This is a genomic window from Streptomyces sp. NPDC049597 (assembly GCF_040675505.1).
In the GTDB taxonomy this organism is placed as follows: domain Bacteria; phylum Actinomycetota; class Actinomycetes; order Streptomycetales; family Streptomycetaceae; genus Streptomyces.
In genome coordinates this window covers 218,315-274,356 of record NZ_JBFAOY010000003.1, presented here as the reverse complement: position 1 = coordinate 274,356, position 56,042 = coordinate 218,315, and the positions used below count along the sequence as shown (strand labels likewise).

Genomic DNA, 56,042 nt, shown 5'->3' with positions numbered 1-56,042 from the left:
TCCGCCATCACCGGGTCGTACGTCAGCACGTCACCGCTGCCCAGATACACGAGCTGGAGCCGGCGGGGGAGCACGTTCTTCAGGCGCCAGATCACCAGCGCGTAGAACTTCATCTGGAACAGCGCGCCCTCGCTGTATTCCGGGCGGGGTGCCTTGCCCGTCTTGTAGTCGACGATCCGCACTTCTCCCGTCGGCGCGACGTCCACCCGGTCGATCACCCCGCGCAGCCGCAGTCCCGACTCCAGCTCCGCCTCGACGAACATCTCCCGCTCGGCGGGCTCCAGCCGGGTCGGGTCCTCCAGCGAGAACCACCGCTCCACCAACTGCTCCGCCTCGCCCAGCCAGCGCGCGAGCCGCTCGCCTCCGGTGTCCTCGGCGAACAGCCCGCCCAGCTCCGGCTTGGTCTCCAGCAGTCTCTGCCACTGGCCGGGAATCATCGCCTTCGCCCGAGGAGCCGTGCGCTGGACGGCCGGATCGTCGAAGAGCCGCTCCAGCACCGCGTGCACCAGCGTCCCGCGGGTCGCCGCCTCGCTCGGCTTCTCCGGCAGCCGGTCGATCACCCGGAACCGGTACAGCAGGGGGCACTGCATGAAGTCGCCCGCCCGGGAAGGCGACAGGGACGTCGGCTCCGCGGCCGGCCTCGGCTCCGCGGCAGCGGTTGCCGCACCGTCCGCCTCGGGGTCGGACCCGGGCTCGGCGGCAGCGGCGGAGGGCCCGCCGACGGGCTGCTGGCTCGTACTCATGACTCAGACCCTACGGCCCGCCACTGACAGCGAGCGGCATACCATCGACGACAGGACCTCGCCCGTGCATGATCGAGCGAGCGACACCTTTGCGAAGAGCCTCGGCGACGAAGGGACCCCGTGAACGAGGACGACACGAGCGGCGAGCGCGAGCGGCCTCGGTCCGATGCGGGCAAGACCGCGCCGGGCGGCGGCAGGAAGCGCGGCTCGGGCGAACCGGGCGGCGGGATTCTCATGGGCCGCCCCTTCGGCGTGCCCGTCTACGTCGCCCCCAGCTGGTTCGTCGTCGCGGCCCTGATCACCTGGGTCTTCGGCGGCCAACTGGACCGCGTCCTGCCCGAACTGGGCGGTGCCCGCTACCTCGTGTCGCTGTTCTTCGCGGTCGCCTTCTACGCCTCCGTCCTCGTCCACGAGCTCGCCCACACCGTCGCCGCGCTCCGCTTCAAACTGCCGGTGCGGCGCATCCAGCTCCAGTTCTTCGGTGGCGTCTCCGAGATCGAGAAGGAGACCGAGACACCCGGCCGCGAATTCGTCCTCGCCGTCGTCGGGCCGCTGCTCTCCCTCGTCCTGGCCGGACTGTTCTATCTCGGCATGACGGCCGTCGACCCCGGCACGGTGCCCGGCGTGCTGCTCGCCGGACTGATGATCTCCAACCTGATCGTCGCCGCCTTCAACCTGCTGCCCGGGCTGCCCCTCGACGGCGGCCGGATGCTGCGCGCCGTCGTCTGGAAGATCAGCGGCAAGCCCATGACCGGCACCATCGCCGCCGCCTGGGTCGGCCGCGCCCTCGCCGTCGCCGTCCTCATCGGCCTCCCGCTGCTCACCCACACCGGCGCCCTCGGCAACGCCACCGAGGACATCGGCGGCATGGAGACCGTCACCGACGCGCTGCTCGCGGCGATCCTCGCCGCCATCATCTGGACCGGGGCCGGCAACAGCCTGCGCATGGCCCGGCTCCGTGAGCACCTGCCCGAACTCGCCGCCCGGGCGCTCACCCGCCGCGCCGTCCCCGTCGAGCCGGACACGCCGCTTTCCGAGGCGCTGCGCCGCGCCAACGAGGCCGGGGCCCGCGCCCTCGTCGTCGTGGACGGCCACGGGGAGCCCACGGCCCTGGTGCGCGAGGCCGCCATCGTCGGCGTCCCCGAGCACCGCCGCCCCTGGGTGGCGGTGAGCGGCCTGGCCCAGGACCTCACCGAGGACATGAAGGTCCCCGCCGAGCTCGCCGGCGAGGCTCTGCTCGACAGGCTCCGCGCCGCGCCCGCGACGGAGTACCTGGTGGTGGAGGAGACCGGCGAGATCTACGGCGTCCTGTCCACGGCCGACGTCGAGCGCGCCTTCGTCGCGGCGATGGCTCGGCCTTCTTCATAGGGCTCGACGTCTCCAGCCTGGTTTGCCGGGGGAGAACCCGCACGGGCCGCCTGAGACGGAGTCGACGATCGATCGTGCTCGACTGCTGTCTTCCAAGATGGGAGAGGTGCTGCCACCCGCGGCCTCCGCGTTCCCCCTCTCGACGCCGCCGCGCCCCTTCGGCTCACTCGCCCAGTGCCGGGCCCGGTCCCGGAGCGGACCCGAACCGGCCATCCGGCCTCAGTCCCCGGCGCAGTCGGGACGGGCCGGCAGACCGTACGGGGGTTCATGGGGCTCCGCCCCCGCCAGGGGCGTGGTCCGGGGCGGGGCCGGGGCCCGGTAGGCTGGTCGCATGTCCGAACCGACCGGTGCCGCCCGCCGTCGCGGGCCCTTCAAGGTCGGGGACCAGGTCCAGCTCACCGACCCCAAGGGACGCCACTACACGTTCACGCTCGAGGCCGGGAAGAACTTCCACACCCACAAGGGTTCCTTCCCGCACGACGAGCTGATCGGCGCTCCCGAGGGCAGTGTTGTCCGTACCACGGGAAACGTCGCCTACCTCGCGCTGCGCCCCCTGCTCCCCGACTACGTCCTGTCCATGCCCCGCGGCGCCGCCGTGGTCTACCCCAAGGACGCGGGGCAGATCCTGGCCTTCGCCGACATCTTCCCCGGCGCGCGCGTCGTGGAGGCCGGCGTGGGCTCGGGCTCGTTGAGCAGCTTCCTCCTGCGCGCCATCGGCGACCACGGCATGCTCCACTCCTACGAGCGCCGCGCGGATTTCGCCGAGATCGCCCAGCAGAACGTGGAGCGCTACTTCGGCGGACCGCACCCCGCCTGGCAGCTCACGGTCGGCGACCTCCAGGACAACCTCACCGACTCCGACGTCGACCGCGTCATCCTGGACATGCTCGCGCCCTGGGAGTGCCTGGAGGCCGTCTCCAAGGCGCTCGTCCCCGGCGGCATCCTCTGCTGCTACGTCGCGACGACCACCCAGCTCGCGCGCACCGTCGAGTCCATCCGCGAGATCGGCTGCTTCGCCGAGCCGCAGCCCTGGGAGTCGGTGATCCGCAACTGGCACGTCGAGGGACTGGCCGTGCGCCCCGATCACCGGATGATCGGACACACCGGCTTCCTGGTCACCGCCCGCCGCCTGGCCGACGGCGTGGAGCCCCCGATGCGCCGCCGCCGTCCCGCCAAGGGCGCCTACGGCGAGGACTACGAGGGTCCCAACAAGGGCTGACCTCATCCGTACAAGACGACGGCGCCGCCGCCGAGTTCCCGTCTCACCGGCCGGAACTCCGCGGCGGCGCCGTCGTGTTGACGCCCTGTCGGCAGCCCTTCCGCACCCAAGGGCCTGTCACCGCGCGCTCTTTACCCGAGGCTTACGGACCCCCCTGTTCCGGTCCCGTGTGACGTATGGCACGATGCTGGCCACCCCCACAAGCCCTGGCCTCTCAGGAGACACCCCGCGTGCAGAACTCGGCAGCCGTCCCGGACCTCGCGCACACCCACGCCCGCCCGGTGCACTGGCTGGCCACCGCGACGGCGATGGCCGCGGTCGTGGCCGCCGCCGGCTTCGTCCAGCCCGACGCCGCCACCGCGTCCCAGAAGGGCTCGGAATCACGCACCGTGACGGCGCCCGCCTCCGCGTCGGCCCCCGATCCGGCAGGCGTGGAGCTGCCCCTGGAATGCGGCGGTGTGGACAGCGTCGTGACCAAGCGGGCCACGGGCGACCTCGACGGCGACGGCGGCCCCGAGACCGTGGTGGCGGCCCGGTGCGCCGCCGGGTCGGGCACCCCGCCCAGCGGCGTCTACGTCCTCGCGGCCGGCCGCGGGACCGCGGCACGCGTCGTGGCCACGCTCGTTCAGCCCGTGGAGAAACTCAGCGTCGGCTCGCTCGCCGTACGTGACGGAGTGATCACGGCCACTCTGCTCGGGTACTCCTCGCCGCAGGTGCCGAGCTGCTGCCCCGACGAGCAGGAGAAGGCCGAATGGCGGTGGCAGGGCGGGAAGTTCGTGCGGGCCGTCCCGCCGGAAGCGCGCGGTATGTGACCGCTCACTCCGCGTCGGGGCCGTAGACCTCCACCTTGTCCGAAACCCGACGTACGTGAATGCAGTCGCCCGGGCACTCCTTGGCGGAGTCGACGACGTCGTTCAGCAGCGGCAGCGGCACCGGCGTTGTCGCGCCCGGGTCCTGGAGCAGTTCGTCGTCGCCCGACTTCACGTAGGCGAGCCCGTCGATGTCGAGCTCGAAGACCTCGGGGGCGTACTGCGCACAGATCCCGTCGCCCGTGCAGAGGTCCTGGTCGATCCAGACCTCGAGAGCCTCGGCGGCACCGTCGGTGGGAACCTCGTGCTGCACGGTCATATCTCCTGCCATTTCCTTCGTCGGGCGCAGCAAGTGATACAAGTCGCGCCAGCCCTGACGGGTGTTGAACGCTTCGACGATACAACCGACCGCTTTCCGATGTTGCCGGGTGGGTATCTGCTGGGTATTCCCCTGGCACGAGGGAGAGCGCAAGGGTGAAGATCGGACACACCCCTTCCGTCTTTGTGATCTAGGGGTTTCAATCACCACCCACACAGGTAGGGTCAGGAAGCGTCCAGCTCCCCTTGGAGGAGGTGAGGACCGTGGCAGCCCACGACGACGACATCAACCGCGGCATCCGGCCGGGGCGGGGGTCTGACGACCCAGCCGGCCAGGTTGCCTATCTCGAGCAGGAAATCGCCGTCCTGCGCCGCAAGCTCGCCGACTCTCCGCGTCATACGAGGATTCTCGAGGAGCGGATCGTCGAGCTGCAGACCAACCTGGCCGGCGTGTCCGCACAGAACGAGCGGCTCGCCAACACGCTCCGTGAGGCCCGAGACCAGATCGTGGCCCTCAAGGAGGAGGTCGACCGGCTCGCGCAGCCGCCGGCCGGCTTCGGTGTCTTCCTGCAGGCGAACGAGGACGGCACGTGCGACATCTTCACCGGGGGCCGCAAGCTCCGGGTGAACGTGAGCCCCAGCGTCGAGCTCGACGAGCTCCGGCGCGGCCAGGAGGTCATGCTCAACGAGGCGCTCAACGTGGTCGACGCCATGGAGTTCGAGCGCGCCGGGGACATCGTCACCCTCAAGGAGATCCTCGAGGACGGCGAGCGCGCCCTGGTGATCGGGCACACCGACGAGGAGCGGGTGGTGCGGCTCGCGGAGCCGCTGCTGGACACCACCATCCGCCCCGGTGACGCGCTGCTGCTCGACCCGCGCTCGGGGTACGTGTACGAGGTGATCCCGAAGAGCGAGGTCGAGGAGCTCGTCCTCGAAGAGGTCCCGGACGTCGACTACGACAAGATCGGCGGCCTCGGCGGCCAGATCGAGATGATCCGCGACGCGGTCGAGCTGCCGTACCTCTACCCCGACCTCTTCAAGGAGCACGAACTGCGGCCGCCGAAGGGCATCCTGCTCTACGGTCCGCCCGGATGCGGCAAGACGCTCATCGCCAAGGCCGTCGCCAACTCCCTTGCCAAGAAGGTCGCCGAGGTGACCGGGCAGCCCGCGGGGAAGAGCTACTTCCTCAACATCAAGGGCCCCGAGCTCCTCAACAAGTACGTCGGTGAGACCGAGCGGCACATCCGCCTCGTCTTCCAGCGCGCCCGGGAGAAGGCGGGCGAGGGCACCCCCGTCATCGTCTTCTTCGACGAGATGGAGTCCCTCTTCCGCACGCGTGGGTCGGGCGTCAGCTCGGACGTGGAGAACACCATCGTCCCGCAGCTGCTCGCCGAGATCGACGGTGTGGAGGGCCTGGAGAACGTCATCGTCATCGGCGCCTCCAACCGCGAGGACATGATCGACCCCGCGATCCTGCGACCCGGCCGGCTCGACGTCAAGATCAAGATCGAGCGTCCGGACGCGGAGGCCGCCAAGGACATCTTCGCCAAGTACCTGACCCCCTCGCTCCCGCTGCACGCCGACGACCTCGGCGAGCACAGCGGATCGAAGGAGGCCGCGGCCCACGCCATGATCCAGTCGGTCGTGGAGCAGATGTACGCGGAGTCCGAGGAGAACCGCTTCCTGGAGGTCACGTACGCCAACGGCGACAAGGAAGTCCTCTACTTCAAGGACTTCAACTCCGGCGCGATGATCCAGAACATCGTCGACCGGGCCAAGAAGATGGCCATCAAGGCCTTCCTCGACCACAACCAGAAGGGCATCCGCGTCTCCCACCTGCTCCAGGCATGTGTGGACGAGTTCAAGGAGAACGAGGACCTGCCCAACACCACCAACCCGGACGACTGGGCCCGGATCTCCGGAAAGAAGGGCGAGCGGATCGTCTTCATCCGCACCCTCGTCACCGGAAAGCAGGGCGCCGACACCGGCCGGTCCATCGACACGGTGGCCAACACCGGTCAGTACCTGTAGGCAGGCGTACCGGCTGCGGATGCCGCGGTCCCCCGCGACGGCAGGGGGCGGGTATCCGCAGCCGGATGCTTTCCGGCCAGGTGGGACCACACCGAGCAATGACCGAATTGATCTCCCCACCCACGCGGCGGCGTTCTAGGCTCTTCGGTACCGACGAGTCGCGGAGTGCGGGGACGGGCACCGCACGCGCACCGGAGAGCCAGCGGTATCTGAGCGCCGCTCCCAGCGGGGAGCGCCGCCGGGCAAGGAGGGCCGCATGACCGTACGGCGAGTAATGGGAATCGAGACGGAGTACGGCATCTCCGTCCCCGGCCACCCGAACGCCAATGCCATGCTCACCTCGTCCCAGATCGTCAATGCCTACGCGGCGGCGATGCACAGGGCGCGCCGCGCCCGCTGGGACTTCGAGGAGGAGAATCCGCTGCGGGACGCCCGCGGCTTCGACCTCGCCCGCGAGGCCGCCGACTCCAGCCAGCTCACCGACGAGGACATCGGCCTGGCCAATGTGATCCTCACCAATGGCGCACGGCTCTACGTCGACCATGCCCACCCCGAGTACAGCTCGCCCGAGGTGACCAATCCGCGCGATGCCGTGCTCTGGGACAAGGCCGGCGAACGGATCATGGCCGAGGCCGCCGAGCGGGCGGCCCAGCTGCCCGGGGCGCAGCCCATCCACCTGTACAAGAACAACACCGACAACAAGGGCGCGTCCTACGGCACGCACGAGAACTACCTGATGAAGCGGGAGACCCCGTTCTCGGACATCGTGCGCCATCTGACGCCGTTCTTCGTCTCCCGCCAGGTCGTCACGGGCGCGGGCCGGGTGGGCATCGGCCAGGACGGCCACGAGCACGGCTTCCAGATCAGCCAGCGCGCGGACTATTTCGAGGTCGAAGTGGGCCTCGAGACCACCCTCAAGCGCCCGATCATCAACACCCGGGACGAACCGCACTCCGACGCCGAGAAGTACCGCCGGCTGCACGTGATCATCGGCGACGCGAACCTGTCGGAGATCTCCACCTACCTCAAGCTGGGCACCACGGCCCTGGTGCTGTCGATGATCGAGGACGGATTCATCGCGGTCGACCTCGCGGTCGAGCAGCCCGTGCGCACCCTGCACCAGGTCTCGCACGACCCGAGCCTCCAGCATCTGGTCACACTCCGTAGCGGCCGCACACTCACCGCCGTCCAGTTGCAGATGGAGTACTTCGAGCTCGCGCGCAAGTACGTCGAGGAGCGCTTCGGCGCCGACGCCGACGAGCAGACCAAGGACGTCCTCACCCGCTGGGAGGACACGCTCAACCGCCTCGAGAACGACCCCATGAGCCTGTCCGGCGAGCTGGACTGGATCGCCAAGCGGGAGCTCATGGAGGGCTACCGGCGCCGCGACAGCCTGGACTGGGACGCGGCCCGCCTGCACCTCGTGGACCTGCAGTACGCGGACGTGCGGCCGGACAAGGGCCTGTACAACCGTCTGGCGGCCCGCGGGAAGATGAAGCGCCTGGTGGACGAGCCGGCCGTCGAGCGGGCCCAGTCCGGCCCTCCTGAGGACACCAGGGCCTATTTCCGCGGCCGCTGCCTGGAGCAGTACGCGGACGACGTGGCCGCGGCGTCCTGGGACTCGGTCATCTTCGACCTGCCCGGCCGTGACTCTCTGCAACGAGTGCCCACGCTCGAACCGCTGCGTGGTACACGTAATCACGTCAAGGAGCTCCTGGACCGCTGCCGCACGGCCGAGGAGCTGGTCCGCGTCCTGTCCGGCGGCTGACCGGGGGCTGAAAGTCCTCCCGTCCGGGAATCATCGAGGTGGTCCCCGGACGTTGAGCGAAAGTGCGGGGCCGATGTCGGACCCGGCTTGTAGGGTCTGATCTTGACCGAACGAACTCACGTCAGGGCAAACCGAGCGGGGTGAGGGACATGGCGACCAAGGACACCGGCGGCGGACAGCAGAAGGCCACGCGTTCCACTGAGGAGGTCGAGGAGCAGGCGCAGGACGCGCAGGCGGCCGAAGACCTCAAGGAGCGCCAGGAGAAGCTGTCGGACGACGTCGACTCCGTGCTGGACGAGATCGACGACGTCCTCGAGGAGAACGCGGAGGACTTCGTGCGTTCCTTCGTCCAAAAGGGCGGCGAGTAACGACCGTTGTCCGTCCCGGCTCCCGCCGGCGAAAGCCGGGGGGACCGGGACGGATGACCGGCCACGGCGCGGGTAAGGTCCGTGCACAGTTCGAAAGATCGGCCCGCGCGTGCAGAGGCGGGCCGCCGCCTACCCGGAAGGAAACGCGTGGAAGCCAACCCTCGTAGCACCGGGCGTCTGCCGGCAGCCTTCCTGACGCCGGGCTCCTCGTCCTTCATGGACTTCCTCGGCGAGCACTCACCGGAGCTGCTCCCGGGCAACCGATCGCTGCCGCCCGTGCAGGGAGCCTTCGAGGCCCCGCACGGCACGACGATCGTCGCGACGACGTTCGCTGGCGGCGTGGTGCTGGCAGGCGACCGCCGCGCCACGATGGGCAACATGATCGCGCAGCGCGACATGCAGAAGGTCTTTCCGGCCGACGAGTACTCGGCCGTGGGCATCGCCGGCACCGCCGGCCTGGCCGTGGAGATGGTCAAGCTGTTCCAGCTGGAGCTGGAGCACTTCGAGAAGGTGGAGGGCGTCCAGCTCTCCCTGGAGGGCAAGGCCAACCGCCTCTCCACGATGATCCGCAGCAATCTCGGCATGGCCATGCAGGGCCTGGCCGTGGTGCCGCTCTTCGCCGGCTACGACATCGACCGCGACAAGGGCCGCATCTTCTCCTACGACGTCACGGGCGGCCGCTCCGAGGAACAGGGGTACGCGGCCACCGGCTCCGGCTCGATCTTCGCGCGCGGCGCCATGAAGAAGCTCTACCGCGAGGACCAGACCGAGCAGCAGGCCACCACGCTGGTCGTCCAGGCGCTCTACGACGCCGCCGACGACGACTCGGCGACCGGCGGCCCGGACGTGGCCCGGCGGATCTACCCCATCGTCACGGTCATCACCGACGAGGGCTTCCGCAGGCTCACCGAGGCCGAGACCTCCGAGATCGCCCGTTCGATCCTCGAAGGCCGCCTGGCCCACCCCGACGGCCCGCGCGCCGCGCTGCTCTGATCCATGTACTCGCCTTTGACAGAAAGGGACGGATAGCCGGTGTCGACGCCGTTCTATGTCTCACCCCAGCAGGCCATGGCCGACCGGGCGGAGTACGCCCGCAAGGGCATCGCCCGCGGTCGCAGCCTCGTCGTCATGCAGTACGCCGACGGCATCGTCTTCGTCGGCGAGAACCCGTCCCGCGCGCTGCACAAGTTCAGTGAGATCTACGACCGGATCGGCTTCGCCGCGGCCGGCAAGTACAACGAGTACGAGAATCTGCGCATCGGCGGAGTGCGCTACGCGGACCTGCGGGGATACACCTACGACCGCGACGACGTCACGGCCCGCGGCCTCGCCAACGTGTACGCGCAGACGCTGGGCACCATCTTCTCCAGCGCCGGTGAGAAGCCGTACGAGGTCGAGCTGGTCGTCGCCGAGGTCGGCGCGTCCCCCGAGGGCGACCAGATCTACCGCCTCCCGCACGACGGTTCGATCGTGGACGAGCACGGCTCGGTCGCCGTCGGCGGCAACGCGGAGCAGATCAGCAGCTTCCTCGACCAGCGGCACCGCGACGGGATGTCCCTGGCCGAGGCGCTGAAGCTCGCCGTGCAGGCGCTGTCCAGCCAGGCCAACGGCACCGACCGGGAGATCCCCGCCGACCGCCTGGAGGTCGCGGTCCTGGACCGTACGCGGCCGCAGGCGCGGAAGTTCAAGCGGATCATCGGGCGGCAGCTGTCGCGGTTGCTGGAGGCCGAGGAGGCCGCCACGGCGCCGACCGACGCCCCTTCGGACATCGAGGACACGGAGGAGGGCGCGGAGTAGCGCGCCCGGCATCACCTGTGGCCGCCGGCCCCGGGCCGCCCGTGCGGTCCGGGGCACTGCCGTGCCGGAGGGGAGGAACGAGGCCTGCGGCGTCAGGCGCGGCCTGCGGGCCCCAGGGTGGGCGGCAGTGCCCAGTGGTGGAGTTCGTCGCCGTGGCGGGTCAGCCACGTGCCGTCGCCGAGCGGAGTGACGGCCGTGCCGACCCGGCGTGGATAGCGCAGCCTGCCCAGCGGTGCGAGGGTCCGCGCGTCGCACAGCCAGTGCCGGGTGGCGGGCGGTCTGCCCCGGGGGAAGATCCGGCCCGCGACCAGCACATGGGCGTCGTCGAGCAGACAGGCCGCGGTGAACTCGTCGTTCTCGGGGTCCGCGGCGAGCGCGGACAGGTCGAACAGCGCGATCTGCTCGTCGCTCGCGGCGTCGTGGGCGGCCAGCTCGTCACGGTCGTCGTTGACGGCGATGTGCTCGGCGCGCCGCAGGGTGAGGGCCCGGGTGGTGCCGGGCAGGAAGCCGACGACCTCGTGCATGCCGACCCCGCCGCGGATGTGGAGCCCGTCGTGCCGCGGTTCGACCCACCACGTCGTCCAGCTCGCCCAGGCCGTCCAGCAGGACAGTGCCATCAGGTGGCCGTCGGGGTGCCAGGTGCCGGTCATCCCGGAGGCGATCGAGCCGACGGGCCGCTCGGCGAGGACGGCGCCGGTGGCGGCGTCCAGGAGCAGCAGCGTGTCGCGGACGTACACGTGCTCCTCGATGTCCGGCTTGAGCGTCGGTACGACGGCGCAGACGAGGCGTCCGTCGGGACTGACGACCGGCGCACCGGGCGGCCGCGGGCCTCGCGAGCTGTGGTGCCAGACGGGGTGGGGGAGCGCCCAGCGGGTGCGCCCGTCGGCGCCGAGCGCCCTGATCTGGGTGTCCTCGGCCGCGACGACCGTCCCGTCGGGCAGCGGGGTGGCCCGCGCCGGGCAGGGCAGCGCCAGGGAGTGCAGCAGTGAGGGGTCGCCGGCGAGGAACGCCGTGCGGTCGTGCAGCTCGATCCGGTCCTCGTGCCGCACTCCGAGCCGCTCGCCGGAGGCGGGGTGCACCGAGCCCCGGGCTCGTACGCCGCCGAGCAGCGTCGCGTCGATCGGGCGCTGGGCGGCACTGGTCATGATCGCGATCGTTCCACGGGCCGTCGCGGCGCCTCAAGCGCGGAGGCAGCGAATCGGTCAGGGGGACGTCCGGCCGTTTCCGGCCGGACGCGCGCCGTCGGCAGACGCCGGGCCGCTGTGCGGCGGGGGCGCCGACGAGCCGCGCACGGCCAGTTCGACGGGGAGGACGTCCTGTTCGGGCGGCCGGTTGTCCAGCACCGCGAGGAGCGCCGACATGCCGCGTTCGCCGATCCGTTCCGCGGGGAGGCGCACCGTGGTCAGCTCCGGCTCGACCGCGGTGGCCAGGGCGAGGTCGTCGAAGCCCGTGACCGAGACGTCCTCGGGCACGCGCAGCCCGAGCCGGCGCACCGCCTTGCACGCGCCCGCGGCCAGGATGTCGTCGTCGCAGATCAGCGCGGTCGGCCGGGGGCCCGGCGCGGTGAGCGCCCGCTCGGCCGCCGCGCGGCCGGAGTCCACGTCGAGCGGTGCCGCGACGGTCGTCAGTTCCACATCCGCCGCGGCCGCCAGGGCCGAGCGCAGCGCCCGCGCGCGCACGTCGAACGTCCAGGAGGCGACGGCGGACGCGAGGTGGACGAACCGCCGGTGCCCCAGCCCGAGCAGATGGTCCGTCACCTGACGCATGCCGTCGGCGACGTCCAGGTTGACGTGGGCGGCGACGCCGGTGTCCGAGGGGTCGCTGTCCAGCATCACGAGCGGCAGGTCGCTGCCGTGGATCGCGGCGAGCGTACCGGCGGCCATCGAGGAGGCGATGACTCCGTCGAGAGCGGCCCGGGCGGACGCGAACGGGTCCCTGGCGGGCCCGATGCCCTCGGGTGACGGGTAGAGGACGACGCCGAATCCGTGCCGGGCGGCGACGGTGGCCGCACCGGTGTAGACGCGCGCGAAGAACTCGTTCGTGAGGGCCGGCACCACGAGCAGCGCCGTCCTCGTGCGGCCGAGGCGCAGATTGCGCGCGGCGAGGTTCGGCCGGTAGCCGATCTCCCGGGCTGCGTCGCGCACCAGGGAGGCGGTGCGCTCGGAGACGCGGCCGCGCCACTTGTCGCCCAGGACCAGGGAGACCGTGGCCTGCGAGACCCCGGCGACGCGGGCCACGTCCTTGCTCGTGGGCCGGGTGGAGCCCACTTCCGCCGGGACGGGACGGCCCTCGGGGGTCGGGTGTGCCATGCGGTGCCGTCCTCGGCCGCGCTGTGTGTTCCGCGAGCGTCCGGGGCGGCGGCACGGTGGACCCGCGGACTGTCGACATGGTACGTATGGAGAAGGAAGTTATACGTAAAACCTCGGAACGGTCCGGGGGAGAGGGGTTCCCGGATGGCCGCCGGATACGCAGACATCCTCAGAGCGCCGCACGCGGCACGGCTGCTGACCGGCACCCTCGTGGGCCGGCTGCCCGCCGCCACCGCCCACATCGCCATCGTCCTGTTCACGCGCGCCGAAGGCGGCAGCTACACACTCGCCGGCGCTCTCGCCGCCGTGTACGGACTGGCCACGGCCGTGGGCCAGCCCCTGCTCGGCCGCGCCGTCGACCTGTACGGACAGCCGAGGGTCCAGTTCCCCTCCGCCGTCGTCTCGGCGCTCGGAATGCTGCTGCTGGCCGTCGTCGGGACCGGCTCGCTGCCCCTCGCGTACACCGCGGTGATCGTCGCCGGACTGTTCACGCCGCCGCTCGAGGGCGGACTGCGTGCCCTGTGGCCGAGCGTGCTCGGCCAGGAGGAGCGCGTGCACCGAGCCTACGCCATGGACGCGGTCGCGCAGGAGATCATGTTCACCGTGGGCCCGCTGCTGGTCACTGTGCTGGTCTCCGTCTGGTCACCCGCCGCCGCGCTCCTCGTCATCAACGCGATAGGCGTCGCCGGCGCCCTGTCCGTCGTGCTCTCCGGGCCGTCCCGTGCCTGGCGCTCGGCCCCTCGTGAGGCCCACTGGCTCGGCGCCCTGCGCTCACCGGGGCTGCTCGCCCTGCTCGGCGCGTTCTTCTTCGTGGGCCTCGCACTCGGCTCCATCACCGTCGCCGGCGTCGCCTATGCCGACGATCACGGCCGCGAGGCCGTCTACGGCTGGCTGATGGCCGCACTCGGCCTGGGTGCCCTCGTCGGCGGCACCGTGTACGGCGCGCGGCAGTGGGCCGGAGCGCCGGAGACCAGGCTGCGCGCCATCGTCGCCCTGCTCGCCCTCGGCTATCTGCCGCTCGTGCTCACTCCGGGTGTCGTCGCGATGACCGCGCTGTCCGCCCTCGCCGGCGTCTTCCTCGCACCCGCCATCGCCTGCGCTTTCATCGTCGTCGACCGGCACGCCCCGCGCGGCACCGTCACCGAGGCGTTCTCGTGGCTGGTGACCACCTTCGGCGTCGGCGCGGCCGTCGGCACGGCCGTGGCGGGCCCCGCCGTCGAGATCGGGGGCACCGCGTGGAGCTTCGCCGTCGCCGGCGCCGGCGGATTCGCGGCCCTGCTCGTTCTGACGACCACTCAGCGCGTGCTCGCCGTCGCGGGCCGTACCGAGGGCATTGCGGGCTCGGGTCCGCACTCATCGGAAAATGATCGAAACGATGCAGCCCAACCCGGTTTCAGTTCAGGCCGTGAGGCGTAATGTTCAGACATGGACCGCCGCATTTTCGGGCTGGAGAACGAGTACGGCGTCACGTGCACGTTCAGGGGACAGCGCCGACTGTCACCTGACGAAGTGGCGCGCTACCTCTTCCGCCGTGTCGTGTCATGGGGCCGCAGCAGCAATGTCTTTCTGCGGAACGGCGCCCGCCTGTACCTCGACGTGGGCTCGCATCCGGAATACGCAACGCCGGAATGCGACAACGTGACCGAGCTGGTCACGCACGACAAGGCCGGCGAGCGCATTCTGGAAGGCCTGCTCGTCGACGCCGAACGCCGCCTGCACGAGGAGGGAATCGCGGGCGACGTCTATCTCTTCAAGAACAACACCGACTCGGCGGGAAACTCCTACGGCTGCCACGAGAACTATCTCGTCGCCCGGCACGGCGAGTTCTCCCGGCTGGCCGACATCCTCATTCCCTTCCTCGTGACCCGGCAGCTGCTCTGCGGCGCGGGCAAAGTGCTGCAGACGCCGCGCGGCGCGGTCTACTGCGTCAGCCAGCGCGCCGAGCACATCTGGGAGGGCGTCAGCTCCGCCACCACCCGATCCCGTCCGATCATCAACACCCGCGACGAACCGCACGCGGACGCCGAGCGCTACCGCCGTCTCCACGTCATCGTCGGCGACTCGAACATGTCCGAGACGACCATGCTCCTCAAGGTCGGCGCCACCGACCTCGTGCTGCGCATGATCGAGGCGGGCACCGTCATGCGCGACCTCACCCTGGAGAACCCGATCCGGGCCATTCGCGAGGTCAGCCACGACATCACCGGCCAGCGCAAGGTGCGCCTCGCCTCCGGGCGAGAGGCCTCCGCCCTGGAGGTCCAGCGGGAGTACTACGAGAAGGCCGTCGACTTCGTCGACCGCCGGGGCATCCGCACCGGCACGGTCGCCCAGGTCCTCGAGCTCTGGGGGCGCACGCTCGACGCGATCGAGACCGAGGACCTCGACCGCATCGGCACCGAGATCGACTGGGTCATGAAGTACAAGCTCCTGGAGCGCTACCGCGCCAAGCACAACATGACCATGTCGCACCCGCGGGTCGCCCAGATAGACCTCGCGTACCACGACATCCACCGCCGGCGCGGGCTCTACTACCTCCTGGAGAAGAAGGGACAGGCCGCCCGCATCTGCAACGACCTGAAGATCTTCGAGGGCAAATCGGTGCCCCCGCAGACCACCCGGGCGCGGCTGCGCGGCGATTTCATCCGCCGTGCGCAGGAGCAGCGGCGGGACTTCACGGTCGACTGGGTGCACCTCAAGCTCAACGACCAGGCGCAGCGCACCGTGCTGTGCAAAGACCCGTTCCGTTCGGTGGACGACCGCGTGGAGAAGCTCATCGCCGGGATGTAGCAAGCGTCAGCACTGACAGTGGAACGTCACCCGGGCCCCGCACGTTTCTCGTGCGGGGCCCGTGGCACGCCCTAGAGTGTCCGCAACTACTGAGTCGTGAGAGATCTGAGGAACACGTGCGCCGACTTGCCGGCCTTCTCGTCGTGCCCCTGCTGCTGTTGTCGACAGCGGCTTGCGGCAGCGAAGACAAGGACTCCGATTCCGCTTCCACCTCTGCCGTCTCGATGACGAACGGGCTGCCCACGATCACCGCCGGCAAGAAGTTCGGCGAGAAGCCGACTCTCGCCAAGGGCGAGGGCAAGCCGCCGGCCGACCTGAAGGTCAACGTCATCAGCGAGGGCGGCGGCCCGGCCCTCAAGAAGGGCGACCTCGCCAAGGTCGACTACCTCGGACAGCTGTGGGACGGCGACAAGCCGTTCGACAACAGCTTCGACCGCGGTGAGCCCTTCGCGGTCACGATCGGTGGCGGCGGTGTCATCGAGGGCTGGCAGAAGGCCCTGGAGGGCCAGAAGGTCGGCAGCCGGATCGAGGTCTCCATCCCGCCGGAGCTCGGTTACGGGGCCCAGGGCCAGGGCGAGATCCCGGCCAACGCGACGCTGGTGTTCGTGATGGACATCGTCAAGGGCACCACCCTGCCGGCCACCGCCAAGGGAAGCCAGGTCGCCCAGGACAACATCGACCTGCCCAAGGTCGGCACCAACACCGACGGCAAGGCGCCGTCCATCACCGTGCCCAAGAAGAACGCGCCGGCCAAGCTCGTGTCCAACTACATCATCGAGGGCACCGGGCCCGCGGTGAAGGCGAGCGACACGCTGGCCGTCCAGTACAAGGGCGTCCTGTGGAAGACGGGCAAGGAGTTCGACAGCAGCTACGCCAGGGGCGGAGCGCCGGTCAACTTCCCGCTCGCGCAGGTGATTCCGGGCTGGCAGAAGGGCCTGGAGGGCAAGAAGGCCGGCAGCCGCGTCCTGCTCGTCGTGCCGCCGGACATGGCCTACGGGGACCAGGAGCAGCAGGGAATCCCCGCCAAGTCCACGCTGGTCTTCTCCGTCGACATCCTGGCAGTTCTGTAAGACTGTCCCGGTTGACTCGCACGAAGAACGCAAGGAGCGACATCCGTGAGCATCGATAAGCCCGAGATCGACTTCCCGGGCGGCGAGCCGCCGGCCGACCTGGAGATCAAGGACATCTGGGAGGGCGACGGCCGCGAGGCCAAAGCGGGCGACACCGTCTCCGTCCACTACGTGGGCGTGGCCTTCTCCACCGGCGAGGAGTTCGACGCCTCGTGGAACCGCGGCACCCCGCTGCAGTTCCAGCTCGGCGCCGGCCAGGTCATCGCGGGCTGGGACCAGGGCGTTCAGGGCATGAAGGTCGGCGGCCGTCGCCAGCTGACCATCCCCGCGCACCTGGCCTACGGCGACCGCGGCGCCGGCGGCGGCCGCATCGCCCCCGGCGAGACGCTGATCTTCGTCTGCGACCTGGTCGCCGCCTGACGGAGCGTTCCCCAGCGCTGCACAGCGTGACGAGGGCCCGTGCCGCCCCGGATTCCTTCCGGGGCCCAGGCGCGGGCCCTCGCTTTTGTCCTTACACCCCGGGGCGGTACGGTCGACGGGCGTAAGGACTCCATCAGATGAGGTGAAGGGCGTCGATGGCCATTGCCAAGGCCGAGCGGCTGATGAATCTCGCGCTGTGTCTGCTCGGGACCCGGCGCCCGCTCAGCAAGCGCGAGCTGCGCGGGTCCATCGAGGCGTACCTGGAGGCCGGCTCCGACGACTCCTTCAACCGGATGTTCGAGCGCGACAAGGACGATCTGCGCGAACTCGGCCTGGTCATCGAGACGGTGGAGTCCCTCGACGGCGACATCGGCTACCTCGCCCGCCGCGACAGCAACCGTCTGCCCCCGATCACCCTCGACGCCGAAGAGGCCGCCGCCCTGGGCCTGGCCGCCAAGGTGTGGCAGCAGGCCCGTCTCGCCGGCGCCGCGAGCGGCGCCCTGCAGAAGCTGCGCGCGGCCGGCATGCCCGAGACCGAGGACGCCTACGAGGCGCACCACAGCGCGCTCGAACCCCGCATCCCCGTCCACGAGGCCGCGTTCGAGCCGCTGATGCTCGCCTGCCGCGACCGCCGCCCGGTCCTCTTCGACTACCGCAAGGCCAACGCCGCACAGCCCGAGCAGCGCCATGTCGAGCCGTGGGCCCTCGAATGCTGGCGCGGCCACTGGTACCTGGCCGGATACGACCGGGGACGCGGGGCCGAGCGGGTCTTCCGGCTGTCCCGGATCACCGGCAGGGTCCGCTCCTCGCGGTCCGGGGCGTTCACCGTGCCCGTGCCCGACGTCGTCACCGTGCGGGAGACCGTCGAGAGCTGGGCGGGGGAGACCGCCACCCGCTCCGCCCGGATCCGGCTGCGGTCCGGCTGCGGCTATCCGCTGCGCTCACGGGCCACGGCCGTACGGGAACTCGGCGGCGGCTGGGACGAGTTGGAGATTCCGTACGGACACGGACTGGACGCCTGGCTCGTCGAGTTCGGGCCGGACGTCGTCGTGCTGGAGCCCGCGGATCTGCGGGCCGACGTGGTGGACCGGCTGCGTGCCGTGGCCAAGGGCTGAGGGGGACTCGAGAACCATGGCCGCGAACGCCATCGACCAGACCCGGCGCATGCTGTCGCTGGTGACGTATCTGCGGGAGCGCCCCGGCGCGCGTGTCGCCGACGTCGCCCGTGCCTTCGGCATCAGCGAGGACGAGCTGATCTCCGACCTCGACGTCCTGCCCATGTGCGGGACGAGCTTCCGCGGCGGCGACCTGCTGGACATCGACACCGACGGCGAGCGCATCTGGTGGCGCAACCCCGACGCGTCCGGCGAGTCCACCGCCGAGCCACTGCGTCTGGCCGCCGACGAGGCGACCGCGCTCCTCGTGGCGGCGAGGGCCGTCGCCACCCTGCCCGGCCTGCGGGAGGGCGACCGGACCGCGCTGCTGCGGGCCACCGCGAAGATCGAGGGCGCCGCCGGTGAGGCCGCCGGAGCGAGTTCCAGGCTGTCGGTGACCTTCGAGTCCGAAGGCGGCGTCTTCGCCGACGTCGACCGGGCCATCTCGGAGCGCCGCCGGCTGTGGCTGCGCTACTACTCGCCGGCGCGCGACGAGCTCACCGAGCGCGAGGTCGACCCCATCCGACTCTTCGCCGTCGGCCACACGTACATGGAGGCGTGGTGCCGCCTCTCCGAGGCGCGCCGGACCTTCCGGCTGGACCGGGTGGCCGAGATCCGGCTCCTCGACGCCCCGGCCGCGCCGCCCGAGATCGAACTGCGCGACCTGTCCGAGGGACTCGTCCAGCCCTCCGCCGACGACCCCGAGGTGATCGTCGAGGTCGGCCCCGGCGGACGCTGGGTCGCCGAGTACTACCCCCACGACAGCGCCGAGGAGCTCGCCGACGGAGGACTGCGCATCACCCTGCGCACACCGGCGCCCGCCTCGCTGCGCAGGCTCGCGCTGCGGCTCGGCCGCGACGGCCGCATCGTCTCCCCGCCGGAGCTCGCCGCCAGCGCGAGGACGGCGGCCCAGGACGCGCTCGCCGCCTACGACGGCCAGGACGAAGGAGCACGGCGCCCGTGACTGTGATCCCCCAGGTCCCCGCCGTCGTGCCGGTCCTCTTCAAGGCGGCCTGTCCCCACTGCCGGGCGCGCTTCGAGTTGTCCGCGGGCGCGCTGCGGCTGGCGATCGGCGGCAGCCGCCGTACCACCTTCTACTCGTTCACCTGCCCCGAGTGCGGCTGCGCCGTCCGCAAGCCGGCCGGTGAGCGCATCGTCGAGCTGCTGACCGGTGGCGGCGTACGGACCCTGCGCCTGCACAGCACCGGCTGAGGACGGTCTAGGCTCGTCGCATGTTCTGGCCCATGCTCGCCATCGCCCTCGGATTCCTCGGCATCGCCGTCCTGGGGGTCCTCGGTATCAAGGTCTTCGTCGAGGCCCAGCGCCTGGGCCGCGAGGTCGCCCGCACCGCCGAGCGGATCGACCGGGCGGCCGAGGACCTGGAGCGGGCGGCGACATCCCTCGCGCAGACCGGGAACACGCTGCGCTGAGCCGCCCGCCGAAGGCGGTTGGAGATCACGTACGCACCCTGCTACGGGGCTGATCCGGGCGGTACGCTGCTGGTGGCGGCACCGGAGATGAGGCACCGACCGCTGATGGGTGTACGCACGGGGATTGCCCTGCGTTTACCCGTCCGAGTTACGATCGCTGCGGGTCGCTTCGGACGCCAGTCCGAGGGGGCCGAAGCCAGAGCCCCAAGCCGCCTCGGTGAGAAGGTAGAAACAGCTATGTTCCGACAGATCGGCCCCACCGAGATCATCATCATCGCGCTGCTCATCCTCCTGCTGTTCGGTGCCAAGAAGCTCCCCGACATGGCGCGTTCGCTGGGCAAGTCCGCCCGCATCCTCAAGAGCGAGGCCAAGGCGATGAAGTCGGAGGGCCAGCCCGCGGCGACGCCCGCGGAGCCGAAGGACCCGTCTCAGGGCCAGACCGCGCCGCGCACGATCCAGGCCGCTCCCGGCGATGTCACCAGCGCCCGCCCTGTGAACGAGCCCACCGACACCCCCCAGCGCTGACCCAAGGCCCCTCGATGGTGGCCTGCCGCACGAGATGAGGACGTGGGTTGCTCAAGTCTGCCCGCTCGAATCAGAAGGAGAAGGACCCCGAGGGGCGGATGCCGCTCGCGGACCATCTGCGTGAGCTCCGCAACAGGCTCGCGAAGGCCATGCTGGCGATCGTCATCGCCTCGGCCGTCGCGGTGGCCTACAGCCAGGAGCTGATGGAGTTCCTCACCTCGCCCGTGCCGGAGTGCGGGAACGACGGCCCGAAGACCGGCGGAGTGTGCGCCACCGTCGTCTACACCGACCTGTTGTCGCCGTTCACCACGACGGTGAAGGTGGTGCTGATGGCGGGCATCGTCGTCTCCTGCCCGATCTGGCTCTACCAGTTGTGGGCCTTCGTCGCCCCGGGCCTGCACAGGAACGAGAAGAAGTACAGCTATTACTTCGCCGCGGCGGCCGCCCCGCTGTTCGCGATGGGTGTCTACTTCGCCTACCTGATCATGCCGGTGAGCATGAAGGTGCTGCTGTCGATCACCCCGGCACCCGCGGAGAACCTGCTCAGCGTCGACAAGATCCTGGACTTCACCGTCCGGATGGTGCTGATCTTCGGCTTCTCCTTCGAACTGCCGCTCCTGCTGATCATGCTGAACCTGACGGGCATCGTGACCGGCCGGCGCATGCTCGGCTGGTGGCGGGGCGCCGTCATGGGCATCTTCGTCTTCGGCGCGATCGCCACGCCCTCCACCGACCCGCTGGGCATGGTGGCGCTGTCCGGGCCGATCATCCTGCTCTACTTCGTCGCCGTCGGCTTCTCGCTCCTCAACGACCGCCGCAGGCGTCGCAACGACCCCGATGCCGGGCTCGACGACGACGAGGCGTCCGACCTCGATCTGACCCCGTCGGAGATCGGCGAGGTGGAGACGGTCCCCGCCTCCCGCGCGTTGCCCGAGCAGGCCGCGGGCGACGCCGACGGCGGCCGCTCCAACCGGCTCAACGGATACGACGACATCACCTGATCCGCGGTCGCGGACGCACACACAGGAGGGGCCGGGAGAAATCCCCGGCCCCTCTTCGTGTGCAAGCGGTGCCCGGCGCGGGTAGGCCCCCGGGTAGGTGCGCCCGTCATTTAAAGATCCGCTCACTGTCAGAGGGGGCGGGTAGGCTCATGAGCAAGATGACCGAGGATCTCTCTCCCGCCGAGCGCTACGCCGCCGCACGCGCCCGCGCTGCCGAGGAGGCCACCGCACTGGCCCCCTTCCGCGCGTTGTACGACTTCGACCTCGACCCGTTCCAGATCGAGGCATGCCGGGCACTGGAGGCGGGCAAGGGCGTGCTCGTCGCAGCACCCACCGGCTCCGGCAAGACCATCGTCGGCGAGTTCGCCGTCCACCTGGCCCTTGCGCAGGGCCGCAAATGCTTCTACACCACGCCCATCAAGGCCCTGTCCAACCAGAAGTACACCGACCTGGTCAGGCGCTACGGCACGGAGAAGGTCGGCCTCCTCACCGGGGACAACAGCGTCAACTCCGAGGCGCCCGTGGTGGTCATGACCACCGAGGTCCTGAGGAACATGCTGTACGCGGGCTCCCAGTCGCTCATGGGCCTGGGGTACGTGGTCATGGACGAGGTCCACTACCTCTCCGACCGCTTCCGCGGTGCCGTCTGGGAGGAAGTGATCATCCACCTCCCCGAGTCCGTGACGCTCGTGTCACTGTCCGCGACCGTGTCCAACGCCGAGGAGTTCGGCGACTGGCTGGACACCGTGCGCGGCGACACCGAGGTGATCGTCTCCGAGGAGCGGCCCGTCCCGCTGTGGCAGCACGTCATGGCCGGCCGCCGGATGTACGACCTCTTCGAGGAGGGCACCGACCACGGCGGCCGCGGCCGGAGCCGGCGCGAGGTCAACCCCGACCTGGTGCGCCTGGCCCGCATGGAGAACCAGCGCACGTACAACCCCCGCGACCGGCGCCGCGGAAAGATGGTCCGCGAGGCCGACCGCGAGCGCGAGCGGCGTCAGCGCAGCCGCATCTGGACGCCCGGCAGGCCCGAGGTCATCGACCGGCTGGACGCCGAAGGACTGCTGCCCGCCATCACGTTCATCTTCAGCCGTGCGGCCTGCGAGGCCGCCGTGCAGCAGTGTCTGTACGCGGGCCTTCGGCTCAACGACGACGAGGCGCGCGCCAGGGTGCGCGAGATCGTCGAACAGCGCACGGCCGCCATCCCCAACGAGGACCTCCACGTCCTCGGCTACTACGAGTGGCTCGAAGGTCTGGAGCGCGGTATCGCCGCCCACCACGCGGGCATGCTGCCGACCTTCAAGGAGGTCGTGGAGGAGCTGTTCGTACAGGGCCTGGTGAAGGCCGTGTTCGCCACGGAGACGCTGGCGCTCGGCATCAACATGCCCGCCCGCTCTGTGGTGTTGGAGAAGCTCGTCAAGTGGAACGGCGAGCAGCACGCGGACATCACCCCCGGCGAGTACACCCAGTTGACAGGCCGGGCCGGCCGGCGCGGCATCGACATCGAGGGGCACGCCGTCGTCCTGTGGCAGCGCGCCATGGACCCGGAGGCGCTCGCCGGACTCGCCGGCACCCGTACGTATCCGCTGCGTTCCAGCTTCAAGCCCTCGTACAACATGGCGGTCAACCTGGTGCAGCAGTTCGGGCGGCACCGCTCGCGCGAGCTGCTGGAGACGTCGTTCGCGCAGTTCCAGGCCGACCGGTCGGTGGTCGGCATCTCCCGTCAGGTCCAGCGCAACGAGGAAGGGCTGCAGGGTTACCGGGAGGGCATGACCTGCCACCTCGGCGACTTCGAGGAGTACGCGCGGCTGCGCCGCGACCTCAAGGAGCGCGAGACGGAGCTGGCCAAGCAGGGCGCCGCGCAGCGCAGGGCGGCGGCGGCCGCCTCGCTGGAGAAGCTCAAGCCGGGAGACGTCATCCACGTCCCGACCGGCAAGTTCGCGGGCCTCGCACTGGTGCTGGATCCCGGGCTGCCCGCGGGCCGGACCAACGGACACCGCGGCGGCTTCGAATACCACGACGGACCGCGCCCGTTGGTGCTCACCGCCGAGCGCCAGGTCAAGCGGCTGGCGTCCATGGATTTCCCGGTGCCCGTCGAGGCGCTGGAGCGGATGCGCATCCCCAGGTCGTTCAACGCCCGTTCCCCGCAGTCCCGACGCGACCTGGCGTCCGCCCTGCGCACCAAGGCCGGTCACATCGTGCCCGACCGGCACCGCAAGTCGCGGTCTCCCGCGGCGGACGACCGCGAGATCACGCGCCTGCGCGCCGAGTTGCGCGCCCACCCCTGCCACGGCTGCGACGAGCGTGAGGACCACGCCCGCTGGGCCGAGCGCTACCACCGTCTCCAGCGCGACACCCGCCAGCTGGAGCGCCGGATCGAGGGGCGCACGAACACGATCGCGCGGACCTTCGACCGGATCGTCGCACTGCTGACCGAGATGGACTACCTGCGGGGCAACGAGGTCACGGAGCACGGCATGCGGCTCGCCCGCCTGTACGGCGAGCTTGACCTGCTGGCGAGCGAATGCCTGCGCGACCGGGTCTGGGAGGGGCTCAACCCGGCCGAACTGGCCGCCTGCGTGTCCGCGTTGGTCTACGAGGCGCGGCAGGCGGACGACGCGGTGGCACCCAAGGTGCCGTCGGGCCGGGCGAAGACCGCGCTGGCCGAGATGGTCCGCATCTGGGGCCGACTGGACGCCCTGGAGGAGGAGTTCAGGATCAACCAGGCGGAGGGGGTCGGGCAGCGCGAGCCGGACCTCGGCTTCGCCTGGGCCGCGTACCAGTGGGCGTCCGACAAGGGGCTCGACGAGGTGCTGCGTGAGGCGGAGATGCCCGCGGGAGACTTCGTGCGCTGGTGCAAGCAGGTCATCGACGTGCTCGGCCAGATAGCCGCGGCCGCGCCTCGCGAGAACAGCACCGTCGCGAAGAACGCCCGCAAGGCGGTCGACGCGCTGCTGCGGGGCGTCGTGGCCTACAGCTCGGTCGGCTGAGACCACGGTCCGGGCCCCACCCGAGGGCGGGGCCCGGACCGCACCCGGCTCACCTCCAGAACCTGTCGGTTTCGTCGATGTCCTCGGTGCACTCGTCGATGTCGGTGACCTTGCCGCCGACGATCGTGAAGAACAGCCCCTGGCGGATCTCGAGGCCGTGGTCGCCCCGGTCGGCACGGGACGTGTGGAAGGACATGACGTGTCCGCGCCCGTCGGCGAGCACCGCGTCCAGCTGGACCTGCATGGTTCCGTTGGTCTCCTCGCCCATGCGGCGGAAGAGGTCGAGAATGGCCTCGCGTCCCTTGTGGTGCCCGGAGAGCGGGTTGTCGCCCGGGAAGTGGTAGACCGCGTCGGCCGTCATCAGGGAGCTCAGCGTCTCCATGTCGCCTTCGCTGAACGCTACGTAACCCTTGCGGACCAGGGCGCAGTCGGGGTGCTCAGACATGGCGAACCACACCTTTCGTGGCAGTTCATCCTGTTTTTTCAATCATCCGCCGGGTCCGAGGGGCTGTCCACGCCCGGCGGATCCGGCCAGCGAGCGGGCCAGTTCGGTGAGCTCGGGCAGTCGCAGGAGCCGGTCGCCCCAGCCCGGCAGCGGCACGTGCAGCGCCTGCGTCCAGCGCGCGGGTACGGCCCCGATGCCGTGGACCGCGCCGGCCAGCGCGCCGGTCACCGCGGCGACCGTGTCCGTGTCGCCGCCGAGGTCGATCGCGGCGGCCGGCGACGCCTCGAACGACGACGTGGTGCGCAGCGCCCACACCGCCGAGCCGAGGCAGGGCCACACGGCGCCGTTGAACTCCGTCGCGAGGTCCGGGTGCCAGTCGGGGGAGAGGACCGCGGCCCAGTGGGCCCGGTGGTCCGGATCGACCTGGGCGAGAGCGCCGGGGACGGCGGCCAGCGGGTCCGCCCCCTCCAGCGCCACGCGGATCAGCTCGTGCAGCACGGCTGTGCCCTCCCAGGCGGCGCGGTCGCCGTGCGTGAGCGCCGCGAGCTCGCGTGCCGCGGCCATCGTCGCCGAGCTGCCCGCCCCGGCGAAGAAGACCGCGGAGGTCGAGGCACGCATCAGACATCCGTTGCCGGCCGCCCGGCCGGTCATCCGGAAATGCAGGGCCGCTGCCGTGTCCCACGGGTCCCCGCCGGTGAGGACCTGCTCGGTCTGGAGCCCGATGTCCTTGGGATCGCCGGCGGCCCACCTCTGGAACCGCGCGAAAATGTCCTGGCCGTTCACCGCGCCGTGCTCGAGCAGCGACTCGCCGACGAGTACGGCCATGTGCGTGTCGTCCGTCGCCTCGCCCGGATCCCAGCCGCCGCCCTCGCACATCTCGCCCGGCCCGTCCCCGAAGTGGGCGCGGTACACGCCCGGTTCACCGAACTCGAAGGGCGCGCCCAGCGCGTCGCCGACGGCCGAACCGACGACGGTGCCGACGGCACGGTCCAGGCGCGAGGGGGAGGGAGGCTGCTCCATCGCGTCAGCATAGGAGCGGCTGTTGCGGACGCGGGCCGTGGGTCAGGGCGCGGCTGACGCCCGGGCGGTGGTACGACTTCCTCGTGTGTGCGCCGTGCGCGTCGCCCGCAGTGCCAGGAAGGCGAGCAGCCCGACCGGAGACAGCAGGACGGTCAGCACCAGCAAGGGGCTCATCACCACGGGGTGGATCTCCAGGCGGCGGCCCTCCCGGTACATCCACTGGCCGATCAGCAGGTCCCATGCGATCACCTGCGCCCAGATCGCGCCCGCGCCGTTCGCCAGGGCCGCGAGGTCGCGGAAGGAGTCGAGGTCGGGGCTGCGTACGGCCGACCAAAGCTCGGGGAAGACGGGGACCGCCAGGGCGAGATACACGAGCAGGACCGGAACGACGGTGAGCGGCGAGGCGGCGACCCGCTCGGTGAGCCGCAGTCCGGGCGCGAGGATCAGCAGCAGCCACATGGGGCTCGCCAGCCAGAAGGAGAGTTCGAAGAGGAAGCCGGTCATGCGACGAGCTCCTTTCCGTCGTGCGCGCTGTCGCTCACTCCGGCAGGAGGGCGGCCTGCCGGGGGTGTCGCGCGGAGGGCGGCCCACGTGCCCGCCGCGGCGGCGGCGACGATCGCGGCGGCGGCGCCGAGCGTCACCCCGTCGGGGTGGATCAGGGGCTGGCCGCGCAGTGCCTGCCACGTCACCAGGGCGAACACGGCCGCGTAGGTCCCGCAGGCGACCAGGACGAGGCGGAGGCGGACGCGTTCGTCGGCGAGGCGGGCGAAACGCGGCGCGAGAGCGACGAGCAGGAACAGGACGAACGGCAGCACCTGCAGGGCGTGCAGTCCCACGAAGTGCGCGATGCGCAGATCGCCGCCGGTGGTCTCCCAGCCCGTCAGCGGCATCGAGGGGCCGCCGTCCGTGACCCCGACGCCGTGGGCGCCGACGACATCGGCGCTGCCCTGCTCCAGCTGTGTCCGCTGCTCCGCAGTGGGCTGCGCCATCACGAAGCCGAGGGCGGCGCCGGTCAGCGCCAGCACCGCGCCGCATCGCATCGTCCAGGCGGACGCGCGGTCCGCGAGCCTCGCGCGGAACAGCAGGGCGGCGATGAGCAGTGTGGCGGCCCACAGGACGACGACCGTCACCGCCATGGTGTCGAACACGGCCTTGTCGAAAGACGTTTCGTGGTTGAAGTGGCTGCGCCTGCCGCGCGCGGCCTGGCCGGTGATCAGGACCATCTCGATCGCGCTGGTCACTGCCACGACGGTGCCGCCCCACCAGCCGGCTCGCCGGAAGCGGGGCAGCAGGGACAGCATCCAGGCGAGGGACAGCGCGTACGCGACGAACGACACCGAGAACTTGAACGGCTTGAACCAGACCGGCGCGCCGGCGACGACCCGGTCGTCGACGGCAAGGCCGACGGCCGAGACGACGGCGAGCGCGGCCATCGACGCGGCGAACGCGAGCAGCGGCCTGTGCCACGACGTCCATGCGGACATGGAGACCCCCTGTGATTATGGATAGCGGCGCTGTCCGCTATCCGATAGGGAGACTATCTATGATGGGTACGGTGATGGCAAGGGCGGGAAGGTGAACGCGCGGTGCGCATAGGCGAGTTGAGCCGCAGGACCGGGGTGTCGGTCCCCACGATCAAGTACTACGTGCGGGAAGGGCTCCTGCCCGCGGGGGAGTTGACCAGCCCGAACCAGGCGAGCTACGACGACCGGCACGAGCGCAGGCTGCGCCTGATCCGGGCGCTTCTCGACATCGGAGGCCTGTCCGTGGCGGCGATCCGTGAGGTGGTCGCGGCGGTCGACGACCCCGGCAGGTCGGTGCACAAGGTGCTGGGGGAGGCGGCGCACCGGATCACTCCGCGGTACGCGCAGGGCGGTGACGACGCGTCACTCGCCAGGGCACGGGACGAGGTCGGACAGCTCATCGCCCGACGGGGGTGGCAGGTGGACGTCGGCGACCCGGCGGCCACGGCCCTGTGCGAGACGCTGGCGGCACTGGACCGCGTGGGCCACGGTGCGTTCGCGGAGGTTCTCGACGACTACGCCGACGCGGCCGACCGGGTGGCCGACGCGGACCTGGCGTACGTGGCCGGCAGGGCGGGCCTGGACGACCTGGTGGAGGGAGTGGTGGTCGGTACGGTCCTGGGCGACGCGATGCTGGCCTCCCTGCGCCGCCTGGCCCAGACGCATCGCTCGGCGAGGAAGTACGTGGACTAGGCCCTCTCTTTCGGAGCTTGCCGGGCTTGCGTGCCCCTGGCACCGCACCTCTTCCCCGTAGCCCTTCGGGCACGGGTGGGGGTGCCTCCCGTGCCCGAAGGGCCACGGGGGAGCGCCCCCCAGCGTTGTCGTCAGTCGCCGACGCTCCGCGTGGTCTCTCCCCCTTGGGCACTCCCAGCGGTAGCTGGGGGCCTTCGGCTGGGAGGCGCGCCCTCCTCCGCCGTGCGACGCGTCCCCCAGGTCCCTGCGGGCCTGGGGAGACCCCATGTGCCAGACCCGCCCCTACGCCCTGCGGGCGTGGAGGGACACCCACTCACTGATGCGGCCTGATCCAGGACCTGGCCCGGTGCGGCCGCGCCTGCGGCCCCGGGCACCGGGCCAGCGGTGTGCCCTCGAACGCGGCGGGCACACCGGCCGACGGCGCGGTGCTCAGCGGGCCCCGTGCGGGCGGGCTCCGTCGGTAGCCGCCGGGGCTCGCGCCCCGGCGGCTACGCCGCCCGCTCCTGTTCGCGCTCCACCTGGTCGTTCCATTCGCGCTTGATCGCGCGCCACGCCTCGTCCGACTTGCCCAGGCGCCAGTAGCCCGAGATCGACAACTGCTCGCGCGGCACGCCGCGTTCCACGCGCAGCTGGCGGCGCAGTTCCTTCACGCACCCCGCCTCGCCGTGCACGAACGCGCTGACCTCGCCCTCCGGGAAGTCCAGCGCCGCCACCGCGGCCACCAGCGCCTCGCCCGCCGGTCGGTCGCCGCGGTGAAGCCAGGTGATCTCCGCGCCGTCGGGCGCGGAGATCTTCTGTTCGTCCTCCGGGCCGGCCACCTCCACGAAGGCGCGCACCACCGCCCCCGCCGGCATCTGCTCGAGCGCCGCGGCGATCGCCGGGAGCGCGCTCTCGTCGCCTGCCAGCAGGTGCCAGTCGGCCGTGGGCGCGGGGGCGTAACCGCCGCCCGGGCCGAGGAAGCGCACCGTCTCGCCGACGTGGGCGCGCGCCGCCCACGGCCCCGCGATGCCCTCGTCGCCGTGGACGACGAAGTCGATGGTCAGCTCGCGGTGCACCGCGTCCCAGTACCGCACGGTGTACGTGCGGTTGGCCGGCCACTGGTCGCGGGGGAACTCCTCGCGGATCCGCTCCATGTCGAAGGGCTCCGGGTAGCGCACGCCCGCCGCCGGGAAGACGAGCTTGACGTAGTGGTCGGTGTACTCGCCGATCTCAAACGAGGACGACGCGTCGAGACCCAGCACCACCCGCACCATGTGCGGCGTCAGCCGCTCGGTGCGCACGACCTTCGCCTCGTGGACCTTCGGTGCCTTGCGGGCCGGTCGCTCTGCCACGGTGCTCTCCCTGGAAGTGTGCGCATGCTTAGGCTTGCCTAAGCTAACACTTCCGCGTGCGCTCAGCGCTGCAGCGCCGAGACCAGCCGCACCACCGCCCCGCCGAGCCCCCACCGCTGCGCCAGCTCCTCCAGCGCGCCCGGGTCGCGCGGCGCGCTCGGCAGGGACGCGTCGAAATCGGGCAGCGGCACGTCGGAGGCGACCCTGACGACCTTCGGCGCCACGGCGACGTACGCCCGCGCCTCGTCCAGCCGCCTGCGCTGCGAAGGCGTCAGCCCGGACGTGCGGTCGTCGACCGCCGCCATGATCCCGGCCAGGTCGCCGTACGTGTCGAGCAGCTTGGCCGCCGTCTTCTCGCCGATGCCGGGCACGCCCGGCAGCCCGTCGCTCGGGTCGCCGCGCAGCAGGGCGAGGTCGACATAGCCGGGCCCGTCCACGCCGTACTTCTCGCGCAGCCAGGCCTCATCCGTCACCTGGAGCGTCCCGACGCCCTTCACCGGGTAGAGCACGCGCCGCTCACGGGCGTCGTCGACCAACTGGAACAGGTCGCGGTCGCCGGTGACGATGTCGACCGGGCCCACGGCGCGCGCCGTCAGCGTGCCGATCACGTCGTCCGCCTCGTATCCGTCGGCGCCGACGCGGGCGATGCCGACAGCCGCCAGCACCTCCTGGATCACCGGCACCTGGGGATCGAGCGTGTCCGGCGTCTCCTCGACGTCCGGGCCCGTCTCCTGCTCCTCGGCCACCCGGTGCGCCTTGTACGACGGGATGAGGTCGACCCGCCACTGCGGCCGCCAGTCGTTGTCCCAGCAGGCGACCAGGTCGTCCGGGCGGTGGTCCTGCACGAGCCGCGCGATGAAGTCCATCAGCCCGCGCACCGCGTTGACCGGGGTGCCGTCGGGTGCCCGGACCGAGTCGGGGACCCCGTAGTAGGCGCGGAAGTACAGGGAAGCGGTGTCGAGGAGCATCAGGCGTCGCGTCACACCGAAGATGATGCCGTACCCCGCTGACAGGGGCCCGACGCGCCCGCAAGACCCCCCGCCGTGACATGGCTCACCTCGGCGTTTGCTCTTTTCGGGCCGGGGCAGGCGCGGAACCGGAGCGAATCCCGTCGTAATTTCAACCATTGCACCGGGCAAGCGGGCGGATCCCGCCGAGCTCCACGGCCTGCTCCGGGGGGTGGCGGGCCGTTCCCGGTTCTACGCGTGAGGTGTATGTGTCCAGGCTGCAGGCCGAGCACTTGTACAAAGTGTTCGGCAGACGACCCGACGAAGCGGTGACCCGGCTCGAGAGCGGCGCCGACCGAGGCGAGCTGCGCGCAGACGGAACGACCGCGGCGGTCATCGACGCCTCGTTCACCGTCGAGCCCGGTCAGATCTTCGTCGTCATGGGTCTGTCGGGATCAGGCAAGTCCACCTTGCTGCGCATGCTCAACGGACTGCTGGAGCCCACCGCCGGACGTGTGCTCTTCGACGGTCAGGACCTGACCGCGCTCAGCTCCCGCGACCTGCGCGCCGTGCGCTCCACACGGATCAGCATGGTGTTCCAGCACTTCGCGCTCTTCCCGCACCGCAGCGTGCTGGAGAACGCCGCCTACGGCCTCGAGGTGCAGGGCGTCCCCGGCGCCGAACGCGCCGAGCGGGCCGCCGAGGCACTGGAGCTCGTCGGCCTGGCCGGCTGGGAGGACTCCTGGCCCGACGAGCTCTCCGGCGGCATGCAGCAGCGCGTGGGCCTCGCCCGCGCCCTGGCCACCGACGCCGATCTGCTGCTCATGGACGAGTCGTTCAGCGCGCTCGACCCGCTGATCCGCCGCGACATGCAGGACCAGCTGCTGGAGCTGCAGAAGCGCTTGAAGAAGACCATCGTCTTCATCACCCACGACCTCAACGAGGCCATGCGCCTCGGCGACTCGATCGCGGTGATGCGCGACGGCAGGATCGTCCAGCTCGGCACGGCCGAGGACATCCTCGTCACGCCCGCCAACGACTACGTGGCCTCCTTCACCCAGGACGTCGACCGCTCCCGCGTGCTCACCGCGGGCGCGATCATGGTCGGCGCGGACACCGTCTACGGCACGCTGACGGACAGCGGCGAGGAGATGCGCGACGCGAAGGACGTGCTGGCCGCGGCCCCCGCCACGGTCGGCGCCGACACGCCGATCATCGAGCTGTTCACTCCCTGCTCCACCAGCGGCGTCGCCGTCGCGGTCACGGACGACGACGGCGCGCTCATCGGCGTCGTACCGAGGGCGCGGCTGCTCGCGGCCCTCGGCGAGCCGATGAACCCCGGCACGCCCCCCGGCGTGCCCGCGCAGTCCACGCCCGCTCCCGGGGAGGCGTCCGCCACCGCGAAGACGCCTGCCCCCGCGGACAAGGCGGTGGCCCGTGCCTAGGCTCCACCTCGGCGACTGGGTCGACAGCGGTGTCGACTGGCTCCAGCGCCATCTGTCCTGGCTTTTCGACGCGATCAGCTCCCTCGTCACCGGCATGTACGACGGGATAGACGCGGCCCTGTCCGCGCCCGAGCCCCTGCTCTTCGCCGGCGTCCTCGCTGTGGCCGCCTGGTGGCTGCGCGGTCTGCTCGCCGGTGTGCTCGCGTTCGCCGGCTTCGCCCTGATCGACTCCATCGAGCTGTGGAACGACGCGATGTCGACCCTCTCGCTGGTGCTCGTCGCCACCATCGTGACGCTGGTGATCTCCGTACCGCTGGGCATCTGGGCCTCGCGCTCCAAGGCCGTCAGCGCCGTCACCCGGCCGGTGCTGGACTTCATGCAGACCATGCCGGCGATGGTCTACCTGATCCCCGGCATCATCTTCTTCGGCGTCGGCGTCGTCCCCGGCATCATCGCCACCATCGTGTTCGCCCTGCCGCCCGGCGTCCGCATGACCGAGCTCGGCATCCGGCAGGTCGACGGCGAACTCGTCGAGGCGGCCGAGGCGTTCGGCACCACGCGGCGCAACACCCTGCTGCGCGTCCAGCTGCCCCTCGCCCTGCCGACGATCATGGCCGGCATCAACCAGGTCATCATGCTGGGCCTGTCGATGGTGGTCATCGCCGGCATGGTCGGCGGCGGCGGCCTCGGCGGCGCGGTCTACCGCGCCATCGGCAACGTCGACATCGGTCTCGGCTTCGAGGCCGGCATCTCCATCGTCATCCTCGCCATGTACCTGGACCGGATCACCGGCGCGCTCGGCCGCCAGGTCTCGCCGCTCGGCCGCCGCGCGCTCGCCAAGGCGCGCGCCACGGCCGGCGGAGTCAAGATCTGGAGCCACCGCCCCCAGCCCGCCGTGGCCGTCGCGGGCATCGTCGTCCTGGCGCTCGTCGCCGGTGGCCTGGGCATGTTCGGCGGTGCGAAGACGCAGAACACCTCGGACGCGGCGAACGTCGGCCAGGGGAAGAAGATCTCCGTCGGCTACATCCCGTGGGACGAGGGCATCGCCTCCACGTTCCTGTGGAAGGAACTGCTGGAGCAGCGTGGTTTCGAGGTCGAGACCAAGCAGCTGGAGGCCGGTTCGCTCTACACCGGGCTCGCGGGCGGCCAGATCGACTTCCAGACCGACGCCTGGCTCCCGGTCACCCACGCCTCCTACTGGGAGAAGTACCAGGACGAGCTGGAGGACCTGGGCTCCTGGTACGGCCCGACCTCGCTGGAGCTGTCCGTCCCCGCGTACATGAAGGGCATCGACTCCCTGGACGACCTCAAGGGCAGGTCGGGGCAGTTCAAGGGCCGGATCATCGGCATCGAGCCGAGCGCGGGGATGATGGGCCTCCTCAAGGAGAAGGTGCTGAAGGACTACGGCCTTCAGGGCGAGTACGAGGTCGTCGACGGCTCCACGCCCGGCATGCTCGCCGAGCTGAAGCGGGCGTACGACAAGAAGGAGCCCATCGTCACCACCCTGTGGTCGCCGCACTGGGCGTACAGCACCTACGACCTGAAGAAGCTCAAGGACCCCAAGGGGTCCTGGGGCAAGGGCGACGGTGTCCACACGCTCGCGCGCAAGGGCTTCGCCGCGGACAACCCGCAGGTCGGCGCGTGGCTGAAGAACTTCAGCATGACCGAGAAGCAGCTCACGGACCTCGAGGCGAAGATCCAGGAGACCGGCAAGGGCAAGGAGCAGGAAGCCGTCCGGGCCTGGCTGAAGGACAACCCCGGCCTCGCCGAGAAGTGGACCCCCGTCGGCAAGGCGGGCAAGTCCGCAGGCGGCGAGGACGAGCGCGACCGCGCCCTGAACGTGGCCTGGTTCCCCTGGGAGGAGGACATCGCCGCCACCTACCTGTGGAAGGCGGTCCTGGAGGAGCGCGGCTACACGATGAACCTCAAGCAGTTCGAGGTCGGCCCCATGTACACCGCGCTCTCGCGCGGGCAGATCGATGTCCAGTTCGACGGCTGGCTGCCGAGCACCCAGAAGAAGTACTGGGACGAGTACGGCGACAAGCTCACCGACCTCGGCTCCTGGTACGGGCCGACGTCACTGGAGCTCGCCGTCCCGTCGTACGTCGAAGGGGTGGACTCCCTCGACGACCTCAAGGGCCGCGGTGACGAGTTCAAGGGCCGCATCGTCGGCATCGAGCCCGGCACCGAGACCATGAACATCCTCAAGAACAAGGTCCTGCCGGACTACGGAATCGACGAGGAGTTCGAGGTCGTCGACAGCTCCACGCCCGGCATGCTCGCCGAGCTGAAGCGCGCGTACGCGAAGAAGGAGCCCATCGCGGTCATGCTCTGGACCCCGCACTGGGCCTACAACGAGTACGACCTCACCAAGCTCGCCGACCCGAAGAAGTCCTTCGGCGAGGGCGACGAGATCCACACCGTCGCCTCGAAGGACTTCCCCTCGCAGTACCCGCGGCTGACCGAGTGGTTCAAGAACTTCCGACTGGACGAGAAGCAGCTCGCCGGTCTGGAGAACGAGATCCAGAAGCGCGGCACCGGGCACGAGGAGGAAGCGGTGAAGGCCTGGATGGAGAAGAACCCGGGCATCGCCGACCGGATCGCCCCGGAGTAACCGCGCCGCATCCGCCGCCGCACACGCGAAAGGGGTGGGCCCCGCCGAGCCGCACCGCCGCCCGGCAGGGGACCCGCCCCTTTCGGCCGTGACCGCCCTGATCCCGCTACTCCAGCGCTCGATGAGTACGGATGGGCCAATGCTGCGTATGGTGATACAGGACCCAGGGGAGGGGAGCCCGGCCGATGGACGCGAAGGACGCGAAGGACACCAAGGAGAGGGAAGAGCCTCTCCGGGTGGGCGCGGCCGTGCGCAAACGGCGACGGGCACTGCGCCTGACCCTCGCCGCCGTCGCGGCCCGCAGCGGCCTGTCCGTGCCCTTCCTCAGCCAGATCGAGAACGAGCGCGCCCGCCCCAGCATCCGCTCCCTCCAGCGGGTCGCCGACGCCCTCGACACCACGGCGGAGACGCTGCTCGCCGCCTCCGACTCGGCCCGCACCATCGACCTCGTACGCGCCGGGGACAGCACCCATCCCGGCGCCCCGCCGCCGGGAGTGCGCTCCCTGGTGCGCGGCCGCCACCAGCTGCGGGCCACGGAGTACAGCGGCGAGCGGGAGACCGAGGGCGAGTTCCAGCACCGCAACGACGAGCTGATGTACGTGGCCGAGGGGGCCGTCGAGGTGGAGGCCGAGGGCCGCGCCCACCGGCTCGGCCGCGGCGACTCGCTCTTCCTGTCCGGCGGCGTGCGGCACCGCTGGCGGGCCACCAGTGCGGACACCCGCATCCTCGTCGTCGCGGTCGCCGACCACATCGCGGCCACCAACGACCTGCGGGGCTGACCGCGTGCGGGTCGTCTCCCTGGTGCCCTCGCTGACCGAGGCCGTCGCCGCGACCGCGCCCGGACTGCTGGTGGGCGCCACCGACTGGTGCAGCAGGCCCGCCGGCCTCGACGTCGTACGCGTCGGCGGCACCAAGAACCCCGACGTCGTGGCGGTGGCGGCGCTGCGGCCCGACCTGGTGATCGCCAACGAGGAGGAGAACCGGGAGCCCGACCTCGCGGCGCTGCGTGCGGCCGGGATCGAGGTCATGGTCACCGAGGTGCGCGGCATCGACCAGGCGCTGAGCGAGCTGGAGCGCGTCCTCGTCGAGGGGTGCGGCCTCGCCCGGCCCCGCTGGCTCGACGAGGCCCGGCGGGTCTGGTCGTCCGTCGAGCCGGTCGCCGCCGTGCGGGCCGTCGTCCCGATCTGGCGCAGGCCCTGGATGGTGCTCGGCCGCGACACCTTCGCCGGGGACCTGCTCGCCCGGCTCGGGGTCGGCAACGTCTACGCCGGCCACGCCGACCGCTACCCGCGGATCCCGCTCGACGAGCTGCGGGGGAGCGGCGCGGACCTGGTCGTCCTGCCCGACGAGCCCTACGCCTTCGGTCCCGACGACGGTCCCGATGCCTTCCCGTCCCTGCCCGCCGCCCTCGTCGACGGCCGTTCGCTGACCTGGTACGGGCCCTCCCTGGTCGACGCCCCCGGGGTGCTCAGCGCCGCGCTGCGAGCAGCTCTCCGCGCAGCACACCCCGGACGGTGAGGGTGCCGGCCACGGCCCACGCCATCGCGAGGAAGACGTACAGGACGATCGCCAGCCACTCGTAGGCCACCAGTCCCGTGTGACGGGCCAGCGTCTGCGCCCCGGTCACGCACGTGCCGACCGGGAAGGTGAACGCCCACCAGCTCATGGTGAAGGGCAGCCCCGCACGGGCGGCGCGCACCACCATCGCACCGGCGAGCGCCAGCCACAGCAGCGCGAAGCCCATCACCGGCACGCCGTACACGACGGCGAGCGCGCCGAGACCGTGCGCGTACGACGCCTCGATCGCGTCCGGAGCCATGTCCGCCAGCTTGTTCACCGCGGTCGTCGACTGCCCGAGCGGCCCGAGGACCAGGAACAGGGCGGGCGTCAGGGCGAGGGGCAGCGGGCCGTGGTGCACGAGCCGCGCGAAGACGACGGGAAGGATCAGCAGCGTCGCCAGCAGGCTGACACCGAACATGGCGTAGCTCGCCAGCAGGAGCGCCTCCCGCCCCTGGCCGGCGGGCAGATGCGGCACCAGCAGCGGCCCGAAGGACGCGGAGACCATCGGAGCCACGACCGGCAGCAGCCACACGGGCGAGGCACTGCCCGGGGCCACCTTGTGGCGCACGACCATGAGGTACGGCACGGCCACCGCGGCCACCAGGCCCACGGCCGTCCCGACCGCGAACAGCGCCGCCGCCATCGGCAGGGCCGCGTGGCCGGTCAGGCCACGGCCCGCCGTCAGCGCGCCCGCGCCGACCGCCAGCAGCGCCATCGACAGACAGCCGTAGAACGGGGCGACGGCCGGGTCCAGCAGGTGTGCGCGCGCCTGGTCGCCGTGACGGGCCCAGTGCGCGGCACGGGCCGCCAGCAGGACCGTCAGCAGCACGGCCGACAGCGCCCACACGGCGGCGCACACGGTGTGCAGCCCCGGCACGCGTACCGGAAGCGCGTCGCCTGCCGTGCCGACGATCGCGGTTCCCATGACCGCCGCGTACCAGTTCGGACCGAGCTCCCTGACGGACGGCAGCCGTACCGCGAACGGGCGCCGGGATGAGGCGGACAGGCGGCTGCGGGGCTGGGCGACGGTGACCATGGCGTCACCTTGACGCCTGCCCGTACGGCCCGCCAGACACCCTTCCGCTATCACCTCATAAACTGGTCTTATGAGTGACGAGGAGCGTGTGCCGCTCGCCCACCGCGTGCCCGACCTGGGAGCGCTCGAGCTGCTGCTCGCCGTCGCCCGGCACGGCAGCCTGGGGCGTGCCGCCCGCGAGCTGGGCATCACCCAGCCGGCGGCCAGCAGCCGCATCCGTTCCATGGAACGCCAGCTCGGCGTGGCCCTCGTCGACCGCTCACCGCGCGGATCCCGGCTCACCGAGGCGGGGGCGCTCGTGACCGACTGGGCGCGCCGGGTCGTCGAGGCGGCCGAGGCGTTCGACGCGGGGGCGCAGGCGCTGCGGGGGCGTCGTGACTCCCGGCTGAGGGTGGCCGCGAGCATGACGATCGCCGAGTACCTCCTGCCCGGCTGGCTGATCGCGCTGCGCGCCGAGCGTCCCGGCACGGCCGTCTCGCTGCTCGCCGGGAACTCCGCGGCGGTCGCGGACCGACTGCTCGCCGGAGAGGCGGACCTGGGCTTCGTCGAGGGCCTGGCCGTTCCGGAGGGCCTGGACGGAGCGGTCATCGGCCATGACCGTCTGTTCGTGGTCGCCGCGCCGGCCCACGCGTGGGCGCGGCGGCGGCGCGCTGCCCTCACCCCCGAGGAACTGGCCGCCTCCCCGCTCGTCCTGCGCGAACGCGGCTCCGGCACGCGGCAGGTCCTCGACTCCGCGCTGTCCCGGTACGGAGGGCTGGCCGACCCCCTCCTGGAACTGGCCTCGACCACCGCGGTGAAGGCGGCGGCGGTGAGCGGGGCGGGTCCGGCGGTCCTGAGCGAGCTGGCGGTGACGGAGGAGCTGGCGTCGCGCCGTCTGGTGCGCATCCCGGTGGAGGGGGTCCGTCTCGACCGCGACCTGCGAGCGGTGTGGCCCCACGGCCAGCGTCCCGCGGGCCCGGCCCGCGACCTGCTCTCACTGACGAGGGCGCCGCGGTAGGGGCGGCGGGGGGCGTTTTTGCCTACCCGTCCTCCCCCTACGCCTGGCGGCGTGGGAGGCACCCCCCTCCCGTAACCGGGCTCCGCCCGGACCCGGTACCGCGCTTCGCGCGGTGTTCTCAAGCGCCGGACGGGCTGATTTCACGCAGCGAAATCAGCCCCGCCGGCGATTGAGGCGCGGGGGCCCGGGGGCGGAGCCCCCGGTTACGGGAAGGGGCAGGGTGGGGAAACGGCCCCGGGCAGCGTCACCCCGCCGCCGCGTCCACCAGCGCCGTCATCACCCGGACGTCCGTCCCCATCTCCGGATGCCACTGGACCCCCAGCACCCACGCGTCGCCCGGCCTCTCCACCGCCTCCACCGTGCCGTCCTCCGCGTACGCGGACGGGACCAGGCCCTCACCCAGGCGGTCCACCGCCTGGTGGTGGTACGTCGGCACCGGCGCGGCCTCCGGCACGATCGCCGCGTACAGCGTCCCCGGCACCGGCTTCACCGCGTGCTCGCCGAACACGCCCACCGCCCCGTCCGGCCCGATGTGGCCGTCCAGGTGCTGGACCAGCGTCCCGCCGAGCGCCACGTTCAGCAGCTGCATCCCGCGGCAGATGCCCAGCAGCGGTGTCCCGGAAGTCAGCGCGGCACGGATCAGGGCCAGTTCCCAGGTGTCGCGCTCGGTTGCCGGCGGGCCCGTGCGGGGTGAGCGTTCGGCGCCGTACCGCTCCGGTGCGACGTCGGGGCCGCCGGCGACGACCAGGCCGTCGAGCCGGGCGACCACCGACTCGGCGGCCGCCGGGTCGTCGGGCGGGAGCATCGCGGCGAGGCCGCCGGCCGCCTGGACCAGCCGGGGATAGGCGGCCGGCAGCAGCGCGGCGGGCAGGTCCCACACGCCCCACCGGGCGGACGCCTCCAGGTAGGTGCTGACACCGATGAGCGGGGCGGACCCACGCGACACAGGCACTGCGTTCACTTCCGTTCGAGCTCGGCCTCGGCCGCCGCCAGCGCGGCGAACTCCTCCTCGGGCGCCCGCGCCACCAGCCGGTGCCGACTGTAGAACGCGAAGTAGGCGAGGGCCACGGCGTAGACGACGAGCGCCGTGAAGGCCGCGTCCTTGTCCACCAGGAACGTCGCCACCAGCGCGGACAGCGCCAGCACGAAGGCGACGGACGAGGTGACGACACCGCCGGGAGTCCGGTAGGGACGGGGGAGTTCGGGCTCGCGCCGGCGCAGCACGATGTGGGAGAGGGCCATCAGGGCGTAACTGATCGTGGCGCCGAAGACCGCGATGTTCAGCATCCGCGCGCCGTTCCCGGTCCCCGCCGCCAGCGCGAAGCCGATCGCGCCGGGGATCAGGAGCCCCAGGTACGGGGACTTGCGCCGGCTGGTCAGGGACAGGAAGCGCGGCAGGTACCCGGCCCGGGACAGTGCGAAGAGCTGCCGGGAGCCCGCGTAGATCAGGGAGAAGAAGGAGGCGACGAGACCGGCGAGGCCGGCGTAGTTCACGAAGCGGCTGAGCGGGGTCGGGTCGCCGTCCCCCTGGAGGGCCACGACCAGCGGGTTGCCCGCCTCCTGGATGGCCGCCGAGCCGCGCGCGCCGGTCGAGGCGAAGAACGTCAGCACCGCGAGCAGGACCAGGATGCCCATGGAGATCGCCAGCGCACGCGGCATCGAGCGCACCGGGTCCTTGGCCTCCTCCGCCGCGAGCGGAACCCCCTCGACGCCGAGGAAGAACCACATGCCGAACGGGAAGGCGGCCCAGATGCCGAGCAGACCGAACGGCAGCCACGAATTCGCGCCGAAGGCGTCCTTGTCGACCGGGATGTCGTCCAGGCCTCCCGCGTGGAAGTCGGTGAACGCGCCGAGTGCGAAGATCAGCAGAGCGGCGACGGCGATGGCCGTCACGACCAGACTGAAGCGCAGCGCCTCGCCGACGCCCCACAGGTGGATGCCGATGAAGATCGCGAAGCAGGCGAGATAGACCGGCCAGCCGGACTCCAGGCCGAACAGTCCGAGGGATTCCACGTAGTCGCCGATGAAGATCGAGATGGCGGCGGGCGCGAGGATGTACTCGATGAGGATCGCCGTGCCGGTGAGGAAACCGCCCCACGTGCCGAGCGCTCGGCGGGCGAAGCCGTAACCGCCGCCCGCCGTCGGCAGGATCGCGGACAGCTCGGCGAGGGCGAAGACGAGACAGGCGTACATCGCGCCCATCAGCAGGGTGGCGACGGCGAGTCCGCCGAAGCCGCCCTTGGAGAGGCCGATGTTCCAGCCGGAGAAGTCGCCGGATACGACGTACGCGACGCCGAGACCGGTCAGGAGCAGCCAGCCGGCGCTGCCCCTGCGCAGGGTACGGCGGTTCAGATAGGCGTCCCCCTCGGGCTGGGCCGAGGAGGGCGCGGGGGACGGGGGGCGCGAGGTGGTGCCTTCAGCCATGGGTCGCTCCTGGCTCAGGTCGCTCAGGTCAAAGGTTTGTGCGGACACCTTTGCGGCACTCGGGCGGCAGCGCAAGCCCTCTGGGCAAAGCCGAGGTCACGGATCGGTCCTCGGCCGCACCGCCCGACACCCCCGACCGCGCTCCGGCCCGATCTCGGTCATCCCCGTCCGGCGCCCCCCGCATGGCCGGGCCTCGCTCATGCCGCCCGGCGCCGTTCCCCGCCCGTCCCCCTCGCCGTCGTCCCTCAGGACAGGAAGCCGCGCAGCAGAGCCGCCGTCCCCTCGCAGTGCTCCCGCATCACCTCGCGCGCCGCGTCCGCGTCCCCCTCCAGGACCGCCTCGACGAGTGCCGCGTGCTGGTGCTGCGAGTGCTCCAGGTTCCGCACGAGCAGCGGGATGCAGTCGAGCAGATCGTTCAGCGTCGCGCGCACCGCGGCGTACTGCGCGGTCAGGCTGGGCGAGCCCGACAGCTCGGCCAGCGTCAGGTGCAGCAGGGTGTCCTGTCTGCGGTACTCCGCGAGCGGCGCGTCGTGCGTCGCCGCCAGCGCCGTGCGCAGCCGCTCGGCGCCCTCGTCGGTCAGTCCGTGCGTCGCGCACAGCCCGGCCGCGCCCACCTCCAGCACCTCGCGGAAGCGCAGGGTGTCGTCCACGTCCACACCCGCCAGCCGCCGGCGCAGCTCGTCCTCGCCCTGGCTGTCCGGCCGGTGCAGCACGAACGTTCCGCCGTAGCGGCCCCGCCTGCTCTCCACCAGGCCCTGGTCGGTCAGCACCTTGAGCACCTCGCGCAGCGTGACCCGGCTGATCCCCATCCGCTCGGCCAGCTCCCGCTCCGCGGGCAGCCGCTCGCCGCCGGAGACCAGCCCGAGCCGCAACAGCTGGAGGATCTGCTCGAGCGCCTCCTCGAAGCCGTTGCCCGCGCGCACGGGGCGCAGCACGGGGGTGAGCCGGTCGGCCGGCCCGTCCGTCGTCCCGCCTGTCTTCGCCACCTCGCCGTTTCCCCTTCCCAAGCAATGGTCTTCAGCAATACCTTATGACTCCCGGCTGACCCAAGGAGGCGTAACCCCGTGGCAGACCGCACACCACCACTCGCCATCGAGGAGCTGCGCGCCCTCGTCGCGAGCGGCGAGATCGACACAGTCGTCCTGGCCTTCCCCGACATGCAGGGCCGGCTCCAGGGCAAGCGGTTCGCCGCACCCTTCTTCCTCGACGAGGTCGTCGAACACGGCACGGAGGGCTGCAACTACCTCCTGGCCGTCGATGCCGAGATGAACACCGTCGACGGCTACGAGATGTCCTCCTGGGAGCGGGGGTACGGCGACTTCGCCATGCACCCCGATCTCACCACGCTGCGCCGCGTCCCGTGGAACGAGGGCACCGCACTGCTCGTCGCCGACCTCGCGTGGAACGACGGCTCACCCGTCGCCGCCGCGCCGCGCCAGATCCTGCGCCGCCAGCTGGAGCGGCTGGCCGAGCACGGGTTCACCGCGCACGTGGGCACGGAGCTGGAGTTCATCGTCTTCAAGGACACCTATGAACAGGCATGGGACCGCGACTACCGCGGCCTCACCCCGGCCAACCAGTACAACATCGACTACTCCGTCCTCGGAACCGGCCGCATCGAACCCCTGCTGCGCCGGATCCGCAACGAGATGGCGGCGGCCGGACTGACCGTCGAGTCCGCCAAGGGGGAGTGCAACCCCGGCCAGCACGAGATCGCCTTCAAGTACGACGAGGCCCTTGTCACCTGCGACCAGCACGCCGTCTACAAGACCGGCGCCAAGGAGATCGCCGCGCAGGAGGGCGTCTCGCTCACCTTCATGGCCAAGTACAACGAGCGCGAGGGCAACTCCTGCCACATCCACCTCTCGCTCCAGTCCATCGACGAGGCCGGCATCAACGTCATGGCGGGCGACGGGCCGGGCGGCATGTCGCCCGTGATGCGCCATTTCCTCGCGGGCCAGCTCGCCGCCCTGCGTGACTTCTCCCTGCTGTACGCGCCGAACATCAACTCCTACAAGCGCTTCCAGCCCGGCACCTTCGCCCCGACGGCCGTCGCCTGGGGCTACGACAACCGCACCTGCGCGCTCCGCGTCGTCGGCCACGGCCGCTCGATGCGGTTCGAGAACCGGCTGCCCGGCGGCGACGTCAACCCGCACCTGGCCGTCGCCGGTCTCGTCGCGGCCGGCCTCCACGGCATCGAGCAGCGCCTCGAACTGCCCGACGCGTGTGACGGCAACGCCTACACCGCCGACTACGAACACGTTCCGACCACCCTGCGCGAGGCCGCCGAGCTGTGGGAGAACAGCCCCATCGCCAAGGCCGCCTTCGGCGACGAAGTCGTCGCCCACTACCGGAACATGGCGCGCGTCGAACTCGAAGCCTTCGACGCCGCGGTCACCGACTGGGAGCTCCGCCGCTCCTTCGAACGCATGTGAGGCCCTCCTTGACCGCTGAGCACCACGTACTGAACCCCGCCACCGAAGAGGTCGTGCGCATCGTCCCGGCGACCACGGCCGCCGAGGTCGACGCCGCCGTCGCCCGCGCCGCCGCGGCCCAGCGGCGGTGGGCGGCAGCCGCCCCCGCCGACCGGGCGAGGCTGCTGCGCCGCTTCGCCGCGGTCGTCGACGACCACGTCGAGGAGCTGGCGCGGCTCGAAGTCCTCGAAGCCGGGCACACCATCGGCAACGCACGCTGGGAAGCGGGCAACGCCCGCGACCTGTTCGACTACGCGGCCGGGGGAGTGGAGCGCCTGAACGGCCGGCAGATCCCCGTCCCCGGCGGCCTGGACATCACCGTCCTCGAACCGCTCGGTGTCGTCGGCGTCATCGCGCCGTGGAACTTCCCCATGCCGATCGCCGCCTGGGGCACGGCCCCCGCGCTCGCCGCCGGAAACGCCGTACTGCTCAAGCCCGCCGAGACCACCCCGCTCACCGCGCTGCGACTCGCGGAACTCGCGCTGGAGGCGGGCCTTCCCGAGCACCTGTTCCAGGTGCTGCCGGGCGCCGGGGACGTGGCGGGCGACGCCCTGGTCGAGCACCCGGGCGTCGCCAAGATCGTGTTCACCGGGTCGACCCGGGTCGGCAAGCAGATCATGGCCAAGTGCGCCGACCGCGTGAAGCGGGTGACCCTCGAACTCGGCGGCAAGAGCCCCAACATCGTCTTCGCCGACAGCGACCTCGACGCCGCGGTGGCCGCCACCCCGATGTCGTTCCTCGACAACTCGGGCCAGGACTGCTGCGCCCGCACTCGCATCCTCGTGCAGCGCTCCGTGTACGACCGCTTCCTCGGCCTGCTCGCGCCCGCGATCGAGTCCGTGGTCGTCGGCGACCCGTCGGACGAGAAGACCCAGATGGGGCCGCTGATCTCCCGGACCCAGCTGGACCGGGTGCGGTCCTACGTCCCCGACGACGCGAAGGCGATCCGCGGCACCGCCCCCGAGGGGCCGGGGTTCTGGTTCCCGCCGACGGTGCTCACCGACCTCGCACCCGACGCGCCCGCGGCCTGCGAAGAGATCTTCGGGCCCGTGGCCGCCGTGCTCCCGTTCGAGGACGAGGAGGACGCCGTACGCCTCGCCAACGCCACCGAGTACGGGCTGTCCGGTTCGATCTGGACCCGCGACGTAGGCCGTGCGCTGCGCGTCTCACGGGCGGTCCAGGCGGGCAACCTGTCCGTCAACTCCCACTCCAGCGTCCGCTACTGGACGCCGTTCGGGGGCTACAAGCAGTCCGGCCTCGGCCGCGAACTCGGCCCCGACGCCCTCACCGCTTTCACCGAGACCAAGAACGTCTTCATCAGCACGGAGGCCTGAGCACCCATGACCGTTGACACCCCCATCTGCCGCCGCCTCGTGGGCCGCACCGCAGTCATCACCGGCGCCGGCAGCGGCATCGGTCTCGCCGCCGCGCGCCGGCTGGCCGCCGAGGGCGCGAACGTCGTCTGCGGCGACATCGACGAGACCGCCGGCAAGGCGGCGGCCGACGAGGTCGGCGGGACGTTCGTACGCGTCGACGTCACCGACGCCGAGCAGGTCGAGGCGCTGTTCAAGACGGCGTACGACACCTACGGCAGCGTCGACATCGCGTTCAACAACGCGGGCATCTCGCCGCCCGACGACGACTCGATCCTGGAGACGGGCCTGGAGGCGTGGAAGCGCGTCCAGGAGGTCAACCTGACCTCGGTCTACCTGTGCTGCAAGGCGGCCATCCCCTACATGCGGCAGCAGGGGAAGGGCTCGATCATCAACACCGCCTCGTTCGTGGCCCGCATGGGCGCCGCGACCTCGCAGATCTCGTACACCGCGTCCAAGGGCGGCGTGCTCGCCATGTCGCGCGAACTCGGTGTGCAGTTCGCCCGGGAGGGCATCCGGGTGAACGCGCTGTGCCCCGGGCCGGTCAACACCCCGCTGCTCCAGGAGCTGTTCGCCAAGGACCCGGAGCGGGCCGCGCGCCGCCTGGTGCACATTCCGGTCGGGCGGTTCGCGGAGGCGGAGGAGATCGCCGCCGCGGTGGCGTTCCTCGCCAGCGACGACGCGTCGTTCGTCAACGCCACCGACTTCCTGGTCGACGGCGGCATCGCGGGGGCGTACGTCACCCCTGTGTAGTGCCCGCCCGTGCCCCATAGGGTGTGCGCATGAGCATGACGACGCCGCCCGGCTGGTTTCCGGACCCGCAGGTGCCCGGCACCGAACGGTGGTGGGACGGCTCGGCCTGGGCCGCGCACACGCGCGCGGCCCAGGCGCCGTCGGACAGCGGGGCGCAGGCGTACGGGTCCGGGCAGATGCCGGGGCACGGGTCCGGGCAGGCGGCGTACGGACCCGGCCCCGCCGGCCTGTCGCAGGGTCAGGGCGGTGGATTCGGTCCCCCCACCGTGCCCCAGCCCCTCGCGGCCGGCGGCCCGGGCGGTGGCAGGCGCCGGGTCGTGGCGGCGGCCGCCGCGGGCGCCGTGCTCGTCGCCGCGGTCGTCACCGGCGCCGTGCTGCTCTCCGACGACGATTCGGGCACGCCCGGCACCGCGCCGGCCACCACGGCCGCTTCCGTCCCGGCGACCTCGGGCCCGGAGCCGAGCGCGTCGCCCACCGCGACCGCCGGCGAGGACTCCGCACAGCTCGTCGACCAGCTCAACGGCATCACCATGCCCATTCCGGCGGGGTGGGAGAAGTCGAGCAGCGCTCTCGGCTCCGGCACGACGATGTACACCGACGAGACCTACGACTGTCCGGGAGGCGGTTCGTCGATCTGCCGGCACGGCAGGGTGACCTCCCTGACGGCGACCCGGTCCGGCGGTGCCGAGACGCCGAAGACCGTGGCCGAACAGGACATCGAGAAGGCGGCCGAGGAGGCGTACGAGGAGGACGCGCTCGGCACCCGCATCCACGGCGGCATCACGTCGCACACCGTCGTGAAGTCGCAGAACTTCGCCGTCGCGGGGCGTTCCGGGTACCTCGTGCGCTGGCGGGTCGTCACGGGAGCGGGCCCCGGCGGCCATGTGCAGTCGCTCGTCTTCCCGTCCCCCGTGGGCACGGAGGCGCTGGTCGTCGTGCGCTTCTCCTTCGACGCCGGACCGGGCGGACCCCCGCTCGCCGACATGGACAGGATCGCGTCCAGCATCCGCCCGATCGGCGACGCCACCAGCGGCGGCGTCGGCAGCAGCATCGGCCCCGGCTGACGGACCTGCCCGGCGCGTCCGGTGAGCGACGCATGACGGGGACCGGGTCGGGTGCTGCGCCGCGTGCCGCTGATCGGGGATGGTGCGCTGCGGGCGCGTGACGGTGTATCGGGCAGCGCGTGACGATGCATCAGGGAGGGGCTGTCAAGGCGCATGACGGTGCATCGGGGAGGGGCTGTGACGGCCGGGGAGGCGCGTGACGGTGCATTCGAGGAAGGGCTGTGACGGCTGGGCCGGTGCGGGACGGAGTATCGGGCGACCGCGTGACGGTCACTCGGCGAGCGCGCGGTAGAGCGAGGCGACGGAGGGATGCCGGCCCGCGTTCTTCCCCGTCCGGATGGTGAGCCGGCCGGCGATCTCGGAGACCGGCACACCCTGGTCGCGCAGCGCGCGGGCGGCGGCCAGCATCTCGTCGTCGATCACTTTCGGGCGCCCGCCGCCGCGCCGCGGCCGCACGTCGCCGTGCCCCGCGTACTCGACGCGCACGGGCCCCTCGCGGAAGTCCTGCGACGGTTTTTCGCAGAACTCATTCTCATAACCCGTCGTCTCCGCATAGCCCGTGGTGTCCGCCGGGACGGTGTCGCCGAGGGACTCGAGCAGCTCGCGCAGCAGGCCGGCGAGGGTGTCGCGGCCGCTCTCGTCCAGCGCTCCGAGGACCCGGTTCTCGGTGGCCAGATGGTCGGGGAGCACCCGGTCGACGAGCGCCAGGCCCTCGTCCGTGAGGGCGACGTGCACGACGCGCCCGTCCGAGGCGCTGGGCGTGCGGGTGATCAGGCCGCGTGCCTGCAGGCGGTCCAGCCGCTGGGTGATGGCCCCCGAGGTGACCATGGCCGACCGCGTCAGCGCCGCCGGGGTGAGGCGGTGCTCGGGCCCGCTGCGCCGCAGGGTGGCGAGGACGTCGAAGGAGGCCCTGTCCAGTCCGTGGGCGGCGAAGGTCTGCCCGAGCTCCGAGGCGACGAGGCGGGAGAGCCGCGTCAGGCGCCCGATCACCGCCATGGGCGACACGTCGAGGTCGGGGCGCTGGGCTCCCCACTGCCTCACTACGAGATCCACGTGGTCTGCCATGAGAAGAGTCTAGCGAATCTCTTAGTGATGAGTTACTTTGGCTTAGTGCTAAGCAATCAATTGAGAAACGGCCGACTCGGCGTCCTGCTGCTCACCGCGCTGGCTCCGGCCATCTGGGGCACCACCTATCTCGTCACGACCGAGATGCTGCCGCCCGGGCGCCCGTTGCTCGCCGCGGTGATCCGCGCCCTGCCGGCGGGCCTGCTGCTCCTGGCCGTCACCCGGCGGCTGCCGCAGGGCATCTGGTGGTGGCGTGCGCTCGTTCTCGGCGCGCTGAACATAGGCGTGTTCCTCGCGCTCCTCTTCGTCGCGGCCTACCGGCTGCCGGGCGGGGTCGCCGCCACCGTGGGCGCCGTGCAGCCCCTGATCGCCGCAGGACTGTCGGCCGCGATCCTCGGGGACCGGCTCACCCCGCGCACCGCGGTCGCGGGGGTCGCCGGAACAGCCGGCGTGAGCCTGCTCGTCCTGCGGGCCGACGCCCGGCTGGACGCCCTCGGTGTCGCCGCCGCGCTCGGCGGCGCCCTGGTCATGGCCACCGGCGTTGTCCTCGCCAAGCGGTGGACATCACCCGCACCACTGCTCGCCACGACCGGATGGCAGCTCGTCGCCGGCGGACTGCTGCTCCTCCCGGTGGCGCTGCTCGTCGAGGGGCCGCCCCCGGCCGGCCTGACCACGCAGAACGTGCTGGGTTACGCCTACCTGTCACTCATCGGCGCGGCCGTCGCCTACGCGCTCTGGTTCCGGGGAATCCGCGCACTGCCGCCGACCGCGGTCTCCTTCCTCGGGCTCCTCAGCCCCCTCGTCGCGACCGTGCTCGGCCTGATCGTCGCCGGGGAGCGGCTCAACGGCCTCCAGGCCGTCGGCGGCCTCGTCGTCATCGCCGCCCTCATAGCCGCGCAGACGCACAAGCAGCCGGCCTCCCGTACGGCAGCCGTTTCCGCCGCCGCGCCGCACCCCGCCCCGCCCCAGGCCGGGGCCGCCGGCCACGGCGTCATCACCGCGCCCTCCGCCGGTCAGGGGGCACGAAAGCAAGGAGCCCAGCCGTGCGCATGACCGTCTTCGGAGCCGCGGGGAACGTCGGACGAAGGACCGTGACCGAGGCACTCTCACGGGGACACGACGTCACCGCGGTCGTCAGGGACACAGCGCGTGTCGCGGACCTGCCGCACGGGGCCCGGCCCCATGTGGCCGACGCCGCCGACCCGGACGCCGTCGCCCGTGCGAGCGCCGCGCAGGACGTCGTGATCAGTGCGACGAGGCCGGCGCCCGGCCGTGAGCGGGAGCTGGTGGCGACCGCCGAGGCGCTGCTCGCGGGAGTCGCCCGCACCGGCGTACGGCTGCTCCTCGTCGGCGGCGCCGCATCGCTCACGCTCCCCGGCAAGGGGCCGCTCACTCTGAGCGAAGGGCCCGGCTTCCCGGCGGAGTTGCGGCCGATCGCCGACGCCTGTGCCGCGCAGCTCGATGCCTGCCGGGCCTTCGCACCCGACGCGGACTGGACGTATCTGAGCCCGCCCGCCCTGCTCGAGCCGGGCGAGCGCACCGGTGACTACCGGCTGGGCCGCGACGAACTGCTCGTCGACGACGAGGGACGCTCCGCCATATCCATGGAGGACTTCGCCGTGGCCCTGCTGGACGAGGCCGAGCGGCCCCGGCACCGGCGTGCGCGGTTCACCGTGGCGTACTGACCTCCGTCGTGCCGACCGCTACAGGAAGGTGCGGCCCTCACCCCGGTAGGTCGGCGCCGTTCCCGTCACCCGGTCGCCCTCTACCAGGTGCAAGGTGTCGAAGCGCTCGCACAGTTCACCGGCCTTCGCATGGCGGAACCACACCTTGTCCCCGATCAGCAGGTCGTCGGCGGCGTGCCCGATCAGCGGGGTCTGCACCTCGCCCGCCCCCTCCCGGGGGTCGTAGCGCAGGCCCTCCGGGAAATGGGGGACCGGCAGCCGGTCCGGACCCGGCGCACCCGACGCGGGATAACCCCCGCCGAGTGCGGTCACGACCCCCACGCCCGGCCGGCGCACGACGGGCTGTGCGAACAGCGCGGCCGGGCGCCCGCAGAAGGAGGTGTAGTTGTCGAACAGCCGCGGCACATACAGTCCCGAACCGGCCGCGATCTCCGTGACCGCGTCCTCCTCCGCCGTGTGCTGGACGCTCCCCGTCCCGCCGCCGTTGACGAACTCCAGGTCGGGCTCCACGGCCCGCACCGCCCGCACCACGGCTGCCCGCCGGGCGGCGAGCTCCACGCGCGCGGCGCGCTGCATGAGCCGTACGGCCCGCGACCGCAGCGGCGAGCCGTCGACCGAGTCACCCACCCCCGCGATGTGCCCCTCGTACGCCATCAGACCCACCAGCCGGAAACCCGGCCGCCGCGCCACGGACCGGGCCATCTCGGCCATGTGGGCGGGCTCGCGCAGCGGCGACCGCCGGGCGCCGATCCGCACCCGGCCGCCGAGCAGGTGCAGCGCCGTGTCCAGCTCCAGGCAGACCCGGATCTCCTCCTTGCCGCCGCCACGGGACCGGTCGATGAGCTCCAGCTGGGCGAGGTCGTCGACCATCACCGTCACGGCCCCGGCGAGCTTGGCGTCGCCCGCGAGTTCCGCGAAGCCGGACCGGTCCGTGGACGGGTACGCGAGCAGTACGTCGTTGAATCCGGCCCGTGCCAGCCACAGGGACTCGCCGAGTGTGAACGACATGATCCCGGCGAAGCCGTCACGCGCCAGGACGCGCTCCAGCAGGGCCCGGCACCGGACCGACTTGCTCGCCACCCGGATCGGCTTGCCCGCGGCCCGGTGGACGAGGTCGTCGGCGTTGGCATCGAACGCCTCGAGGTCGACGATCGCGACAGGGGCGTCCAGATGCGCGGTGGCCTTGTCGTAGCGGGCCCGGTCTGCGGCACGGGGAGTCATGGCCCGAGCTTGCCAGACCCGATTACCCCGGGGTAGGGGATGTTCTGGGCAGATCCCCCGGACGCCCCTCCGCATGGCGGTCCGGCCCGGCGCAGCCCGTTAGAGTGACATGCACAGTGGCCTGCGCGAGGTGGCGAACAGGCCTGCCCCGAACGGTGATCCGTCGGTGGCACGTGTCGAGCAACGGGGGGCGGAATGAGCACGGAGGCACAACGCCCTGCCGGCGCCCAGCCCCCGCCCCGCTCCCGCATCACCGACGCGATCCTTCCACCCGAACCGCCCACCCCGGCCCCGCCTTCCTCGCTGCCGCCCTCCGCCGCGCCGGAAGCACCCGCTCCGGCACCCGGCGCGACCGCTCCGGCGTCCACGCCGGCTCCGGCCGAGCGGGGGACTGCCGCGCCCTCGCAGGACCGGTCCAGCGGGTCCGGCCCCACGGTGGTGCCCCAACGCACCGCACCTCGCGCGGCGGACACGGCCGCCCAGCCCGGGCCCGCCACGCCCCCGGAGCCCCGTCAGCCCGCGTCCGGCAAGCCCGTCGTACCGTCGCCCGCCGCCGGCACCGCGACGCCGAGTCCCGCCGCGCAGCCGCCCGCCGCCGGGGCCGCGGCCCCGCGCCCCGCGGTTCAGCCGCCCGCCCCACAGTCGCCCTCCGCCCGTGCCGCGGCGCCGCGCCCGGGCACGCCCGCGCCCGGCGCCGACCGTTCCGGCAGCGGCTCCCGTTCCCAGTCCGACCTGCGCACGCGGCAGCCCGCGCCTGCTTCCGCGCCGGCGCCCGCGTCGCGTGCGAGCGTGACCCCGCAGCGGACCACGCCGCCCGCCGCTCGCGATGTCGCAGCCCCCGCGGCGGAAGCGACGCCACAGTCCGCCCGGGCCGTGCCGGCTCCGGACGGGCCGCGGTCGAGTCCGCCCCGGCCTGCCGTGTCCCCTGAGCGATCCACGTCGCCCGCCCCGCCCGCGTCTGCCGCGGGGCCGGTGACCTCGTCGCCCGCATCCGTCCCGGACGGCCCTCGGTCGAGTCAGTCCCGGCCTGCCGTGTCGCCCGAGCGATCCACGTCGCCCGCGACCGACGGTGCTCCCTGGGCCCCGCCCGGGGACGGGAGCATCCCCGAGGTCGAGACCACCACCCGCCTGCGTCCCGCCGCGCCGGCACCGGGACCCCGTCGGGCACCTGCCCCCGCCGCTCAGCCGCCGGTCGTGCCTACCGTGCCGCCCGCGCCGCGGCGGCGGCCCGTCGGACACGTCGACATGACGCCGCGGCCCGGCGCGCCCCGGCCGCCCGTCAACCACTGGGTCCCGCCCGAGGCCCCCGCCGAACTGACCACGCGGCTGCGGCCCGTGCGCACCCGGCACCCCGCGAGGACCGCCGGCGCCGTCGCCTGCGTCGTCCTCGGGCTCGGGCTCATCGGCGGTGCGGTGACCGGCCTGTGGCTCACCGGCGACTCCAGCGCCGACACCGGCGGGCGCGGCAGCTACACGAAGGTGCGCACCATGTGGCACAGCGTCCCCGTGGACAGGCTGTTCCCGCCCACCCTCAAGGGCGACAACGCCGGGCCCGGCGGGGCCGACCGCGTCTGGACGCGGATCGCCGTCGCCCCGGACAGCGGCTGCGCGCCCGCGCTCGACCCGCTGCTCGTCAAGACGCTGGAGCCGGTCGGCTGCGCCCGTGTCGTGCGCGCCACGTACACCGACGCCACCGCGAGCAGCGTCACCACCGTCGGCCTCGTCTTCACCGAGGCCGAGCAGGACGGCATGCTCGCGCTGCACAACCGGTTCGCCACCGAAGGGCTCGGTGAACGCACCGACCTGATGCCCCGCACGCTGCCGGCCAAGGGCACGATCGCGGCCGGATTCGGCGACGAGCAGCGTGCCAGCTGGACCGTCGACGTCGTGACCGACGCGCCCGTCGTCGTCTACGCCGTCTCCGGCTTCGCCGACGGCCGCCCCGTCCCCGACCCGCAGCCCGCCGACGAGGCCAAGGCGGACGGCGCGACGACCGCCCCCGCGCAGTCCGGACTCGGCCACGACGCCGCCGGCATCGCCGACCGCATCGAACGGGGCCTGCGGTCCTCCGTCGGCCGTGCCACGGAGGAGACCGAATGAGCCTCCCCCCGCGCCGCCACCGCCTCGGCGCCGCGGTCGTCGCCGCGGCCTTCGCCGTGCTGCCCGCCGCGACGCCCGCGCACGCCGACGCGATCCGCGCCCAGCAGTGGAGCCTGGACGCCCTCCACACCGCCGAGGCGTGGCAGACGACCAAGGGCGAGGGCGTCACGGTGGCCGTCCTCGACACGGGCGTCGACGACCAGCACCCGGATCTCGCCGGTTCCGTGCTGCCCGGCAAGGACTTCATCGGCTTCGGCGCCCAGCGCGGCGACCGCGCCTGGGCCCGTCACGGCACCGCGATGGCGGGCATCATCGCCGCCCACGGACACGGCTTCGGCCAGGAGGCCGGCGTGATGGGCATCGCCCCTGAGGCGAAGATCCTGCCCGTCCGCGTCATCCTCGAAGGCGGCGACAAGGCGCGTGACCGGGCCCGCAAGTCACGTGGCACGGCCCTCGCCCAGGGCATCCGCTGGGCGGCGGACCACGGTGCCGACGTCATCAACCTCTCGCTCGGAGACGACAGCGAGTCCGCCCACCCCGAGGCGGGTGAGGACGCCGCCGTCCAGTACGCCCTCTCCAAGGGCGCCGTCGTCGTCGCCTCCGCGGGCAACGGCGGCGAGAAGGGCGACCACATCTCCTACCCCGCCGCCTACCCGGGCGTGATCGCGGTGACGGCGGTCAACCGTTTCGGGACGCACGCCTCCTTCTCCACGCGCCGCTGGTACGCCACGGTCAGCGCCCCCGGCGTCGACATCGTGCTCGCCGACCCGGACCGGAAGTACTACCAGGGCTGGGGGACCAGCGCTGCCGCGGCCTTCGTCTCGGGTGCCGTCGCCCTCGTCCGGTCTGCCCACCCGGACCTCACCCCGGCCCAGATCAAGAAGCTCCTGCGGGACACGGCCCGCAACGCACCCAAGGGCGGCCGCGACGACTCCCGTGGCTACGGCTTCGTCGATCCGGCAGCGGCGATCGCCGAAGGTGCCCGGCTGCGGCCCGGCGACCCGACGACGGCCGTGTCCGGCTACGACAAGCGGTACTTCGGCCGGGGCCCCGGCCCGGAGGAGGGCGGCATGGAACCGGCGGGCTGGCTCGCCCCCGTGGCCGGCGGCCTCGGCGTGCTGACCCTGGCCGCGGCCGTCGTGCTCTTCCGAGGAGGCAGCCGGGGCCGAAGCGGCTCCTTCTGACGGAGCCGAGACCGCCGAGCGACCGGCGCGGACGGCGAGGCTGGGCGCGCCACATCTCCTCGGGCCGCGCCCTCGACCGCGCTATCTCCTCGGGCGTCGCGCCCCCGGCCGCGCTATCTCCTCGGGCGTCGCGCCCCCGGCCGCGGAATCTCCTCGGGCGTCGCGCCCTCGACCGCGACCGCGTGAGCGGTCGGTGAGAAACACCCCGCCGGTGTCGTCGGCCGTGATCGCCGGCACAGGACGAGCCCGCACCGACGGCGGCCCCGACGGTGCCCCCGGCCTCGAGCCGGGTCCGCCGCACCCCGCGGCCCCCGTCCTGGCCAGAGGCGCGCGACGGCGGTCACGCGCAGGACGTTAGGCTCGACGCGTGGCGCTCAAGAACATCCCGGACCCCGGTTTCTCCGACGACGACGGCACCGCCGACCCCGCCCTGGAGGCGGCGCTCGCCGCCTGGGCCGAGGACCGCACGGCCCATCGGCCCGTGCTGGAGGCGCTCAGGAGCGCACGGCTCCTCGTCCCCGTCGTCGCCGTCCTCGGCGAGGTGGAGGAGGACGAGAACGGGCTGCGCCGTGAGAAGACCAGCGACATGGCCGTGCCCACCCTGACGGCCGGCGATCGCCGCGCCCTGCCCGCGTTCACCTCGATCGCCTCGCTCGCCCTGTGGGACCCCGAGGCCCGCCCCGTCGCCGTCCCGCTGCACCAGGCGCTCCAGGCCGCGGCCCACGAGAAGGCCGACACGCTCGTCATCGACCTGGCCGGCCCGGTCCCGTACGAGCTGACGGGACAGGCCCTGCTCGCCCTCGCCGAGGGCCGCACCAGCACCGACCCCCTCGCCGACCCGGCCGTCACCGCTGCCGTGCGCGAGAGGCTGGCCGCCGAGCCCGCCGTCCTGCGCGCGCACCTGGGGCCCGGCCGCGACGCGGACGGCACACTCGCGCTCGTCCTCGCGCCGGACGCGGTCCCGGCCGAGGCGGGGCGCCGTGTCGCCGAGGCGCTGGCGGCCGACGACGTACTGAGGGCCCGCCTGGTGCGGGGCCTCGACCTGGCACTGCTGCCGGCCGGGGCCACCCCTCCGGGCGGGCCCTTCTACGTCAGGACCTAGGTCCGCGGACAGGTCAGCCGTAGACCGGGCCGGTGTACTTCTCGCCCGGACCCTGGCCCGGCTCGTCCGGCACCAGCGACGCCTCGCGGAACGCGAGCTGCAGTGACTTGAGCCCGTCGCGCAGCGGGGCCGCGTGGAAGGAGCTGATCTCGGTCGTGCTCGCGTCGAGCAGACCGGCCAGCGCGTGCACCAGCTTGCGGGCCTCGTCGAGGTCCTTGTGGTCATCGCCGTCCTCGGTCAGACCGAGCTTGACGGCGGCGGCGCTCATCAGGTTGACGGCGACCGTGACGATCACCTCGACCGCGGGGACCTCGGCGATGTCGCGGGTCATGGCGTCGAAGTCGGGGGCCTCCTGGGCGGAGGGCTCTTGGGGGGAGGTCGCGTCACTCATGACGCACACGATATGCCCCGCCGCCGAGGTCAACGCCGCGGCCACCGGTTAGCCGCATCCCCACGGAGCTGCTAGCCTTGTGTGACGACCGGCTGGACACCTGCGTGCCCAGCCCACAAGTGGAGGCTCCGATCTCCCACCTGGCCGCCCTCGCGGGCGGCGGGTCACCGGTCAGGCGGCGCCCATCGTTCCGTACGGACGATGGAAGTCGCCCGATGCGCGCCCCGCGGTCCACCGCGGCGGTGCTCCGGTAGTGATGGAGCAGCCGCCTGTGTCCCGTCCGGGGCATTTTTCGTGTTCCGGCGCGGTTGGTCTGACGAAACAGACGTTACGCGGCTGTCTGCCAGGCGGTCGTGTGGTGCTACTTAGGAGGATCCATCAGCGCCGAGCCCCGCATCAACGACCGGATTCGCGTTCCCGAGGTGCGACTTGTCGGTCCCAGCGGCGAGCAGGTCGGGATTGTTCCGCTTGCCAAGGCCCTGGAGCTTGCGCAGGAGTACGACCTCGACCTGGTCGAGGTCGCGGCGAACGCCCGTCCGCCCGTGTGCAAGCTCATGGACTACGGGAAGTTCAAGTACGAGTCGGCCATGAAGGCCCGTGAGGCGCGCAAGAACCAGGCGCACACGGTCATCAAGGAGATGAAGCTCCGGCCGAAGATCGACCCGCACGACTACGACACCAAGAAGGGTCACGTCGTCCGGTTCCTCAAGCAGGGCGACAAGGTCAAGATCACGATCATGTTCCGTGGTCGTGAGCAGTCCCGCCCCGAACTTGGCTTCCGTCTTCTGCAGCGTCTCGCGGCGGACGTCGAGGACCTCGGCTTCATCGAGTCGAACCCGAAGCAGGACGGCCGGAACATGATCATGGTTCTCGGCCCCCACAAGAAGAAGACCGAGGCCATGGCCGAGGCGCGTGAGGCCCAGGCCGCACGCAAGGCGGAGCGCCAGGGCCCGCAGGACTCCGACGCCTCGGCCGACACATCCTCCGAGGGGTGATCCGCGGGGCCAGCCGGACAGGCGGCCCCCGGTCCCGCCCGGAACCCACAACGAAGATCTGACGCTCCCGCAGTCCGGTGCCCGCACCGGGGGAGCGCCACTGATGAGGAGATACGGCGCGATGCCGAAGAACAAGACGCACAGCGGTTCCAAGAAGCGCTTCAAGATCACCGGCTCCGGCAAGGTGCTCCGTGAGCGCGCCGGCAAGCGCCACCTGCTCGAGCACAAGTCGTCCCGTCTGACGCGCCGCCTCACCGGTAACGCCGAGATGGCCCCGGGCGACGCCGCGAAGATCAAGAAGCTTCTCGGCAAGTGACGTCCTCCGTCCCCGACGCAGGGGACGGGACGCCGGGACCGGGACCTATTCGTTTCCGGGCCGTGTGAATCCACCACGGCCCCGCTACAAGGAGTTAACAAGTGGCACGCGTCAAGCGGGCAGTCAACGCCCACAAGAAGCGCCGGGCGATCCTCGAGCAGGCCAGCGGTTACCGCG

General features: G+C 71.9%; 54 protein-coding genes (2 of these 54 running past the window's edge). 37 read left to right on the top strand and 17 right to left on the bottom strand.

The features are described from left to right. On the bottom strand, nt 1-743 hold the 5' portion of the coding sequence (locus AB0K02_RS06595) for a RecB family exonuclease (RefSeq protein WP_365991235.1). 217 nt of this gene lie to the left of the window's left edge; 743 of the gene's 960 nt are visible here — the first part of the coding sequence; its start codon is at nt 741-743; the stop codon falls past the left edge of the window. A 120-nt stretch (nt 744-863) separates the two neighbouring features. Here AB0K02_RS06595 and AB0K02_RS06590 point away from each other — a divergent pair, with 120 nt between their 5' ends. From AB0K02_RS06590 to AB0K02_RS06580, 3 genes are all read left to right on the top strand, one after another. Then, nucleotides 864-2,111, top strand: a complete 1,248-nt coding sequence (locus tag AB0K02_RS06590; RefSeq protein ID WP_365991234.1) for a site-2 protease family protein — start codon at nt 864-866, stop codon at nt 2,109-2,111. 331 nt (nt 2,112-2,442) lie between these two features. Continuing rightward, nucleotides 2,443-3,330, top strand: coding sequence for a tRNA (adenine-N1)-methyltransferase (locus AB0K02_RS06585; RefSeq protein WP_365991233.1), 888 nt, complete (start codon nt 2,443-2,445; stop codon nt 3,328-3,330). A 230-nt stretch (nt 3,331-3,560) separates the two neighbouring features. Further along, nucleotides 3,561-4,142, top strand: a complete 582-nt coding sequence (locus AB0K02_RS06580) for a hypothetical protein (RefSeq protein WP_365991232.1) — start codon at nt 3,561-3,563, stop codon at nt 4,140-4,142. Nucleotides 4,143-4,146: 4 nt separating this feature from the next. Here AB0K02_RS06580 and AB0K02_RS06575 read toward each other — a convergent pair whose 3' ends face one another. Then, nucleotides 4,147-4,458 carry a ferredoxin gene (locus AB0K02_RS06575; protein ID WP_365991231.1) on the bottom strand — a complete coding sequence of 104 codons (312 nt, stop codon included), beginning with the start codon at nt 4,456-4,458 and terminating at the stop codon, nt 4,147-4,149. 263 nt (nt 4,459-4,721) lie between these two features. Between AB0K02_RS06575 and arc the strand changes: the two genes are divergently transcribed. From arc to prcA, 5 genes are all read left to right on the top strand, one after another. Then, nucleotides 4,722-6,488 (top strand): proteasome ATPase, encoded by a 1,767-nt coding sequence (gene arc / locus AB0K02_RS06570; protein WP_365991230.1) that lies wholly within the window; start codon nt 4,722-4,724, stop codon nt 6,486-6,488. A 256-nt stretch (nt 6,489-6,744) separates the two neighbouring features. Further along, complete coding sequence (gene dop, locus AB0K02_RS06565; protein WP_365991229.1) at nt 6,745-8,256, top strand: depupylase/deamidase Dop; 1,512 nt, start codon at nt 6,745-6,747, stop codon at nt 8,254-8,256. Nucleotides 8,257-8,405: 149 nt separating this feature from the next. Beyond that, nucleotides 8,406-8,624 carry a ubiquitin-like protein Pup gene (locus tag AB0K02_RS06560; RefSeq protein WP_030879180.1) on the top strand — a complete coding sequence of 73 codons (219 nt, stop codon included), beginning with the start codon at nt 8,406-8,408 and terminating at the stop codon, nt 8,622-8,624. A gap of 147 nt (nt 8,625-8,771) precedes the next feature. Continuing rightward, entirely contained in the window at nt 8,772-9,617 is an 846-nt protein-coding gene (gene prcB, locus AB0K02_RS06555) for a proteasome subunit beta (RefSeq protein WP_365991228.1), read from the top strand. Nucleotides 9,618-9,656: 39 nt separating this feature from the next. Continuing rightward, complete coding sequence (prcA, locus tag AB0K02_RS06550; RefSeq protein ID WP_365991227.1) at nt 9,657-10,421, top strand: proteasome subunit alpha; 765 nt, start codon at nt 9,657-9,659, stop codon at nt 10,419-10,421. 92 nt (nt 10,422-10,513) lie between these two features. Here the strand turns inward: prcA and AB0K02_RS06545 are convergent, their stop codons facing one another. Further along, nucleotides 10,514-11,566, bottom strand: coding sequence for a hypothetical protein (locus AB0K02_RS06545; RefSeq protein ID WP_365991226.1), 1,053 nt, complete (start codon nt 11,564-11,566; stop codon nt 10,514-10,516). A gap of 57 nt (nt 11,567-11,623) precedes the next feature. After that, on the bottom strand, nt 11,624-12,730 hold the full coding sequence (locus tag AB0K02_RS06540) for a LacI family DNA-binding transcriptional regulator (protein WP_365991225.1): 1,107 nt from the start codon (nt 12,728-12,730) through the stop codon (nt 11,624-11,626). Between the two features lie 144 nt (nt 12,731-12,874). Between AB0K02_RS06540 and AB0K02_RS06535 the strand changes: the two genes are divergently transcribed. The 11 genes from AB0K02_RS06535 to AB0K02_RS06485 all read left to right on the top strand — a co-directional run bounded on the left by AB0K02_RS06535 (nt 12,875) and on the right by AB0K02_RS06485 (nt 24,107). Continuing rightward, nucleotides 12,875-14,146 (top strand): MFS transporter, encoded by a 1,272-nt coding sequence (locus tag AB0K02_RS06535; RefSeq protein WP_365991224.1) that lies wholly within the window; start codon nt 12,875-12,877, stop codon nt 14,144-14,146. A 9-nt stretch (nt 14,147-14,155) separates the two neighbouring features. Continuing rightward, nucleotides 14,156-15,517 (top strand): Pup--protein ligase, encoded by a 1,362-nt coding sequence (gene pafA, locus AB0K02_RS06530; RefSeq protein WP_307716319.1) that lies wholly within the window; start codon nt 14,156-14,158, stop codon nt 15,515-15,517. A gap of 116 nt (nt 15,518-15,633) precedes the next feature. Beyond that, nucleotides 15,634-16,587 (top strand): FKBP-type peptidyl-prolyl cis-trans isomerase, encoded by a 954-nt coding sequence (locus AB0K02_RS06525; RefSeq protein ID WP_365991223.1) that lies wholly within the window; start codon nt 15,634-15,636, stop codon nt 16,585-16,587. 45 nt (nt 16,588-16,632) lie between these two features. Then, a complete protein-coding gene (locus AB0K02_RS06520) occupies nt 16,633-17,007 on the top strand; it encodes an FKBP-type peptidyl-prolyl cis-trans isomerase (RefSeq protein WP_365991222.1) in 375 nt (124 codons plus the stop codon). A gap of 155 nt (nt 17,008-17,162) precedes the next feature. After that, nucleotides 17,163-18,122, top strand: a complete 960-nt coding sequence (locus AB0K02_RS06515; RefSeq protein ID WP_365991221.1) for a WYL domain-containing protein — start codon at nt 17,163-17,165, stop codon at nt 18,120-18,122. Between the two features lie 16 nt (nt 18,123-18,138). Then, nucleotides 18,139-19,125 carry a WYL domain-containing protein gene (locus tag AB0K02_RS06510; RefSeq protein ID WP_365991220.1) on the top strand — a complete coding sequence of 329 codons (987 nt, stop codon included), beginning with the start codon at nt 18,139-18,141 and terminating at the stop codon, nt 19,123-19,125. Beyond that, on the top strand, nt 19,122-19,373 hold the full coding sequence (locus AB0K02_RS06505) for a hypothetical protein (RefSeq protein ID WP_365991219.1): 252 nt from the start codon (nt 19,122-19,124) through the stop codon (nt 19,371-19,373). Before AB0K02_RS06510 ends, AB0K02_RS06505 begins: the two co-directional genes overlap by 4 nt. Before the next feature lie 20 nt (nt 19,374-19,393). Next, nucleotides 19,394-19,591 carry a hypothetical protein gene (locus AB0K02_RS06500; protein ID WP_365991218.1) on the top strand — a complete coding sequence of 66 codons (198 nt, stop codon included), beginning with the start codon at nt 19,394-19,396 and terminating at the stop codon, nt 19,589-19,591. 237 nt (nt 19,592-19,828) lie between these two features. Then, the gene (gene tatA, locus AB0K02_RS06495) at nt 19,829-20,116 is read left to right on the top strand and encodes a Sec-independent protein translocase subunit TatA (protein WP_365991217.1); all 288 of its coding nucleotides are present in this window, start codon (nt 19,829-19,831) and stop codon (nt 20,114-20,116) included. A 47-nt stretch (nt 20,117-20,163) separates the two neighbouring features. Next, a complete protein-coding gene (gene tatC / locus AB0K02_RS06490; protein ID WP_365991216.1) occupies nt 20,164-21,117 on the top strand; it encodes a twin-arginine translocase subunit TatC in 954 nt (317 codons plus the stop codon). 158 nt (nt 21,118-21,275) lie between these two features. Next, nucleotides 21,276-24,107, top strand: coding sequence for a DEAD/DEAH box helicase (locus AB0K02_RS06485; RefSeq protein WP_365991267.1), 2,832 nt, complete (start codon nt 21,276-21,278; stop codon nt 24,105-24,107). A gap of 49 nt (nt 24,108-24,156) precedes the next feature. Here AB0K02_RS06485 and AB0K02_RS06480 read toward each other — a convergent pair whose 3' ends face one another. Genes AB0K02_RS06480 through AB0K02_RS06465 form a run of 4 tightly spaced genes read right to left on the bottom strand, consistent with a single transcriptional unit; the run spans nt 24,157 to nt 27,056 of the window. Beyond that, on the bottom strand, nt 24,157-24,552 hold the full coding sequence (locus AB0K02_RS06480; RefSeq protein WP_365991215.1) for a nuclear transport factor 2 family protein: 396 nt from the start codon (nt 24,550-24,552) through the stop codon (nt 24,157-24,159). A 42-nt stretch (nt 24,553-24,594) separates the two neighbouring features. Then, on the bottom strand, nt 24,595-25,572 hold the full coding sequence (locus tag AB0K02_RS06475; RefSeq protein ID WP_365991214.1) for an ADP-ribosylglycohydrolase family protein: 978 nt from the start codon (nt 25,570-25,572) through the stop codon (nt 24,595-24,597). A gap of 42 nt (nt 25,573-25,614) precedes the next feature. Beyond that, nucleotides 25,615-26,076 (bottom strand): ABA4-like family protein, encoded by a 462-nt coding sequence (locus AB0K02_RS06470; RefSeq protein ID WP_365991213.1) that lies wholly within the window; start codon nt 26,074-26,076, stop codon nt 25,615-25,617. Further along, on the bottom strand, nt 26,073-27,056 hold the full coding sequence (locus AB0K02_RS06465) for a hypothetical protein (protein ID WP_365991212.1): 984 nt from the start codon (nt 27,054-27,056) through the stop codon (nt 26,073-26,075). The genes AB0K02_RS06470 and AB0K02_RS06465 overlap by 4 nt, the downstream gene beginning before the upstream one ends. A gap of 102 nt (nt 27,057-27,158) precedes the next feature. On the opposite strand from AB0K02_RS06465, the gene AB0K02_RS06460 reads away from it, so the two are divergent. After that, the gene (locus tag AB0K02_RS06460; protein ID WP_365991211.1) at nt 27,159-27,788 is read left to right on the top strand and encodes a MerR family transcriptional regulator; all 630 of its coding nucleotides are present in this window, start codon (nt 27,159-27,161) and stop codon (nt 27,786-27,788) included. 488 nt (nt 27,789-28,276) lie between these two features. Here AB0K02_RS06460 and AB0K02_RS06455 read toward each other — a convergent pair whose 3' ends face one another. Both AB0K02_RS06455 and AB0K02_RS06450 read right to left on the bottom strand, forming a co-directional pair. Next, a complete protein-coding gene (locus tag AB0K02_RS06455) occupies nt 28,277-29,119 on the bottom strand; it encodes a siderophore-interacting protein (protein ID WP_365991210.1) in 843 nt (280 codons plus the stop codon). A 62-nt stretch (nt 29,120-29,181) separates the two neighbouring features. Beyond that, the gene (locus AB0K02_RS06450) at nt 29,182-30,087 is read right to left on the bottom strand and encodes a 5'-3' exonuclease (protein WP_365991266.1); all 906 of its coding nucleotides are present in this window, start codon (nt 30,085-30,087) and stop codon (nt 29,182-29,184) included. 248 nt (nt 30,088-30,335) lie between these two features. Between AB0K02_RS06450 and AB0K02_RS06445 the strand changes: the two genes are divergently transcribed. From AB0K02_RS06445 to AB0K02_RS06430, 4 genes are all read left to right on the top strand, one after another. Further along, nucleotides 30,336-31,511, top strand: coding sequence for a glycine betaine/L-proline ABC transporter ATP-binding protein (locus AB0K02_RS06445; protein ID WP_365991209.1), 1,176 nt, complete (start codon nt 30,336-30,338; stop codon nt 31,509-31,511). Next, on the top strand, nt 31,504-34,125 hold the full coding sequence (locus AB0K02_RS06440) for an ABC transporter permease/substrate binding protein (RefSeq protein ID WP_365991208.1): 2,622 nt from the start codon (nt 31,504-31,506) through the stop codon (nt 34,123-34,125). Before AB0K02_RS06445 ends, AB0K02_RS06440 begins: the two co-directional genes overlap by 8 nt. A 185-nt stretch (nt 34,126-34,310) precedes the next feature. Further along, nucleotides 34,311-34,904, top strand: a complete 594-nt coding sequence (locus tag AB0K02_RS06435; protein ID WP_365991207.1) for an XRE family transcriptional regulator — start codon at nt 34,311-34,313, stop codon at nt 34,902-34,904. Nucleotides 34,905-34,908: 4 nt separating this feature from the next. Then, the gene (locus AB0K02_RS06430) at nt 34,909-35,643 is read left to right on the top strand and encodes a helical backbone metal receptor (protein ID WP_365991206.1); all 735 of its coding nucleotides are present in this window, start codon (nt 34,909-34,911) and stop codon (nt 35,641-35,643) included. Here AB0K02_RS06430 and AB0K02_RS06425 read toward each other — a convergent pair. After that, nucleotides 35,594-36,721 carry a TDT family transporter gene (locus AB0K02_RS06425; RefSeq protein WP_365991205.1) on the bottom strand — a complete coding sequence of 376 codons (1,128 nt, stop codon included), beginning with the start codon at nt 36,719-36,721 and terminating at the stop codon, nt 35,594-35,596. The two genes, AB0K02_RS06430 and AB0K02_RS06425, sit on opposite strands and share 50 nt — an antisense overlap. Nucleotides 36,722-36,791: 70 nt before the next feature. Between AB0K02_RS06425 and AB0K02_RS06420 the strand changes: the two genes are divergently transcribed. After that, on the top strand, nt 36,792-37,718 hold the full coding sequence (locus tag AB0K02_RS06420) for a LysR family transcriptional regulator (RefSeq protein WP_365991204.1): 927 nt from the start codon (nt 36,792-36,794) through the stop codon (nt 37,716-37,718). 244 nt (nt 37,719-37,962) lie between these two features. Here AB0K02_RS06420 and AB0K02_RS06415 read toward each other — a convergent pair whose 3' ends face one another. The 3 genes from AB0K02_RS06415 to AB0K02_RS06405 form a co-directional block, all read right to left on the bottom strand. Then, a complete protein-coding gene (locus AB0K02_RS06415; protein WP_365991203.1) occupies nt 37,963-38,670 on the bottom strand; it encodes a gamma-glutamyl-gamma-aminobutyrate hydrolase family protein in 708 nt (235 codons plus the stop codon). A gap of 5 nt (nt 38,671-38,675) precedes the next feature. Beyond that, nucleotides 38,676-40,142 (bottom strand): ethanolamine permease, encoded by a 1,467-nt coding sequence (eat, locus tag AB0K02_RS06410; protein ID WP_365991202.1) that lies wholly within the window; start codon nt 40,140-40,142, stop codon nt 38,676-38,678. A gap of 245 nt (nt 40,143-40,387) precedes the next feature. Further along, complete coding sequence (locus tag AB0K02_RS06405; protein ID WP_365991201.1) at nt 40,388-41,128, bottom strand: FCD domain-containing protein; 741 nt, start codon at nt 41,126-41,128, stop codon at nt 40,388-40,390. A 78-nt stretch (nt 41,129-41,206) separates the two neighbouring features. Between AB0K02_RS06405 and AB0K02_RS06400 the strand changes: the two genes are divergently transcribed. The 4 genes from AB0K02_RS06400 to AB0K02_RS06385 are packed head-to-tail and all read left to right on the top strand — an operon-like array spanning nt 41,207 to nt 45,806. After that, a complete protein-coding gene (locus tag AB0K02_RS06400; protein ID WP_365991200.1) occupies nt 41,207-42,577 on the top strand; it encodes a glutamine synthetase family protein in 1,371 nt (456 codons plus the stop codon). Nucleotides 42,578-42,585: 8 nt separating this feature from the next. Further along, entirely contained in the window at nt 42,586-43,950 is a 1,365-nt protein-coding gene (locus AB0K02_RS06395) for an aldehyde dehydrogenase family protein (RefSeq protein WP_365991199.1), read from the top strand. A 6-nt stretch (nt 43,951-43,956) separates the two neighbouring features. After that, nucleotides 43,957-44,742, top strand: a complete 786-nt coding sequence (locus tag AB0K02_RS06390) for a 3-oxoacyl-ACP reductase (protein WP_365991198.1) — start codon at nt 43,957-43,959, stop codon at nt 44,740-44,742. Between the two features lie 29 nt (nt 44,743-44,771). Beyond that, nucleotides 44,772-45,806 carry a DUF2510 domain-containing protein gene (locus AB0K02_RS06385; RefSeq protein ID WP_365991197.1) on the top strand — a complete coding sequence of 345 codons (1,035 nt, stop codon included), beginning with the start codon at nt 44,772-44,774 and terminating at the stop codon, nt 45,804-45,806. A gap of 270 nt (nt 45,807-46,076) precedes the next feature. Here AB0K02_RS06385 and AB0K02_RS06380 read toward each other — a convergent pair whose 3' ends face one another. Continuing rightward, the gene (locus AB0K02_RS06380; RefSeq protein ID WP_365991196.1) at nt 46,077-46,871 is read right to left on the bottom strand and encodes a MarR family transcriptional regulator; all 795 of its coding nucleotides are present in this window, start codon (nt 46,869-46,871) and stop codon (nt 46,077-46,079) included. Nucleotides 46,872-46,931: 60 nt separating this feature from the next. On the opposite strand from AB0K02_RS06380, the gene AB0K02_RS06375 reads away from it, so the two are divergent. Both AB0K02_RS06375 and AB0K02_RS06370 read left to right on the top strand, forming a co-directional pair. Beyond that, a complete protein-coding gene (locus tag AB0K02_RS06375; RefSeq protein WP_365991195.1) occupies nt 46,932-47,924 on the top strand; it encodes an EamA family transporter in 993 nt (330 codons plus the stop codon). After that, nucleotides 47,921-48,556 carry an NAD(P)H-binding protein gene (locus tag AB0K02_RS06370; protein WP_365991194.1) on the top strand — a complete coding sequence of 212 codons (636 nt, stop codon included), beginning with the start codon at nt 47,921-47,923 and terminating at the stop codon, nt 48,554-48,556. The genes AB0K02_RS06375 and AB0K02_RS06370 overlap by 4 nt, the downstream gene beginning before the upstream one ends. A gap of 18 nt (nt 48,557-48,574) precedes the next feature. On the opposite strand, the gene AB0K02_RS06365 is transcribed toward AB0K02_RS06370, so the two are convergent. Beyond that, nucleotides 48,575-49,777: an amino acid deaminase/aldolase gene (locus AB0K02_RS06365; protein ID WP_365991193.1), complete on the bottom strand. Its 1,203-nt coding sequence runs from the start codon at nt 49,775-49,777 to the stop codon at nt 48,575-48,577. Between the two features lie 1,245 nt (nt 49,778-51,022). On the opposite strand from AB0K02_RS06365, the gene AB0K02_RS06360 reads away from it, so the two are divergent. From AB0K02_RS06360 to AB0K02_RS06350, 3 genes are all read left to right on the top strand, one after another. Then, complete coding sequence (locus AB0K02_RS06360) at nt 51,023-51,877, top strand: hypothetical protein (protein WP_365991192.1); 855 nt, start codon at nt 51,023-51,025, stop codon at nt 51,875-51,877. Continuing rightward, entirely contained in the window at nt 51,874-53,061 is a 1,188-nt protein-coding gene (mycP, locus tag AB0K02_RS06355) for a type VII secretion-associated serine protease mycosin (RefSeq protein ID WP_365991191.1), read from the top strand. The genes AB0K02_RS06360 and mycP overlap by 4 nt, the downstream gene beginning before the upstream one ends. Before the next feature lie 367 nt (nt 53,062-53,428). Further along, nucleotides 53,429-54,163, top strand: coding sequence for an SseB family protein (locus AB0K02_RS06350; protein ID WP_365991190.1), 735 nt, complete (start codon nt 53,429-53,431; stop codon nt 54,161-54,163). 13 nt (nt 54,164-54,176) lie between these two features. Here AB0K02_RS06350 and AB0K02_RS06345 read toward each other — a convergent pair whose 3' ends face one another. Next, on the bottom strand, nt 54,177-54,554 hold the full coding sequence (locus AB0K02_RS06345) for a DUF1844 domain-containing protein (protein WP_307716353.1): 378 nt from the start codon (nt 54,552-54,554) through the stop codon (nt 54,177-54,179). Between the two features lie 353 nt (nt 54,555-54,907). Here AB0K02_RS06345 and infC point away from each other — a divergent pair, with 353 nt between their 5' ends. The 3 genes from infC to rplT all read left to right on the top strand — a co-directional run. Beyond that, nucleotides 54,908-55,549 (top strand): translation initiation factor IF-3, encoded by a 642-nt coding sequence (infC, locus tag AB0K02_RS06340; RefSeq protein WP_365991189.1) that lies wholly within the window; start codon nt 54,908-54,910, stop codon nt 55,547-55,549. 121 nt (nt 55,550-55,670) lie between these two features. Next, a complete protein-coding gene (gene rpmI / locus AB0K02_RS06335; RefSeq protein WP_215182940.1) occupies nt 55,671-55,865 on the top strand; it encodes a 50S ribosomal protein L35 in 195 nt (64 codons plus the stop codon). A 101-nt stretch (nt 55,866-55,966) separates the two neighbouring features. Further along, nucleotides 55,967-56,042 carry the start of a 50S ribosomal protein L20 gene (gene rplT / locus AB0K02_RS06330; RefSeq protein ID WP_019325184.1) on the top strand. It continues 308 nt past the right edge of the window, so the window shows 76 of its 384 coding nt (coding positions 1-76); the start codon lies at nt 55,967-55,969; the stop codon falls past the right edge of the window.

Bases quoted from the DNA above. Each gene is read 5' to 3' on its own strand.
- AB0K02_RS06585 (WP_365991233.1), top strand. From the start codon at position 2,443: ATGTCCGAACCGACCGGTGCCGCCCGCCGTCGCGGGCCCTTCAAGGTC.
- AB0K02_RS06575 (WP_365991231.1), bottom strand. From the start codon at position 4,458: ATGACCGTGCAGCACGAGGTTCCCACCGACGGTGCCGCCGAGGCTCTC.
- dop (WP_365991229.1), top strand. From the start codon at position 6,745: ATGACCGTACGGCGAGTAATGGGAATCGAGACGGAGTACGGCATCTCC.
- AB0K02_RS06560 (WP_030879180.1), top strand. From the start codon at position 8,406: ATGGCGACCAAGGACACCGGCGGCGGACAGCAGAAGGCCACGCGTTCC.
- AB0K02_RS06545 (WP_365991226.1), bottom strand. From the start codon at position 11,566: ATGACCAGTGCCGCCCAGCGCCCGATCGACGCGACGCTGCTCGGCGGC.
- AB0K02_RS06540 (WP_365991225.1), bottom strand. From the start codon at position 12,730: ATGGCACACCCGACCCCCGAGGGCCGTCCCGTCCCGGCGGAAGTGGGC.
- AB0K02_RS06535 (WP_365991224.1), top strand. From the start codon at position 12,875: ATGGCCGCCGGATACGCAGACATCCTCAGAGCGCCGCACGCGGCACGG.
- pafA (WP_307716319.1), top strand. From the start codon at position 14,156: ATGGACCGCCGCATTTTCGGGCTGGAGAACGAGTACGGCGTCACGTGC.
- AB0K02_RS06515 (WP_365991221.1), top strand. From the start codon at position 17,163: ATGGCCATTGCCAAGGCCGAGCGGCTGATGAATCTCGCGCTGTGTCTG.
- AB0K02_RS06510 (WP_365991220.1), top strand. From the start codon at position 18,139: ATGGCCGCGAACGCCATCGACCAGACCCGGCGCATGCTGTCGCTGGTG.
- AB0K02_RS06500 (WP_365991218.1), top strand. From the start codon at position 19,394: ATGTTCTGGCCCATGCTCGCCATCGCCCTCGGATTCCTCGGCATCGCC.
- tatA (WP_365991217.1), top strand. From the start codon at position 19,829: ATGTTCCGACAGATCGGCCCCACCGAGATCATCATCATCGCGCTGCTC.
- AB0K02_RS06485 (WP_365991267.1), top strand. From the start codon at position 21,276: ATGACCGAGGATCTCTCTCCCGCCGAGCGCTACGCCGCCGCACGCGCC.
- AB0K02_RS06480 (WP_365991215.1), bottom strand. From the start codon at position 24,552: ATGTCTGAGCACCCCGACTGCGCCCTGGTCCGCAAGGGTTACGTAGCG.
- AB0K02_RS06475 (WP_365991214.1), bottom strand. From the start codon at position 25,572: ATGGAGCAGCCTCCCTCCCCCTCGCGCCTGGACCGTGCCGTCGGCACC.
- AB0K02_RS06470 (WP_365991213.1), bottom strand. From the start codon at position 26,076: ATGACCGGCTTCCTCTTCGAACTCTCCTTCTGGCTGGCGAGCCCCATG.
- AB0K02_RS06465 (WP_365991212.1), bottom strand. From the start codon at position 27,056: ATGTCCGCATGGACGTCGTGGCACAGGCCGCTGCTCGCGTTCGCCGCG.
- AB0K02_RS06450 (WP_365991266.1), bottom strand. From the start codon at position 30,087: ATGCTCCTCGACACCGCTTCCCTGTACTTCCGCGCCTACTACGGGGTC.
- AB0K02_RS06435 (WP_365991207.1), top strand. From the start codon at position 34,311: ATGGACGCGAAGGACGCGAAGGACACCAAGGAGAGGGAAGAGCCTCTC.
- AB0K02_RS06425 (WP_365991205.1), bottom strand. From the start codon at position 36,721: ATGGTCACCGTCGCCCAGCCCCGCAGCCGCCTGTCCGCCTCATCCCGG.
- AB0K02_RS06420 (WP_365991204.1), top strand. From the start codon at position 36,792: ATGAGTGACGAGGAGCGTGTGCCGCTCGCCCACCGCGTGCCCGACCTG.
- eat (WP_365991202.1), bottom strand. From the start codon at position 40,142: ATGGCTGAAGGCACCACCTCGCGCCCCCCGTCCCCCGCGCCCTCCTCG.
- AB0K02_RS06390 (WP_365991198.1), top strand. From the start codon at position 43,957: ATGACCGTTGACACCCCCATCTGCCGCCGCCTCGTGGGCCGCACCGCA.
- AB0K02_RS06385 (WP_365991197.1), top strand. From the start codon at position 44,772: ATGAGCATGACGACGCCGCCCGGCTGGTTTCCGGACCCGCAGGTGCCC.
- AB0K02_RS06380 (WP_365991196.1), bottom strand. From the start codon at position 46,871: ATGGCAGACCACGTGGATCTCGTAGTGAGGCAGTGGGGAGCCCAGCGC.
- AB0K02_RS06370 (WP_365991194.1), top strand. From the start codon at position 47,921: ATGACCGTCTTCGGAGCCGCGGGGAACGTCGGACGAAGGACCGTGACC.
- AB0K02_RS06365 (WP_365991193.1), bottom strand. From the start codon at position 49,777: ATGACTCCCCGTGCCGCAGACCGGGCCCGCTACGACAAGGCCACCGCG.
- AB0K02_RS06360 (WP_365991192.1), top strand. From the start codon at position 51,023: ATGACGCCGCGGCCCGGCGCGCCCCGGCCGCCCGTCAACCACTGGGTC.
- mycP (WP_365991191.1), top strand. From the start codon at position 51,874: ATGAGCCTCCCCCCGCGCCGCCACCGCCTCGGCGCCGCGGTCGTCGCC.
- AB0K02_RS06345 (WP_307716353.1), bottom strand. From the start codon at position 54,554: ATGAGTGACGCGACCTCCCCCCAAGAGCCCTCCGCCCAGGAGGCCCCC.
- rpmI (WP_215182940.1), top strand. From the start codon at position 55,671: ATGCCGAAGAACAAGACGCACAGCGGTTCCAAGAAGCGCTTCAAGATC.